We start from the raw sequence: 57,671 nt of genomic DNA, 5'->3' as shown, positions 1-57,671 counted from the left end.
AAGAAGGCTAAAGTTCTCTTGCATCGTTTTGGTGTGGATTTGCAGGCGCCTGCTTTTGACAGTCGTTTGGCTAAATACCTCCTTTCGACTGTGGAGGGCAATGAAATTGCGACTATTGCTAGTCTTTATGGTCAGACTTATTTGGTTGATGATGAGACTTTCTATGGTAAGGGAGTCAAGAAGGCTATTCCTGAACGTGAGAAATTCTTGGAGCACTTGGCTCGTAAGCTTGCTGTTTTGGTCGAAACAGAACCTGTTTTACTTGAAAAACTCAGTGAAAATGGGCAATTAGAGCTTCTTTATGATATGGAGCAACCTCTAGCCTTTGTCCTTGCTAAGATGGAAATTGCTGGTATTACGGTCAAGAAAGAGACCTTGCTTGAGATGCAGGTTGAAAATGAGCTTGTCATTGAAAAACTAACTCAGGAGATTTATGAACTGGCTGGTGAAGAATTTAATATCAACTCGCCTAAGCAGTTGGGTGTCCTTCTCTTTGAAAAATTGGGGTTACCTTTAGAATACACTAAGAAAACCAAGACAGGTTATTCGACAGCGGTGGATGTCTTGGAGCGCCTGGCTCCTATTGCTCCGATTGTTAAGAAAATCCTAGACTACCGTCAGATTGCCAAGATTCAGTCTACTTATGTGATTGGCTTGCAGGACTGGATTTTGGCTGATGGCAAGATTCATACTCGCTATGTGCAGGATTTGACCCAGACTGGGCGTCTGTCTAGTGTGGATCCAAACTTGCAAAATATTCCTGTGCGTTTGGAACAGGGGCGTCTCATTCGTAAAGCTTTTGTACCTGAGTGGGAGGATAGTGTCCTTCTCAGCTCCGACTATTCACAGATTGAATTGCGCGTTTTGGCGCATATTTCTAAGGATGAGCACTTGATTAAGGCCTTCCAAGAGGGTGCTGACATTCATACTTCGACAGCCATGCGGGTCTTTGGCATTGAGCGTCCTGAGGATGTGACTGCAAACGACCGTCGCAATGCCAAGGCGGTTAACTTTGGAGTGGTTTACGGGATTTCAGATTTTGGTTTGTCTAATAATTTAGGCATTAGCCGTAAGGAAGCCAAAGCCTATATTGATACCTACTTTGAACGCTTCCCAGGTATTAAAAACTACATGGATGAAGTGGTGCGTGAGGCGCGTGATAAGGGCTATGTAGAGACCCTCTTCAAGCGTCGTCGTGAGTTGCCAGATATCAATTCGCGTAACTTCAATATTCGTGGTTTTGCAGAGCGAACGGCCATCAACTCTCCTATTCAGGGTTCGGCGGCAGATATTCTCAAGATTGCTATGATTCAGCTAGATAAAGCATTGGTTGCAGGTGGTTATCAGACTAAGATGCTGTTACAAGTGCACGATGAAATCGTCCTTGAAGTTCCTAAGTCTGAATTGGCAGAGATGAAAAAATTGGTCAAACAAACCATGGAAGAAGCCATTCAACTCAGTGTTCCCCTCATCGCAGATGAAAATGAAGGGGCAACCTGGTACGAGGCTAAATAAAAAGGGGGCTAGTCCTCCTTTTTTGTAGTAGAATTATGCAAGCCTTTTCAAAATGTGCTATACTGATGAAAAAGGAGGATTTCTATGAGTCAAGAATTTATCAATCCAAGTGATGGCGTGATTCGTCAGTATCTAGCAACGAGTAAAACCCTTGCTGTGGTGGGTTTGTCTGACCGCGAGGAAACAACCAGCAATCGAGTGACCAAGGAAATGCAGGCGCGGGGTTATAAAATCATCCCAGTCAATCCCAAGGCGGCAGGTGGCGAAATCTTGGGTGAAAAGGCTTATGCTAGCCTAGCAGAGATTCCTTTTCCTGTAGATATTGTCAATGTTTACCGTCGCAGTGAGTTTTTGCCAGATGTGGCGCGTGATTTTCTCAAGGCTAATGCCAAGATTTTTTGGGCACAGCTGGGACTTGAAAGTCTGGAAGCAGAAGATATTTTGCGTGCTGGTGGATGCGATGACATTGTGATGAATCGCTGTATCAAGAGAGAACATACACGCTTGATTGAGGAAGCATAAGAAAAAGGTAGCTGGTGGGCTACCTTTTGTGTTATACTCAATGAAAATCAAAGAGCAAAGAGGAAACTAGCCGCAGGTTGCTCAAAACACTATTTTGAAGTTGCAGATAGAACTGACGAAGTCAGCTCGAAACACTGTTTTGAGGTTGTGGATAGAACTGACGAAGTCAGTAACCATACCTACGGTAAGGCGACGTTGACGTGGCTTGAAGAGATTTTAGAAGAGTGTTAGAAAATGCCGATAAGGATCTGCATACCAAGACTGGTGAGGATGATGGCAATCCAGCAGATGGCTCCGAGAATAATGGATTTTCCACTGGATTTGACCATAGCTACCAGATTGGTTTTGAGACCGATAGCACTCATGGCCATGATAATGAGGAATTTGGAGAGTTGTTTGAGAGGGGTAAAGAAACTACTGGACACACCGAGAGAGGTCAGCAGGGTGGTTAGGAGAGATGCAAGGATAAAGTAAAGGATAAAAAGTGGGAAGACTTTTTTCAGTTGTAATCCTTGCTTATTTTTTTGCTCGCGACTTTGCCAGTAGGAGAGAAAGAGAGTGATGGGGATGATAGCCAGTGTCCGCGTAAGTTTGACAATGGTTGCGGATTCGAGGGTATTAGTCTGGTAGAGACTGTCCCAAGAGCTGGCGGTAGCCGTTACAGAGGAAGTATCGTTGACTGCAGTTCCTGCAAAGAGGGCGAAGCCGTCATTGGATAGATGAAGCCAGGTGCCTAGGGTTGGAAAGATGAGCGCAGCCAAGACGTTGAAGAAAAAGATAACGGAGATGGCTTGGGCTACTTCCTTTTCCTTTGCATGGATAACGGGCGCTGTCGCTGCAATGGCAGAGCCCCCACAGATGGAAGAACCCACTCCAATCAAGGTAGCCAGTTTTGTGTCCATTGCAAAGAAACGCTGGAAGAGATAGGCAACAATCAAGGCTATTGAGATGGTGGAAAGGATAACAGGGAGTGAAGATTGCCCGACTGCGAAGACTTGAGAGATATTGAGACCAAAACCAAGCAAGACAACGGCATATTGGAGCAATTTTTTAGAACTAAAGGTCAACCCAGCATCCAGTTGTTTATAGGACGAGAGAAAGGGATGTAGGAGCATACCTATGAAAATGGCAAAAACGGGCGCGCCAATAACAGGGAAGAATCCTCCTAAGTACCAAGATACGATAGAAATGAGAAAGCAGGCCAAGATACCTGCTCCATTTTTTGATAGAAATGACATAAAAACCTCCAAATAGAATCTGTTACCATTATAGACCTGTCAACAGGAAAAGTAAAATAGAAAGTGGAAAGCTATTCTATAATGTATTTTTGCGGTCGGGGGGCTTTTGTAGTATAATAGAGATACGTTTTGAAAGTAGGAGGTATCTATGGACTTAACTAAGCGCTTTAATAAACAGTTAGATAAGATTCAAGTTTCGTTGATTCGTCAGTTTGACCAGGCTATTTCGGAGATTCCTGGGGTCTTGCGTTTGACTTTGGGGGAACCTGACTTTACAACGCCAGATCATGTCAAGGAGGCGGCCAAGCGAGCGATTGATCAGAACCAATCCTACTATACAGGGATGAGTGGTCTGCTGACTCTACGTCAGGCAGCCAGTGACTTTGTTAAGGAAAAGTACCAACTGGACTATGCTCCTGAAAATGAAATCTTGGTTACAATTGGGGCGACAGAGGCCTTATCTGCTACTTTGACAGCTATTTTGGAAGAGGGAGACAAGGTGCTCTTGCCAGCTCCTGCCTATCCAGGCTATGAGCCAATTGTCAATCTAGTTGGGGCAGAGATTGTCGAGATTGACACAACTGAAAATGGGTTTGTCTTGACTCCTGAGATGTTGGAAAAGGCCATTTTGGAGCAGGGTGACAAGCTCAAGGCGGTTATTCTCAATTATCCAGCCAATCCGACAGGAATTACTTATAATCGGGAGCAGTTGGAAGCTTTGGCAGCTGTTTTACGCAAGTATGAGATTTTCGTTGTCTGTGATGAGGTTTACTCAGAATTGACCTACACAGGGGAAGCCCATGTGTCTCTGGGAACCATGTTGAGAGATCAGGCTATTATCATCAATGGTTTGTCTAAATCGCATGCCATGACAGGTTGGCGTTTGGGGCTGATTTTTGCTCCTGCGGCCTTTACAGCCCAGTTAATCAAGAGTCACCAATATTTGGTTACTGCCGCAAATACCATGGCTCAACATGCTGCGGTAGAAGCCTTGACGGCTGGTAAAAACGATGCGGAACCTATGAAGAAGGAATACATCCAGCGTCGGGACTATATTATCGAGAAAATGACTGCTCTTGGTTTTGAGATTATCAAACCAGACGGTGCCTTCTATATCTTTGCTAAGATTCCAGCGGGTTACAATCAAGATTCTTTTGCTTTTCTGAAAGATTTTGCCCAGAAGAAGGCTGTTGCCTTTATCCCTGGTGCAGCTTTTGGTCGCTACGGAGAAGGATATGTTCGTCTGTCTTATGCAGCCAGCATGGAGACGATCAAAGAAGCCATGAAACGACTTGAGGAGTACATGAGAGAAGCATGATTCAGTCTATCACGAGTCAAGGCTTGGTGCTCTACAATCGCAATTTTCGTGAGGATGACAAGCTAGTCAAGATTTTTACAGAGCAGGCTGGGAAACGGATGTTTTTCGTTAAACATGCTGGTCAATCCAAACTGGCGCCTGTTATTCAACCCTTGGTGTTGGCACGATTTCTCCTGCGAATCAATGATGACGGGCTCAGCTACATCGAGGACTATCATGAGGTGATGACTTTTCCCAAGATTAATAGCGACCTCTTTGTCATGGCTTATGCGACCTATGTGGCAGCTCTTGCTGATGCTAGTTTGCAGGATAATCAGCAGGATGCTCCCTTGTTTGCTTTTTTGCAAAAGACTTTGGAATTGATGGAAGCTGGCTTGGATTATCAGGTTTTGACTAACATTTTTGAAATTCAAATCTTGACTCGATTTGGGATTAGCCTCAATTTTAATGAGTGTGTCTTTTGCCATCGGGTTGGTCAGGCTTTTGACTTTTCTTTCAAATATGGAGCCTGCCTCTGTCCAGAGCATTATCATGAGGATGAGAGACGTTGCCATCTCAATCCCAATATCCCTTATCTGCTCAATCAATTTCAAGCTATTGATTTTGAAACCTTGGAGACCATTTCGCTCAAGCCTGAAATCAAGCAAGAACTACGCCAGTTTATAGATCAACTCTATGAAGAGTACGTTGGGATTCACCTAAAATCAAAGAAATTTATTGATTCCCTAGCAGACTGGGGACAATTACTAAAAGAGGAAAAGAAATGAAAAAAATCGCAGTAGATGCCATGGGGGGCGATTACGCACCCCAAGCCATCGTTGAGGGTGTCAATCAAGCCCTAGCTGACTTTTCAGATATCGAGGTTCAACTCTACGGAGATGAAGCTAAAATCAAGCAATATCTGACAGCGACAGAGCGCGTTAGCATTATCCATACGGATGAGAAGATTGATTCGGACGATGAACCTACAAGAGCTATTCGGAAGAAGAAAAATGCCAGTATGGTCTTGGCGGCCAAGGCTGTCAAAGATGGAGAGGCAGATGCTATACTCTCGGCTGGGAATACAGGTGCTTTACTAGCAGCAGGATTTTTCATCGTGGGTCGTATCAAGAATATCGATCGACCTGGGCTTATGTCGACCTTGCCGACTGTAGATGGAAAAGGTTTTGACATGCTGGACCTCGGTGCCAATGCGGAAAATACAGCCCAGCACCTCCATCAATACGCTGTCCTAGGTTCCTTCTATGCTAAAAATGTCCGTGGAATTGCGCAACCACGCGTTGGCTTGCTTAACAACGGAACAGAGAGTAGTAAGGGCGACCCGCTTCGTAAGGAAACCTATGAATTGCTGGCGGCTGATGAAAGTTTGAACTTTATCGGAAACGTGGAAGCGCGTGATTTGATGAATGGCGTTGCGGATGTTGTCGTGGCAGATGGTTTCACGGGAAACGCTGTACTCAAATCCATCGAAGGGACAGCTATGGGAATCATGGACTTGCTCAAGACCGCTATTACAGGTGGTGGTCTTCGAGCGAAACTAGGTGCCCTCCTTCTCAAGGATAGCCTCAGAGGTTTGAAAAAACAGCTCAACTACTCAGATGTTGGTGGAGCAGTCTTGTTTGGTGTCAAGGCACCAGTTGTCAAGACTCATGGCTCAAGCGATGCCAAGGCTGTTTATAGTACGATTCGCCAGATTCGTACCATGCTAGAAACAGACGTAGTTGCCCAGACTGCGCGTGAATTTTCAGGAGAATAAAAGAGATGACAGAAAAAGAAATTTTTGACCGTATTGTGACCATTATCCAAGAGCGACAGGGAGAGGACTTTGTCGTGACAGAATCCTTGAGTCTGAAAGACGATTTGGATGCGGACTCAGTTGACTTGATGGAGTTTATCTTGACACTGGAAGATGAATTTAATATCGAAATCAGCGATGAGGAAATTGACCAACTCCAAAGTGTAGGAGATGTGGTAGAAGTCGTCAAAAGTAAAGAATAGTAAGAAGCAACATGCAAGTCGTGTTGCTTTTTTATTGTCAGGAAAAATAAAAAATTTAGAACTTTTAGTGGGAATTACGAATAGATAGATAAGGAAGAAAAGGAGGAATATTTATGTATGTGACCGGTTTTTATCCATGGTTCATTAAATTATTTTTTAAATAAAATTTAATTTGGTTGTACGTTTTCGAATTCTTTTTCGAATAAATAGGTAAGAGGAAAAAGAGAGGAGTCTGATTCATGTTTATATCAATGTTCTACCCATGGTTTACTAAATTATTTTTCAAATAAATTTAATTTAGTTGTACGTTTTCGAATTCTTTTTCGAATAAATAGGTAAGAGGAAAAAGAGAGGAGTCTGATTCATGTTTATATCAATGTTCTACCCATGGTTTACTAAATTATTTTTCAAATAAATTTAATTTAGTTGTACATTTTCGAATTCTTTTTCGAATAGATAAGTGAGAAGAAAAGGAAAGGAGTTTGCTTCATGTATCTACCAATTTTCTATTCATGGTACATTAAATTATTTTTTAAATAAAATTTAATTTGGTTGTACGTTTTTGGATTGTTTTTCAAATAGATAAGTAAGAGGGAAACGAAAGGAGCCTAGTTCATGTTTATATCAATGTTCTACCCATGGTTTACTAAATTATTTTTTAAATAAAATTTAATTAGTTGTACATTTTTGAATTGTTTTTCGAATAGATAAGTAAGAGGAAAAGGAAGGAGACTACGCGATGTATTTACCAATCTTATTGCCATGGTTTATCAAATGGTATTTAAAATAAATGAAATTTACCTGTTCATTTTAAATCACTTCTCAAATAGATAAGTGAGACGAAAAGGAATTCAGTAATTTATCTATTCTGGTTTTTAAAATGGTTTAAGAGCCAGAAATCGTAAACTAAAAAATAGAAATAAAGGAGAAAAAAGATGACAAATTTTGACAAAATGGAACAGAACTTTGTAGCTCTTACAGAAGAAGAGTTAATGGATGTGGATGGGGGAATTGCACCAATTATTATTGGTGGTGTAGTTATTGGTTGGAAATTAATTGGAGGTGTAGCTGCGCTTGCTACAGTTTCAGCAGGTGCGGGCATAGCTGCAGGATATTATGCTAATCGACCATAATTTTGTATATATATATGAAATTTGTTAAATTAATGTTGAAGATTTGGCCTGAGCTTATGGTATTACTTAGTTCAATATCTTATACAATTATCAGGTTGGTAGCTGATGTGAATAAGCTACCCTTGCCTACATGGTTTGATGATTTTAATATACCAACAATTTCATTGTTTTTAATGGTATTCATTTTATTATATAGAAGTAAAGGAGAAAAGAATGGATAAATTTCAAGTAGTTGATGAGAAAGATTTGCAAGTAATTGAAGGAGGGATTGAACCTATTTCGATTATATTTGGTCTAAGTGCTATTGCATTTGGCGCATTTGGGGCTGGTTACAAATTCGGTTCAGATTTTGCTCGTCGTGGGCGTTAGATAATGAACTACTGCAACCTTAATCTCAATACATTGTTACCTAAACTAGCCACTATATGTTCCTTTGTTGGGAATAACTCTTAATCTCGCGCTTCATGTGATTCGTACAGGTTCGTTAGTCTCCTTTAATTAGCAATGGACTTTAGTTGGTTTGCTTTTCGCAGGATATTTTGGTATTTTTCGCAAAGATTTGTCAAAAAATAATCAAAACTATAAATGAAGAACATGAATCAAAAGGATTTTGTGTATATGAATGGTAGCGTTTTTCCGCCATTCTTGTCAGGTAATACTCTTCGAAAATCAAATTCAAACCACGTCAGCTTCGCCTTGCCGTACTCAAGTACAGCCTGTGGCTAGCTTCCTAGTTTGCTCTTTGATTTTCATTGAGTATAAATAGGAGTCTATTATGAAACAATTCTTATTAGGTTTTGCTGAGGGATATTTTACCGTATCACTCATTATCTACATCGCAACGTATGTGATTTTGAAAAATCCAATCAATACCCTATTTTATCCAGAAATTTACCCTGTTTTATTTGGGCTCTTTTATCTAGGATATAAGGTCAATAAAAAGCGAGTAGAGTGAGCAGTTAAGAATGACTTGTTAGTCTGTGCTAAAATGACTAGAGTATAATCTCAGAATGCATTACATTGGACTTTAAAAGGAGTAACGATGAATCGTAATTTAGAACGGTGTTATCTATTCTGACCATGAATAGATCATACCAGAGGTAGCTTAGAAATAGCGGGGATATTAGAAATTGAAGGAACTTTAAATAGGATGTCGTAAAGGTTACTATCAATGATTTATTTGTTCCAAGCTTGCCTAGGGTGACAGTAAAACATCAATTTCCTTTCATACCATATTTTTAGTAGGTAGGACGTTTGTTCTGCCTATTTTTTTGCAAAAAAAGTGCAGTTTAGGTGTTTATTTATATCGTTTGGAGTTTATTTGGAGTTTTATATGTATTTTTTGATAAAATAGGTGTAGAAATTAGGAAAGTTGAAGAAAAGAAATGAAGAAGATTTTAAGATATTTTTTAGTATTTATTTTTCTATTTTTGATGAATATTTTCATCTTTAAGATACTAGCAACTCTGGGATTTCAGCTGACAATGAGTGAAAAGAGTTATATTGTACCACCGCTGTTTTCGATTATCGTTTTGTACATGATTGACAAAAGAATTAGGAAGAAAAAGAAATCTTTGTAATCAACTGAAGGAGTATTACTATGGATGAGTTGAAACGTGAAATTGGTTATAAAATCAAAACTATTAGGCGATCTCGTGGAAAAACTCAGATAGATATTTGTGGAGATGAATCAGAGTTGACGATTCGTCAGCTAGCACGTATTGAAAATGGGCAAGCTTTAGCAACACTTCCTAAATTATTATTGATTGCGGATAAACTTGGAGTATCATTACAGAATATTGTAGATGTTAAGGCTATAGAGATTCCAAAAGCATTCCTAAAACTAAAAGATGAGCTGATTCATTCTCAAACCTACGCTGATAAAGGAAGAATCGAACGAAAAGAAGCTATACTTGAGGAAATATATGAAAACTATTATGAGAATTTGCCTGAGGAAGAGCAGTTAATTGTAGATGTGACACAAGCTCGTTTTGATATTTATGGTAGTTCAGATGCGACCTACGGTTTAGGATTGGTGGAAGAATATTTCCAGCAGCTATTAAAAAAGAAATATTTTTCTGTAAATGATTTGTTGATTATTGAATTGTATTTCTTTTGTTGTGCTATGGGATTAGAAGATAAAGAACATTTTGAGGAGTTAGCTCAAAAAGTATTGCTATGTTCAGAATATGAAGATAAGGCTAGCCTAGCTCAGATGGAAAAAGTTCTTCTGAGCCTATTTATCCAAATTCAGACAGAAGATAGTCTGATATATATTCAAACATTTGAGAAAATTATTGCTAAAACAAGACATGTTTTTTACCGACCTCATCTATTTTTGCTAAAGGCAAAATATGCTTTATTTGTAGAAAAGAATATTTTAGAGGCAGAAAGTTTCTATGAAAAAGCGATTTCTCTAGCAGAATTGCTAGACGATCAGGTATTAGTTCAGAGAATCTTAGCAGAAAAACAAATAGATTTCCCAACAACCTGACTTCTAAGTCATGTTGTTTTTTCATGTTTTTGTTATACTAAACCCATAAAGAAAGCGATTCCAAAAAGAAAGGAGGTTTATTATGGTTGGAACGTTATTTGTCCTTTTAAGTATAGGAGTCTGGTTCTATCTATAATATCAGGTAGAGGTTAATGGAATAAAGTATTCTTATATTGGATTAAAGGAATGTTTTAATAGGTTTCCTACATTAGTATAGAGGATGAAACTTAATTTTCAATGATATAAAAAAGAGTGATTTGAAGATTGTGAGGATTGAGTATGTTTATTTATGATGTAGGAAGTGTAAACTAAAAAGGAGGTAGTAATCGTATAAAAGTAATTTGATAATCTAGGAAAATGTAGTAGTTTATTTATTATAGATATGTTAATAAAAGTAGTATAAAATATAGACGAACATTTGAAGAGAGTTAGGAATACAACATGTGCGAATTAACTCTCAATAAAACATAAATAATATACAAAAGGAGTACACTAAAATGAAATCTAAAAGAATGGAATTTCATAATAAATTTCTCATTGTTTCAGCAATGTTAGCAGTCATTAGTTGGTTAAGCTTAGGTGTTGTTTCTTTTCCTATGTTGGCTGGGACATTAGGAATTTCGACAGGATCTGCTGCTACTGTAGTCAATTTGATTAGTGCTTATAGTACAGTTACAGCAGTAATTTCAATTGTAGGTGCAATCACAGGAGTAGGTTCTATTGGTTCGGGTATTGCAGCAACAGTTCTTTATATGTTGAAAAAGAAAAGTGCTGCTAAAGCAGCTCTATGGTAGAACTAGATGAAAATACTTTCTAAAAAAGAATGTGAAAGTATTTTAGGTTATCTTAATTTTATTGGGATAACCCTTTTGTTTTTTGTTATCATAAGTTTGTCAATCTATTTTAAAAGCTATCTTCCTTTTCAAGGGAAATTATTTTTACTTTTTTTGGTAGTAGATTACGCTACTTTGAATCGTTATAATATGAAACTGCCTATTCAAAGTAAAAAAATAAATACTTTCTATATAAGGAAAAACTATATTTTTCTCTATCTTCTTGCCATTGTCAAGAAATATTATTCTTTCCAAATTTTACAATCATTCATTTATTTATTTGTTTTGTATTTTCTAGACATTATTGGATATTTTTATTTATCCATTACTCTTTGTTTGATAGTTATTCAAATTATTTCTTTAATTCTACCTAGTTTGTTTTCAATTATAAGTAAATTGTTCTTATTTTTATCTATAGGACTATTGTCTATAGAACAAGGACAAGTTGTAATTTATGCCATACTACTCAATTATTTTATTTTAGTCATGGGGATATTAGATAATCATGCGAGTAATTTCTATTTTAAAAGCAGTCGAATGAGTCAAAAAAGATTTCGTAGCAGTCTATTTATATTGCTTCGTTTTTGTTGGTTAAATAAAGGGTTAACTTTTTCTTTTATTTTGATTAGTATTCTCCTTTCCTATCTATTTTGGTATATGATGACGATGTTATCAATTGATGGCACAAAAATATCAATATTATTTCTTTATACCTCAATATATATCACATTAATGGAGGCAATAATAGGGAATCATAAATCCTCAATTGGGGTAGATCTCGCTTTACTTCAATTATCTGCTCTCAATCATTCTAAAATAAATTTCTTTTTTAAGAATGCACAACTAATGATGTTGACGCATTTAATCTCTTTCTTACAATTTTCATTGTTGTTATGTTTGATTCCGGTGACAAGTTATAGTAATGATATAAAAAGTATTTTGTTGAATTTGTTATTGATTCCATTCAATTATTTTATAGCCTATGTCTATTATAAGAAAGCTCTATTTTTAATTAAAGGTACAGTTAGTTTATTGAGATGGAGTTTTCTGGTTTTATATTGTTTTCTGATAATATTTTTAACTTTAGTAGGGAGCATTAGATGAGAAAAAGTGGTTTTCTGATTTACTATGTGTTATTTTGTATAGTCTGTTTTTCACTAGGTTTACTTTTAAGCTTTATATTAAAAAGTGAGACTTTTGCTACTATACCTCCGAAACTGGAATTACAATTTACATTGACAGTTTTACAGGCAAATTCTACAAATTTTTTGCTATATCTATTCTGTTTTCCGATTTCGCCCTTATTGCAACTTTTTGATTTGCTATCTTTAGGAATACAATTGGGTATATCTGGTCAGATGATTGGAATAGTAGCTACAATAAAAGGAATATTACCTCATGGTCTTATTGAAATACCGAATTTTATTTGGTATCAAGGTATGAGTCAGTATCTTTTATACCGATTATTGAAGGATAGGGGAATTAAAAATATACTTATTTATATAAAAAGTAATTTAAAATGGTATATCATTTCTTATCTTTTATTAATTTTAGCAGCGTTGATAGAGGGAATTAAATTATGAAAATTGAAAATGAATCCAAAAGTTATGATAAATGTATACTGAAAAATATATCACTCGAGATTGATAAGGGAATTTACAGAGTTGAAGGAGAGAATGGTTCAGGAAAGAGCACCCTTCTACAACTTTTAGCTGGGCTAGAGACTTTTGATAGTGGTTTAAAGAATTGTGTCTCCAAAGATGTACTATACCTTGATACCAATCAGCTTGGGGGTATTCCATTCACTATAGAAGAAAATTTGCAGTTATTGTGTGATTCTTTTCAAATTCATCTATCATTTGAGGATAAAGAACAAATTAATACTTTTTTTGATAACAAAATCGGAGATAACTATATGACAGCCTCTACTGGAACAAAATTCAAATTAGGCTTATCCTTAATTTTTGCTAAAAATTGGGATTATATTTTTATTGATGAGACCTTATCAACAGTGGATGCAAGAAGTATTGATATGATTGCTAATCGCTTAATTTCCATGAAAGAAAGCTCTACTATTATATATGTATCTCATAATTTATTGCATCAAGAATTGATTAGCAAATCTCAAAGGATTTTAATAGAGGAAGGACGGGTTTATGAAATTTCAAACAAATAATAGTTTATACAAGTTAATGAATCTGATTATTTATCTTTTTCTTTTATATCTGTTTATTGATTTACTGATGAAGTCGGGAATTTTAAATGAACAAATTGATAAATTATCTGAACTATCTAATCTTTTTACAATTAAAATAGAAATAATATTGACAGTGATTTCTGTTGTTTTCACATTTATAGCAACTCTTATTGAATATGGATTTTCTCTCTTTCTGATTACATTATTTTTTGATAAGGATAAGAGGAACTTTGGAGATGTTCTTTTATCTAAAAATATAACCTTAAGTTTTAGCATTTTACTTTGTTACTTATTTAATCCATCGGATATAAAGTTTGCTTATTTCAGCATATTGACAGTATTACTAATTGGGATAACAAATTATGCGAGATTTAAAAATTTAAGATTGACAGTAGTATTTTCTGTACCATTTTTATTTAATGCTATAGTGTCTATTATAAATAGTTTTTAGAAATACTAAAATTTCTTTTCTTTACTTAATAATGACACGAAATCATTTCGGTTTTATTAACTTGGAATTCTTATATTTTCTAGGCAGGACATTTGTTCTGCCTATTTTTTTATCTTAAAAGTGCATTTGGGAGGTAGATAGGTGCATTTGGGAAGGAAGTCCAGTTTTTGTTTGGGAATTGGGGTAAGATAGGTATTATCAGATGAGTTTATACTCTTCGAAAATCAAATTCAAACCACGTCAACGTCGCCTTGCCGTATATATGTGACTGACTTCGTCAGTCCTATCTACAACCTCAAAACAGTGTTTTGAGCAGCCTGCGGCTAGTTTCCTAGTTTGCTCTTTGATTTTCATTGAGTATTAGGAAAAGGAGATGAATATGAAATTTGGGAAACGTCACTATCGTCCGCAGGTGGATCAGATGGACTGCGGTGTAGCTTCATTAGCCATGGTTTTTGGCTACTATGGTAGTTATTATTCTTTGGCTCACTTGCGAGAATTGGCTAAGACAACCATGGATGGTACGACGGCTTTGGGCTTGGTCAAGGTGGCAGAGGAGATTGGTTTTGAGACGCGAGCAATCAAAGCAGACATGACGCTCTTTGACTTGCCAGATTTGACTTTTCCTTTTGTTGCCCATGTGCTTAAGGAAGGGAAATTGCTCCACTACTATGTGGTGACTGGGCAGGACAAGGACAGCATTCATATTGCCGATCCAGATCCTGGGGTGAAATTGACCAAACTACCACGTGAGCGCTTTGCGGAAGAATGGACAGGAGTGACTCTTTTTATGGCACCTAGTCCAGACTACAAGCCTCATAAGGATCAAAAGAATGGTTTGCTCTCTTTTATCCCTATATTAGTGAAGCAGCGTGGCTTGATTGTTAATATCGTTTTGGCAACACTCTTGGTAACCTTGATTAACATTGCGGGTTCTTATTATCTGCAGTCTATCATTGATACCTATGTGCCAGATCAGATGCGTTCGACGTTGGGGATTATTTCTATTGGGCTGGTTATCGTTTATATTCTCCAGCAGGTCTTGTCTTACGCTCAGGAGTATCTCTTACTTGTTTTGGGGCAACGCTTGTCGATTGATGTGATTTTGTCCTATATCAAGCATGTTTTTCACTTGCCCATGTCCTTCTTTGCGACACGCAGAACAGGGGAAATCGTGTCTCGTTTTATAGATGCTAACAGTATCATCGATGCGCTGGCTTCGACCATTCTTTCGATTTTTCTAGATGTGTCAACGGTTGTCATTATTTCCCTTGTTTTATTTTCACAAAATACCAATCTCTTTTTTATGACTTTACTGGCGCTTCCGATCTATACAGTGATTATCTTTGCTTTTATGAAGCCGTTTGAAAAGATGAATCGGGACACTATGGAAGCCAATGCGGTTCTGTCTTCTTCTATCATTGAGGACATCAATGGTATTGAGACTATCAAGTCTTTGACCAGTGAAAGTCAGCGTTACCAAAAGATTGACAAGGAATTTGTGGATTATCTGAAAAAATCCTTTACCTATAGTCGGGCAGAGAGTCAGCAAAAGGCTCTGAAAAAAGTTGCCCATCTCTTGCTCAATGTCGGAATTCTCTGGATGGGGGCTGTTCTGGTCATGGATGGCAAGATGAGTTTGGGGCAGTTGATTACCTATAATACCTTGCTTGTTTACTTTACCAATCCTTTGGAAAATATCATTAATCTGCAAACAAAGCTTCAGACAGCGCAGGTTGCCAATAACCGTCTGAATGAGGTTTATCTGGTAGCTTCTGAGTTTGAGGAGAAGAAAACAGTTGAGGATTTGAGCTTGATGAAGGGAGAGATGAACTTCAAGCAGGTTTCCTACAAGTATGGCTATGGTCGAGATGTCTTGTCAGATATCAATTTGATCATTCCTCAAGGCTCTAAGGTGGCTTTTGTGGGAATTTCAGGGTCAGGTAAGACGACTTTGGCTAAGATGATGGTTAATTTTTACGACCCAAGTCAGGGAGAGATTAGTCTGGGTGGTGTCAATCTCAATCAGATTGATAAAAAGGCCCTGCGCCAGTATATCAACTATCTGCCTCAACAGCCCTATGTCTTTAATGGAACGATTTTGGAGAATCTTCTCCTTGGAGCCAAGGAGGGGACGACTCAAGAGGATATCTTACGGGCGGTCGAATTGGCAGAGATTCGGGAGGATATCGAGCGCATGCCACTGAATTACCAGACAGAATTGACTTCGGATGGGGCAGGAATTTCAGGTGGTCAACGTCAGAGAATTGCTCTGGCGCGTGCTCTCTTGACAGATGCGCCTGTCTTGATTTTGGATGAGGCGACCAGCAGTTTGGATATTTTGACAGAGAAGCGGATTGTGGATAATCTCATGGCTTTAGACAAGACCTTGATTTTCATTGCTCACCGCTTGACCATTGCTGAGCGGACAGAGAAGGTGGTTGTCTTGGATCAGGGCAAGATTGTTGAAGAAGGAAATCATGCTGATTTGCTTGCACAGGGTGGCTTTTACGCCCATTTGGTCAATAGCTAGAAAGAGGAGAGGATGAAACCAGAATTTTTAGAAAGTGCGGAGTTTTATAATCGTCGTTACCATAATTTTTCCAGTCGAGTGATTGTCCCCATGTCGCTTCTGCTCGTGTTTTTACTTGGCTTTGCAACTGTTGCAGAGAAAGAGATGAGTTTATCCACTAGAGCGACTGTCGAACCTAGTCGTATCCTTGCAAATATCCAGTCAACTAGCAACAATCGCATTCTTGTCAATCATTTGGAAGAAAATAAGCTGGTTAAAAAGGGAGAACTGTTGATTCAATATCAAGAAGGGGCAGAGGGTGTCCAAGCGGAGGCCTATGCTAGTCAGTTGGATATGCTCAAGGATCAAAAAAAGCAATTGGAGTATTTGCAAAAGAGTCTGCAAGAAGGGGAGAATCACTTTCCAGAGGAGGATAAGTTTGGCTATCAAGCCACCTTTCGTGACTACCTCAGCCAAGCGGGCAGTCTTAGGGCTAGTACATCGCAACAAAATGAGACCATCGCGTCCCAGAATGCAGCAGCTAGCCAAACCCAAGCCGAAATCGGCAACCTCATCAGCCAAACAGAGGCTAAAATTCGCGATTACCAGACAGCTAAGTCAGCTATTGAAACAGGTACTTCCTTGGCCAGTCAGAATCTAGCCTATTCTCTCTACCAGTTCTATAAGTCTCAGGGGGAGGAAAATCCGCAAGCTAAGGCACAAGCAGTTGCGCAGGTTGAAGCACAGCTTTCTCAGTTAGAATCCAGTCTTGCTACTTACCGTGTTCAGTATGCAGGTTCAGGTACCCAGCAAGCCTATGCGTCAGGCTTAAGCAGTCAATTGGAATCTCTTAAATTACAACACTTGGCAAAGGTTGGTCAGGAATTGACCCTTCTAGACCAGAAAATCTTGGAGGTGGAGTCAGGTAAGAAGGTTCAGGGAAATCTTTTAGACAAGGGGAAAATTACGGCGAGTGAGGATGGGGTACTTCATCTTAATCCTGAGACCAGCACTTCTACCATGGTAGCAGAAGGTGCCCTACTAGCCCAACTCTATCCGTCCTTGGAAAAAGAAGGGAAAGCCAAAATTACAGCCTATCTCAGTTCAAAAGATGTAGCAAGAATCAAGGTCGGTGATTCTGTTCGCTATACTACGACTCATGATGCCAAGAATCAACTTTTCCTAGATTCTACTATTACAAGTATTGATGCGACAGCTACTAAGACTGAGAAAGGGAATTTCTTTAAAATTGAGGCGGAGACTAATCTAACTTCTGAGCAGGCTGAAAGACTTCGTTACGGGGTGGAAGGCCGCCTGCAGATGATTACGGGCAAGAAAAGTTACCTGCGTTATTATTTGGATCAATTTTTGAGCAAAGAGTAATGTTCGTGTTTTTAGAGTTAAATGATTTTAAAACTGTGAGAAAGATTTTTCTTGCAGTTTTTTCTTTACGATTTTTGAAAAATATCCACTATTTATTCGTTTAAATTCTTGTAATTTTAGGTTTTTTATGGTAGAATGTGCTCAAGTAATACGAAAGGCGAACTTTAAAATGTCAAAACAATTAATCTATTCGGGAAAAGCTAAAAATATCTATACAACTGAGGATGAAAATCTTATTATTTCAACTTACAAGGACCAGGCGACTGCTTTCAATGGTGTCAAGAAGGAGCAGATTGCAGGTAAGGGAGTGTTGAATAATCAGATTTCATCTTTTATTTTTGAGAAATTAAATGCGGCTGGTGTGGCGACTCACTTTGTGGAGAAACTTTCAGACACGGAACAACTCAATAAAAAGGTTGAGATTATTCCTTTGGAAGTCGTGCTCCGCAACTATACTGCTGGTTCCTTTTCAAAACGTTTTGGTGTGGATGAGGGAATCGCCTTGGAGACTCCGATTGTTGAGTTTTACTATAAAAATGATGATTTGGATGATCCATTTATCAATGACGAGCATGTAAAATTCCTACAGATTGCGGATGACCAGCAGATTGCCTACTTGAAGGAAGAAACGCGTCGTATCAATGAACTTTTGAAAACTTGGTTTGCTGAGATTGGGCTTAAGTTGATTGACTTTAAGCTAGAGTTCGGTTTTGATAAGGATGGCAAGATTATCTTGGCAGACGAATTTTCACCAGATAACTGCCGTTTGTGGGATGCAGATGGCAACCACATGGACAAGGATGTTTTCCGTAGAGGATTGGGAGAACTAACAGACGTTTACGAGATTGTCTGGGAGAAGTTGCAAGAACTAAAATAACAACCTAGAGGTCGCTTGGGAACATTACAAGAGCTGAAATAAAGGAATAAGAATTGATGGATAAACGTATTTTTGTTGAAAAAAAGGCTGATTTTCAGGTCAAGTCAGAGAGTTTGGTTAGAGAGCTCCAACACAACTTGGGACTTTCAAGCTTGAAAAGTATTCGCATCGTGCAAGTGTATGATGTATTTGACTTGGCAGAGGACCTGTTTGCACCTGCAGAGAAACACATTTTCTCTGAGCAGGTGACAGACCATGTCTTGGATGAAGCGACTGTGCAGGCGGATCTTGCCAACTATGCTTTCTTTGCTATTGAAAGCTTGCCAGGGCAGTTTGACCAGCGTGCAGCTTCTTCACAGGAAGCCTTGCTTTTGCTGGGAAGTTCGAGTGATGTAACGGTCAATACAGCCCAACTTTACTTGGTCAATAAAGATATTGAAGCGGCTGAGTTGGAAGCGGTCAAGAACTACTTGCTCAATCCAGTTGATTCTCGTTTCAAGGACATCACGACAGGGATTGCTAAGCAGGAATTTTCAGAGTCAGACAAGACCATTCCTAAATTGACTTTCTTTGAAAGCTATACAGCAGAAGACTTTGCCCACTACAAGGCTGAGCAAGGGATGGCTATGGAAGTGGATGATTTGCTCTTTATCCAAGATTATTTCAAGTCTATCGGACGTGTACCAACTGAAACGGAACTCAAGGTTTTGGACACTTACTGGTCTGACCACTGCCGTCACACAACTTTCGAGACAGAGTTAAAATACATCGACTTTTCAGCTTCTAAATTCCAAAAGCAATTGCAGGCGACCTATGACAAGTATATTGCCATGCGTGATGAGTTGGGACGTTCTGAAAAACCTCAAACCTTGATGGATATGGCGACTATTTTCGGTCGTTATGAGCGTGCCAATGGACGTTTGGATGATCTGGAAGTGTCAGACGAAATCAATGCTTGCTCAGTCGAAATCGAAGTGGATGTTAATGGTGTAAAGGAACCTTGGCTCCTTATGTTCAAAAATGAAACTCACAACCACCCAACGGAAATTGAGCCATTTGGTGGAGCGGCTACTTGTATCGGTGGTGCCATTCGTGACCCGTTGTCAGGACGTTCATACGTTTACCAAGCTATGCGTATCTCAGGTGCGGGTGATATTACAGCACCGATTTCGGAAACGCGTGCTGGGAAATTGCCACAACAGGTCATTTCTAAAACAGCGGCCCATGGTTATTCTTCTTACGGGAATCAGATTGGGCTTGCGACGACTTACGTTCGTGAGTACTTCCACCCAGGTTTTGTAGCCAAACGCATGGAGCTAGGTGCCGTTGTCGGTGCGGCTCCTAAGGAAAATGTAGTTCGTGAAAAACCAGAAGCGGGTGATGTCATTATCTTGCTCGGCGGCAAAACAGGTCGTGACGGTGTCGGTGGTGCGACAGGCTCTTCTAAGGTTCAAACAGTTGAGTCTGTGGAAACTGCTGGAGCTGAAGTTCAAAAAGGGAATGCTATCGAAGAACGCAAGATTCAACGACTTTTCCGTAATGGCGATGTCACTCGTCTTATCAAGAAATCCAATGACTTTGGTGCTGGTGGTGTCTGTGTAGCTATCGGTGAATTGGCAGACGGTCTTGAAATCGACCTTAACAAGGTTCCTCTTAAATACCAAGGTTTGAACGGTACAGAAATTGCCATCTCTGAATCACAAGAACGGATGTCTGTGGTGGTTCGTCCTGAGGACGTAGACGCCTTCGTTGCCGAATGTAACAAAGAGAATATTGACGCTGTTGTCGTTGCGACAGTGACTGAAAAACCAAATCTTGTTATGCACTGGAATGGCGAAACCATAGTTGATTTGGAACGTCGTTTCCTTGATACAAACGGTGTACGTGTAGTTGTGGATGCTAAGGTAGTTGACAAGAATGTCAAGCTTCCAGAAGAACGTACAACAAGCGCTGACACGCTTGAAGCTGATACCCTTGTGGTTCTGTCTGATTTGAACCATGCGAGTCAAAAAGGCTTGCAGACCATCTTTGACTGCTCGGTTGGTCGTTCAACGGTTAATCACCCACTTGGTGGTCGTTACCAACTCACACCAACTGAGGCATCTGTGCAGAAATTGCCAGTTCAACACGGTGTGACTCATACTGCGTCAGTCATTGCTCAAGGTTTCAACCCTTATATTGCAGAATGGTCTCCATACCACGGTGCTGCCTATGCGGTAATCGAAGCAACTGCTCGTTTGGTTGCTGCTGGTGCAAACTGGTCTAAGGCTCGCTTCTCTTACCAAGAGTACTTCGAGCGCATGGACAAGCAAGCTGAGCGTTTTGGTCAGCCAGTAGCAGCTCTCCTAGGCTCTATCGAAGCTCAGATTCAGCTTGGCTTGCCATCTATCGGTGGTAAGGACTCCATGTCTGGTACTTTTGAAAAATTGACAGTACCGCCAACCTTGGTCGCTTTTGGGGTGACGACGGCAGATAGCCGTAATGTGCTCTCTCCAGAATTTAAAGCTGTTGGGGAAAATATCTACTACATTCCAGGCCAAGCACTCTCAGCAGAGATTGATTTTGACTTGATTAAGTCTAATTTTGCTCAGTTTGAAGCCCTTCAAAAGGCTCACAAAGTAACAGCAGCTTCAGCTGTTAAATACGGCGGTGTGGTTGAAAGTTTGGCTCTCGCTACCTTTGGAAATCATATCGGTGCAGAAGTAACCTTGCCTGAACTTGAAACGGCTTTGATAGCTCAATTAGGCGGATTTGTCTTCACATCTCCTGAAGAAATTGCTGGAGTAGAGAAAATCGGTCAAACAAGTTCAGACTTTACACTTCTTGTCAACGGTGTGAAGCTAGATGGACAGAAACTTGACAGTGCCTTCCAAGGAAAACTGGAAGAAGTTTACCCAACAGAGTTTGCCCAAGCCAAAGAACTGGCTGAAGTACCAGCTGTGGCATCAGATGTTGTGATTAAAGCCAAAGAAAAGGTTGAAAAACCTGTGGTTTACATCCCAGTCTTCCCAGGAACCAACTCAGAATATGACTCAGCAAAAGCTTTTGAAAAAGAAGGTGCAGAGGTCAACTTGGTGCCATTTGTGACCTTGAATAAAGAAGCCATTGTCAAGTCAGTTGAAACCATGGTTGACAACATTGGCAAGGCTAACATTCTCTTCTTTGCAGGTGGATTCTCAGCTGCGGACGAGCCAGATGGTTCAGCTAAGTTTATCGTCAACATCCTGCTCAATGAAAAAGTGCGTGTAGCTATTGATAGCTTTATCGTCCGTGGTGGCTTGATTATCGGTATCTGTAATGGATTCCAGGCTTTGGTCAAATCAGGTCTTCTTCCATACGGGAACTTTGAAGAAGCCACTAGTACTAGTCCAACCCTCTTCTACAATGATGCCAACCAACACGTGGCCAAGATGGTGGAAACCCGTATTGCCAATACCAACTCACCATGGTTAGCTGGTGTGCAAGTAGGCGATATCCACGCTATTCCCGTTTCACATGGTGAAGGGAAGTTTGTCGTGACAGCAGAGGAATTTGCGGAACTCCGTGACAATGGACAAATTTTCAGCCAATATGTTGACTTTAACGGCAAACCAAGTATGGACTCTAAGTACAATCCGAATGGTTCTGTAAATGCTATAGAGGGAATTACTAGCAAGAATGGCCAAATCATCGGTAAGATGGGCCACTCAGAACGTTATGAGGACGGTCTTTTCCAAAATATCCCAGGAAATAAAGACCAGCACCTGTTCGCATCGGCGGTTAAATATTTCACTGGAAAATAAGACTTGCAGATTTTCTAATAGATAGTATCAGTAATGTAAAAGTCATGTAGATTTAGCTCTTGATGATTTCAAAAGGTTTGTTTTGCGAGTGAAGTAAGCTCCTACCGTATCATTCCACAGTAGCTCGTTAGGGAGTATTTGAGAGCGTCCCTGCTACTAAAGGAATGATACACAAATGAAAATTAGGTATAAAAAATGACATACGAAGTAAAATCTCTTAATGAAGAATGTGGTGTTTTCGGTATCTGGGGACATCCAGATGCTGCTAAATTGACCTATTTTGGGCTCCACAGTCTTCAGCACCGTGGTCAGGAGGGGGCAGGAATCCTCTCCAATGATCAGGGACAGTTAAAGCGCCATCGCGATATGGGGCTTTTATCAGAAGTCTTCAGAAATCCTGCTAATTTGGATAAATTGACAGGAACTGGTGCGATTGGTCACGTTCGTTATGCGACTGCTGGCGAAGCTTCTGTAGATAATATCCAGCCTTTCCTCTTCCGTTTTCACGATATGCAGTTTGGCTTGGCTCATAATGGAAATCTGACCAATGCGGCCTCTCTCAAGAAAGAATTGGAACAAAGAGGAGCCATTTTCAGCGCGACTTCGGACTCGGAAATCTTGGCTCACCTCATTCGTCGTAGCCATAATCCGAACTTGATGGGCAAAATCAAGGAAGCACTCAGCCTAGTTAAAGGTGGTTTCGCCTATATCTTGCTGTTTGAAGACAAGTTGATTGCGGCTCTTGACCCAAATGGTTTTCGTCCTCTTTCAATCGGTAAAATGGCTAACGGAGCGGTGGTTGTTTCCTCTGAAACCTGTGCTTTTGAGGTTATTGGTGCTGAATGGATTCGTGATTTGAAACCAGGTGAGATTGTGATTATTGATGACAAGGGAATCCAGTATGATAGCTATACAGATGATACTCAGTTAGCAATCTGTTCTATGGAGTATATCTATTTTGCTCGCCCTGATTCTAATATCCACGGTGTCAATGTCCATACGGCACGTAAACGTATGGGTGCCCAATTGGCGCGTGAATTCAAGCATGAGGCAGATATAGTGGTCGGTGTGCCCAATTCTTCCCTCAGCGCGGCTATGGGATTTGCGGAAGAATCCGGGCTACCAAATGAAATGGGTCTCATCAAGAACCAATACACCCAACGTACCTTTATCCAACCGACTCAAGAATTGCGGGAGCAAGGGGTGCGGATGAAACTGTCTGCTGTTTCTGGTGTTGTTAAAGGCAAGCGTGTGGTTATGATTGATGACTCTATTGTACGTGGAACAACCTCTCGTCGTATCGTTCAGCTCTTGAAAGAAGCGGGTGCAACTGAGGTTCACGTTGCCATTGGTAGTCCAGCGCTAGCTTATCCATGTTTCTACGGGATTGATATCCAGACCCGTCAGGAGCTGATTGCGGCCAATCATACGGTTGAAGAAACTCGCCAAATCATTGGAGCAGACAGTCTGACTTACCTCTCTGTTGAGGGGTTGATTGAGTCGATTGGGATTGAAACAGATGCGCCGAATGGCGGTCTCTGTGTCGCTTACTTTGACGGTGACTACCCAACGCCTCTCTACGACTACGAAGAAGATTATCGCCGAAGTTTAGAAGAAAAGACCAGTTTTTACAAATAGACAATAGATCTTCCGTTAAAGAAAAGGAATATAAAAATGACAAATAAAAATGCTTATGCTTCACGTTTCACCACTGAATAAAAGCTAAAGCATTTGTCAGTAGACGCTTTGTCCTATAGGATCAAAGTTAGAGCCCTGACTAGTATTTTTAGATAAAATAATTGTTTATCTAAAAATACGTCGCAGTCTTTCCCAAAAAAAGAAAAGGAAAAATAAAATGGCAAATAAAAATGCGTACGCTCAATCTGGTGTGGATGTTGAAGCGGGTTATGAAGTTGTTGAACGAATCAAAAAGCACGTGGCTCGTACGGAGCGTGCAGGTGTCATGGGAGCTCTTGGTGGCTTTGGTGGTATGTTTGACCTTTCAAAGACTGGGGTTAAAGAACCCGTCTTGATTTCAGGAACCGATGGTGTTGGAACCAAGCTCATGCTGGCTATCAAGTACGATAAGCATGATACCATTGGTCAGGACTGTGTGGCCATGTGTGTCAATGATATCATCGCTGCAGGTGCGGAGCCCCTTTATTTCCTCGACTATGTGGCGACAGGGAAGAATGAACCAGCTAAGCTAGAACAAGTAGTCGCTGGTGTAGCAGAAGGTTGTGTGCAGGCTGGAGCAGCCCTTATCGGTGGGGAAACGGCTGAAATGCCTGGTATGTATGGCGTAGATGACTATGATTTGGCTGGTTTTGCGGTCGGTGTGGCTGAAAAATCTCAAATCATTGACGGCTCAAAAGTGGCAGAGGGAGATGTTCTTCTCGGACTTGCTTCAAGTGGGATTCATTCCAATGGTTACTCTCTCGTCCGTCGTGTCTTTGCGGATTACACAGGTGAGGAAGTCCTGCCAGAATTGGAAGGCAAGAAACTCAAGGAAGTTCTTCTGGAGCCGACTCGTATCTATGTCAAGGCTGTTTTGCCACTCATCAAGGAAGAGTTGGTCAACGGCATTGCCCACATCACAGGCGGTGGCTTTATCGAGAATGTCCCTCGTATGTTTGCAGCTGACTTGGCTGCTGAGATTGAAGAAGACAAGGTTCCCGTGCTTCCAATTTTCAAAGTCCTTGAAAAATATGGTAAAATCAAACATGAAGAAATGTTTGAAATCTTCAATATGGGTGTGGGACTCATGCTGGCAGTTAGCCCTGAAAATGTAATTCGTGTCAAGGAATTGTTGGATGAACCAGTCTATGAAATTGGTCGCATCGTCAAGAAAGAAAACGAAAGTGTCATCATCAAATGAAAAGAATAGCGGTTTTTGCCTCTGGTAATGGCTCAAATTTTCAGGTGATTGCCGAAGAATTTCCAGTGGAGTTTGTCTTTTCAGACCATCGTGACGCCTATGTGCTCGAACGTGCAGACAAGCTTGGCGTTCTGTCCTATGCTTTTGAACTAAAGGAGTTTGAGAGCAAGGCAGACTACGAAGCAGCCCTTGTCGAACTCTTGGAAGAACACCAGATTGACTTAGTTTGCCTAGCAGGCTACATGAAAATCGTTGGGCCAACCTTATTGGCGGCTTATGAAGGTCGGATTATCAACATTCACCCAGCTTATTTGCCAGAATTTCCAGGAGCTCATGGGATTGAGGATGCTTGGAATGCTGGAGTTGCTGAGAGCGGCGTGACCATTCATTGGGTGGATTCAGGTGTGGATACAGGAAAGATTATCAAACAAGTGCGCGTGCCAAGGCTGGCTGATGATACGATTGACAGTTTTGAAGCTCGCATTCATGAGGCAGAGTACAAGTTGTATCCGGAAGTAGTGAAGGCTCTATTTACAGATTGACTTTTTGATGATTCATATGATATCTTTGATTCAAAATTGGAGTCAGTGATTGTTGAAGACGACTTCAAACGGAGGTATTTGTAATGTTAGAATCTAAAAAAACAACTCGATATGTATTTTATGTCTATCTGATGTTATTAACTTGGGGAATCTTATTTAAGTTTGAGACCAATCCTGAATTTATAGCATTTTTCTTAGCTCCAAGGTACATCAATTGGATTCCATTTTCAGAACCATTAATAGTAGATGGAAAAATTGTTTTTGCTGAAATGTTATTTAATCTGATTTCCTTTATTCCATTAGGTGTTTGTTTCCCTCTGATAAAAACTAATTTATCTAGTTTAAGAATAGTCGGAACAGGTTTCTTGATTAGTTTATTGTTTGAGTGCTTACAGTATATTTTAGCAATAGGTATAACAGATATAACGGATTTGGCTTTAAATACGCTAGGTGTTTGTGTAGGCTTACTGATTTATCAAATTTTTATAAGAGTGTTCAAATCACAGACTAGAAAATGGGTCAATATCTTAGGTATGCTTAGCCTTGGTTTTGCTTATTTTATTTTACTGTTACTGCATTTAATTGGTGTTTAACTAATGATTAAAAAGGAGAATATAATGACTAAACGTGCCTTAATCAGCGTCTCAGACAAAGCGGGCATTGTTGAATTTGCCCAAGAACTTAAAAAACTTGGTTGGGAGATTATCTCGACAGGTGGAACCAAGGTTGCCCTTGATAATGCTGGGGTGAATCAGTCTGGTGTGACCATTCACTGGGTGGATTCTGGTGTGGATACAGGAAAGATTATCAAACAATTGCGCGTGCCAAGGCTGGCTGATGATACGATTGACAGTTTTGAAGCTCGCATTCATGAGGCGGAGTACAAGTTGTATCCAGAGGTTCTGGATAGCTTGGGAGTTGCACGAAAATAAGATCGAAGTCAAGTTTTGATTGCGTAATCTTGCTAGGAGAAAAAATGATTGAACTAAAATTAGTAGATGAGAGCAGTTTTCAGGCAGTGCTGGATTTGAAAATATCTGAAGCTGATGAACGAGCACGTTTCGTGGCTCCAAATGTACGCTCTTTAGCTGACGCATGGCTCTACCGAGAGAATGGGGATGTGTTTCCAATGGCAATTTATTGGAATGAGCTTGTAGTTGGTTTTCTCCTGCTGGAAATAGATAAGGATGAAGCGGAATACTTTATCTGGCGGATAATGATTGGCCAGCAGTACCAAGGAAGAGGTTATGGACGAAAAGCCTTGGAAGTTCTAATCAAAGAGGCTCAGATGGATAGAGCTTGCAGTCATATTGTTGCAGATTATGTGGTTGGAAATGAAAAAATGAAGCACTTGCTGACTAGTCTGGGTTTTCAGGAAACAGGGTTTATAGAAGAAAATAACGAAGTCGCTATGCGCTTGAACTTAAAGAAAGAGGAATAGAATGACTAAACGCGCCTTAATCAGCGTCTCAGATAAAGTGGGCATTGTTGAATTTGCCCAAGAACTTAAAAAACTTGGTTGGGATATTATCTCGACAGGTGGAACCAAGGTTGCCCTTGATAATGCTGGGGTGAACACCATTGCCATCGATGATGTGACTGGTTTTCCAGAGATGATGGATGGTCGTGTCAAGACCCTTCATCCAAATATCCACGGGGGTCTTCTCGCTCGTCGTGACTTGGATAGTCACCTAGAAGTGGCTAAGGACAATCAGATTGAGCTTATAGACCTTGTGGTGGTCAACCTTTACCCATTCAAGGAAACGATTCTCAAACCAGATGTGACTTACGCTGATGCAGTGGAAAATATTGACATCGGTGGGCCATCTATGCTTCGCTCAGCAGCGAAGAACCACGCTAGCGTGACAGTTGTGGTAGAGCCTGCTGACTATACTGTGGTTCTTGATGAATTGTCAGCCACAGGTGAAACTACTTATGAAACTCGCCAACGTTTGGCAGCCAAGGTTTTCCGTCACACAGCGGCTTATGACGCTTTGATTGCAGAATACTTCACAGCTCAAGTGGGTGAAAGCAAACCTGAAAAGCTCACTTTGACTTATGACCTCAAGCAGGTCATGCGCTATGGGGAAAATCCTCAACAAGACGCGGACTTCTACCAAAAAGCCTTGCCGACAGATTACTCCATTGCTTCAGCCAAACAGCTCAATGGTAAGGAATTATCCTTCAACAATATTCGAGATGCGGACGCTGCCATTCGTATCATCCGTGACTTCAAAGATCGTCCAACTGTTGTGGCTCTCAAACACATGAACCCGTGCGGTATTGGTCAGGCTGATGACATCGAAACTGCTTGGGACTATGCTTATGAGTCTGATCCAGTGTCTATCTTCGGTGGGATTGTCGTTCTCAACCGTGAGGTGGATGCTGCGACAGCTGAGAAGATGCACGGTGTTTTCCTTGAAATCATCATAGCACCAAGCTATACGGACGAAGCGCTAGCCATTTTGACCAACAAAAAGAAAAACTTGCGTATTCTTGCCTTGCCATTTGATGCTCAAGAGGCTAGCGAAGTGGAAGCAGAATACACAGGTGTTGTCGGTGGACTTCTTGTGCAAAATCAAGACGTGGTCAAGGAAATCCCTGCTGACTGGCGAGTGGTGACCAAACGCCAACCAACTGAGACAGAATCGACAGCTCTTGAGTTCGCTTGGAAGGCAATTAAATACGTCAAATCAAACGGTATCATTGTAACTAACGACCACATGACACTTGGTGTTGGTCCAGGTCAAACCAACCGTGTGGCCTCTGTTCGTATTGCCATCGACCAAGCCAAAGACCGTCTGGACGGCGCGGTCCTTGCTTCCGATGCCTTCTTCCCATTTGCGGATAATGTGGAAGAAATCGCCAAAGCAGGAATCAAGGCCATCATCCAGCCAGGTGGGTCTGTCCGTGACCAAGAGTCTATCGAAGCTGCGGATAAATATGGCTTGACCATGGTCTTCACAGGAGTGAGACATTTTAGACATTAAGAACGTTAAAGGGGAAGAAAACAGTTTCTTTCCCTTTTTTGCTTAAAAATGCTTAACGAAACGAGATTAAAACGAACGTTTGTGGTATAATGGTGTTAAATAATTCGCAAAAGAGGTTAAGAAATGAAACTGCTTGTTGTCGGTTCGGGTGGTCGTGAACATGCGATTGCTAAGAAGTTGCTTGAGTCAAAAGAGGTAGAAAAGGTTTTTGTTGCTCCTGGGAATGATGGGATGACTCTGGATGGTTTGGAATTGGTAAATATCTCTATTTCCGAACATTCTAAATTGATTGAGTTTGCAAAATCCAACGATATTGCTTGGACCTTTATAGGGCCAGATGACGCTCTTGCTGCTGGAATTGTAGATGATTTTAACCAGGCAGGGCTTAAGGCTTTTGGTCCGACAAGATTGGCATCTGAGCTGGAGTGGTCCAAGGATTTTGCTAAGGAAATCATGGTCAAATACGGCGTTCCGACAGCAGCCTATGGCACATTTTCAGCTTTCGAGGAAGCCAAGGCATATATCGAAAAGCAGGGTGCGCCTATCGTAGTCAAGGCGGATGGCTTGGCGCTTGGGAAGGGTGTTGTCGTTGCTGAGACAGTCGAGCAAGCGGTCGAAGCTGCTCATGAGATGCTTTTGGACAATAAATTTGGTGACTCAGGTGCGCGTGTGGTTATTGAGGAATTCCTTGATGGAGAGGAGTTCTCCCTCTTTGCCTTTGTCAATGGGGACAAGTTCTACATTATGCCAACAGCGCAAGACCACAAACGTGCCTATGATGGCGATAAGGGGCCTAACACGGGCGGTATGGGTGCCTACGCACCAGTTCCACACTTGTCACAGAGTGTAGTTGATACAGCGGTTAAGACTATTGTCAAGCCAGTCCTTGAGGGCATGATTCAAGAAGGTCGCCCTTATCTGGGTGTCCTTTACGCAGGGCTTATTTTGACAACTGATGGCCCTAAAGTCATCGAGTTCAATGCTCGCTTTGGAGATCCAGAAACGCAAATTATCCTGCCTCGATTAACCTCTGATTTTGCCAAAAATATCACGGATATCCTAGATGGGAAGGAGCCAAATATCACCTGGACAGACAAGGGTGTGACTCTGGGTGTGGTTGTCGCATCCAACGGTTATCCGCTAGACTATGAAAAAGGTGTTGAGTTGCCAGCCAAGACAGAAGGCGACATTATTACCTACTATGCAGGGGCTAAGTTTGCGGAAAATAGCAGAGCACTGCTCTCAAACGGCGGACGTGTCTATATGCTCGTTACCACAGCAGATACTGTCAAAGAAACTCAAGACACCATCTACAGCCAACTCGACAAACAAAAAACAGAAGGCCTTTTCTACCGAACAGATATCGGAAGCAAGGCAATTAGATAAAGATATAAGAAAAAGCGACGCAGTCGCTAAGTACGATAATGGTCGTTTGATTTGCGAGCGTTAGCGAGCTAATATAGAACAATCACCGCCGTTGTGAAAGAACGATTGGATGATAATCCAATCGTTCAGGGAAATTGGAAGACCTTGGGCTTCCAATTTAGGCATGAGACACCTTTGGTGGCTGCTGCCGTCCCTCACAACCTAAGGTGGTTGAAAAAAGAAAGGAAAGAAAAGGAAAAATTATGACTAAACCAGTAATTTCCATCATCATGGGCTCAAAATCCGACTGGGCAACCATGCAAAAAACAGCCGAAGTCCTAGACCGCTTCGGTGTAGCCTACGAAAAGAAAGTTGTTTCTGCCCACCGTACACCTGATCTCATGTTCAAACATGCGGAAGAAGCACGTAGCCGTGGCATCAAGGTTATCATTGCAGGTGCGGGTGGCGCAGCCCACTTGCCAGGAATGGTAGCTGCCAAAACAACCCTTCCTGTCATTGGGGTCCCAGTCAAATCTCGTGCCCTTAGTGGCGTGGATTCACTCTATTCCATTGTGCAGATGCCAGGTGGTGTGCCAGTCGCAACTATGGCTATTGGTGAAGCAGGTGCGACTAACGCAGCCCTCTTCGCTCTCCGTCTCCTCTCAGTAGAGGATCGGGCTATCGCGACAGCGTTGGCAGATTTTGCAGAAGAACAAGGAAAAATTGCAGAGGAGTCTACTAATGAGCTCATCTAAAACAATTGGAATTATTGGTGGTGGTCAGCTGGGTCAGATGATGGCTATTTCTGCTATCTACATGGGTCATAAGGTTATCGCGTTGGATCCTGCTGCAGATTGCCCGGCCTCTCGCGTGGCGGAAATCATAGTGGCTCCTTATAATGACGTGCATGCTCTGCGTCAGTTGGCGGAGCGATGCGATGTCCTCACCTATGAGTTTGAAAATGTCGATGCTGACGGTTTGGATGCTGTCATCAAGGAGGGACAACTCCCTCAAGGGACAGACCTACTCCGTATTTCTCAAAATCGTATCTTTGAAAAGGACTTTCTTTCAAATAAAGCTCAAGTCACTGTGGCCCCTTACAAGGTCGTAAATTCTAGCAATGACTTGGCTAATATCGACCTGTCTAAAAACTATGTCCTCAAGACGGCAACTGGTGGCTACGATGGGCATGGACAAAAGGTCATTCACTTGGAAGCAGACTTGGAAGAAGCCTATGCGTTAGCTGACTCAGCAGACTGTGTATTGGAAGAATTTGTCAACTTTGACCTTGAAATTTCTGTCATTGTATCAGGAAATGGCAAGGACATGACAGTTTTCCCAGTTCAGGAAAATATCCACCAAAACAACATTCTGTCTAAGACCATTGTGCCTGCTCGCATTTCAGCAAGTTTAGCAGCCAAGGCCAAAGCTATGGCGGTTCGAATCGCAGAACAGCTCAAGTTGTCTGGAACCCTCTGTGTAGAAATGTTTGCGACAGCTGATGATATTATTGTCAATGAGATTGCCCCACGTCCACACAATTCAGGTCACTACTCCATTGAAGCCTGCGACTTCTCTCAGTTTGATACCCATATTCTAGGCGTTCTGGGAGCACCATTACCAGCCATCAAACTACATGCTCCAGCCGTCATGCTCAATGTCCTCGGCCAACACGTCGAGGTCGCTGAAAAGTATGTCGCAGAAAATCCAAGCACCCACCTCCACATGTATGGTAAAATAGAAGCGAAGCACAACCGCAAGATGGGACATGTCACTTTGTTTAGTGATGTGCCAGATAGTGTGGATGAGTTTGGGAAAGGGATAGATTTTTAGGACAAGTCTATGATACAAATTATCGTTAACGCTTTTGTTGAAAAGGATAAGACTGGAGCAGTCGTGGAAGTCTTGTATGCTAGTGCTGACCAGAATAAGGTACAAGCTAAATATGAAGAACTAGCTACACAATACCCTGAAAACTACTTAGCTATCTATAGTTTACCGCTGGATACGGATTTGAATACACTAGATCACTATCCGTCTGTGTTTATTGAGAAAGAGGAGTTTGAGGAGTCCTCTAACTTGAGTCCTTAAGAAAATGAAAGATAGGTGAAAGAAAATATGAAATACTACGCTGTAAAGTTAGGCAGACAAACTGGAATTTTTGAGACATGGGGAGAAGCAGAAGCACAAGTTAAAGGATTTCCTAATGCAAAGTTTAAATCTTTCTCTTCGTTTGAGGAGGCTAAATCTTATCTTGAAGATTCTAATCAGAGCCAATCGAGTAATCTAGTTGAGTATGAAGTTTATGTAGATGGTTCGTTTGATAGAAATACAAATACATACGGTTCAGGTGTTGTCATTACCAAGGAGAATGAAGTAATAAAAAAAATTTCATTTTCGGGTTCTGATGAAAAATATATTGAAAGTTATCAGATTGCAGGAGAGGTAAAGGCAGCTCTGCGAGCTATGGAATGGGCTATTGACAATCATATTTCGAGGATTGCAATTTTCTATGACTACGAGGGGATTAAGTCGTGGGCTGTAGGTGAGTGGAAGACAAATAAGTCGGTTTCAAGAGATTATAAAGTTAAATATGATAGTTTATCATCACAAGTAAAAGTTTATTTTAACAAGGTTAAAGCGCATAGTGGTGTAAAGTTTAACGAATTAGCAGATCAATTAGCGAAAAGAGCAATAAAAGAAGGTGATTCTAATACTAATGATAACTTATCTGATAATCAATTAGGCATAGAATTTTATAACTATTTAATTTCAAGTGATGAGAACGATAAAAAAGATAATATCATTTATTATAACGAGTTTATGATTAGTGATAAAAAGATTCTTAAATTTATTAAGAATATCTGGAAACAAGAAGGAAAAAAGGTTGGAGAGATCAAAAACATCTCATATAAATTGAATTTCAATAGTAATATATTGAGTGCAAAAATCGAGGCTAAGGAATCTAAAAATTACGAAATAAAATTTTAGGAGAAATGTAATGAATGATATTTTTAAAAATCTTGATTTAAATAGAGAACAGCTCTTAGAGACTATTAAAGAATTTTTGGCAACTAAGCCGCATTTAGATGCTCAAGTTGCTGATGAATTAGAATTAAAAAATGCAACCCAAGGGCTGTATCGATGTAATATTTCAACAAATAGTGGTACATTTTTCTTAGATATGTTTTATCGTACCGATGGTAAAACGACATTACAAAGTAATAATGGTAATGTCCAGTTTTCAGAATTGAAGATTGAATTATGCCGATATATAGCTAAAAATTGTAAAAAAGGAGTCACCCAAAAAGATAAGAAAGACCCGTGGTTTATTGCAAGGAGCATTAGTTATGAGGATATTGAAAGTGTAATATCTTTAATTAAGGAGTCTTCTTTTTATGAAAGTGAGTTACCTCATTCTGAGGGGAATGGTTTTCCAACCTGGAAATTTAAAGGAGTTCAGAAAGAAACTTTGACAATTACCTATTTTAATAAATTATCGGGAGGTATTGGAAAACTATTATTGCAGGGTAAACCAAAATTATTATTTTTAGAATCTATTGAAATAATAACTCAGTTATTTGAGACAGATGAGATTAGTAATAAGTTAAATGAGAGTGGATTCTTCGAAAGTCATATTGATGATTCAATTATTCAAGATGATATTGCTGATCTAATGTCAAATTCTTTTGATAAATTATCTAGTGATCAATTAAGAAAAACTGTAAAACAAGCTTTGATTTTTAAAAATCTTAAATCTAATTGGGAAGATTATACAGTGTACACTTTTCCAGCTTATCGTGCTTTAGAGGGTCATTTAAGATGGGTTTTAAGCGAGCTTGGTATTGATTGGCTAACTAAGTTAAATTCTAAAGGGCAACCAATGACAACATCATTTTATATGTTTGATAAGGTATCAAGTGAGGGCGAATACAGCTATGTTTTACAATCTTGCTACCATATGAATGTTGAAAATAAATACCCAACTAAAAAAGAACAGTTTCTAACATATATAGGCGAATTGTATCAAATATTGAGTGACGAGAGAAATAGTTATTTCCATTGGAAAAAGTTTGAACCTGGACTTTCTTTAGATGAGACTGCGTTGATTGAAGATGAGGCAACTGCTCGAGATATCATTGTAAATTGTTTGACTAAAATCGAAGAATATTATAGACTATTCTATTAGTATTAAAAATTTAAAGGAGGTAGAAAATGTTTCGCATAGTAGAACTTGAATTGGATAAGTATATGGCAATTGTTTATTCATGTTCTTATGATTCTCCGCTTTCTTATCTCCTTGATATTGAGAAACAGATAAGGGAGTTAGGTATTGGAGATGGCTATATTCTATTTGATACCTTATTAAGTAAAGGAAATATATCTACAAGATTTTTTGAAACAAAATTTGAAGATGGTAAATTTGTTAAGTCATCTTTTCAAAATATTGAAATTACAAAAAAGTCCGAAATTAGAAAAAAAGCTAGTGAATTTTATAGAGAATCAGGGATAAACTTAAACAATTCCTTGCTAACAGAGGTACAGAAAAGAATAATTAACAAAGGATTAGCTCTATAACTTTGCAATATTATATAGGAGAAAAACAATGATCAACCGTTACTCTCGCCCTGAGATGGCGAACATTTGGAGTGAGGAAAATAAATACCGTGCTTGGCTTGAGGTGGAAATCTTAGCTGACGAGGCATGGGCTGAGTTGGGGGAAATCCCTAAGGAAGATGTGGCTTTGATTCGTGAGAAAGCGGACTTTGACATCGACCGTATTTTGGAGATTGAGCAAGAGACTCGTCACGATGTGGTGGCTTTCACGCGTGCGGTTTCTGAGACGCTTGGTGAAGAGCGCAAGTGGGTTCACTATGGTTTGACTTCTACCGACGTGGTAGATACGGCCTACGGTTACCTCTACAAGCAGGCCAACGATATCATCCGTCGTGACCTTGAAAACTTCACCAATATCATCGCTGACAAGGCTAAGGAGCACAAGTTCACCATCATGATGGGTCGTACCCACGGTGTGCACGCTGAGCCTACAACTTTTGGTCTTAAATTGGCGACTTGGTATAGCGAAATGAAGCGCAATATCGAGCGTTTCGAGCATGCGGCTGCTGGAGTGGAAGCTGGCAAGATTTCTGGCGCGGTTGGTAACTTTGCCAACATCCCACCATTTGTAGAGCATTACGTCTGCGACAAGCTTGGCATCCGTGCTCAAGAAATCTCTACACAGGTCCTTCCTCGTGACCTTCACGCTGAGTACTTTGCAGTTCTTGCTAGCATCGCGACTTCCATCGAGCGTATGGCAACGGAAATCCGTGGTCTCCAAAAATCAGAACAACGCGAAGTGGAAGAATTCTTTGCCAAAGGGCAAAAAGGGTCTTCAGCAATGCCTCACAAACGCAACCCAATCGGTTCTGAGAACATGACAGGTCTTGCGCGTGTTATCCGCGGGCATATGATTACAGCCTATGAAAACGTTGCTCTCTGGCACGAACGCGACATTTCCCACTCATCAGCTGAGCGTATCATCACACCAGATACTACCATTTTGATTGACTACATGCTCAACCGTTTTGGAAATATTGTCAAGAACTTGACGGTCTTCCCAGAAAACATGATCCGCAACATGAACTCAACCTTCGGTCTGATCTTTAGCCAACGCGCCATGTTAACCCTGATTGAAAAAGGCATGACCCGTGAGCAAGCTTATGACTTGGTGCAACCAAAAACAGCCTACTCTTGGGACAATCAAGTAGACTTTAAACCACTTCTAGAAGCAGATCCAGAAGTAACATCACGCCTCACACAAGAAGAAATCGACGAAATCTTCAACCCTGCATACTATACCAAACGAGTGGATGATATCTTTGAACGTCTTGGACTTGGTGATTAATTAAAAAATAAACAGCGAGCTTTAATTTCGCTGTTTATTTTTGTATCTAAAAGGCTTAGTCTTCTTTTCTTTTAGTGAGTCCATAGGCTGCTAGTGTGGCCATGAGTCCTGCTGCGACCAAGCCTGCAGAGTCTTGACTTCCTGTTGCAGGGAGTTGTTGTTCTTCTGCTTTTGCTCTGGTTGGTTGGCTTGGGATTTCTAGTTTTGGTTTGTCTTCAGCAATAGCGGCTTGTCCGTTTTCATCGCCTACATGTGTTACTAGAGTACCGACTTCAACCACTTGGTTCACAGCTTCTTTGGTTACCTGACTATCAAGGATTGTTTCGGTTGTTTTTCCATTTTCAGTAAGGACAGAGATGTAATGAGTTCGTTCACCTTTGACTCCTGCTGTGACAATGTTTTCCTGACCAGCTGGGAGGTTAGGATTTTCTTTCTTGATAACTTCAAATAGGATTTCTTCAGTTCTTATGATGAGTTCTGGTCTGGTTTCAACATTGGCAGCCACTTCATTTTCATCTAGGCTTCCTGAGTGAGTTGCAGCTGGTTTGAGACCTAAGCGAGCGGATTTTAGTTTGGCTACAAGTGTGTCAAGCTCAGCTTGTTTATTACGATTGAGGTTGTAATTTAGAGCTGTTTTAGCTGCACTTAGGGCATCCAAGCTTTCCTTGCTGTATCCTTCTAAGTTTTCAGGAATTTGTGCGATTTCTTCGCGGAGAGCATTATAATTAGCACGGAAGTAGTCTTTGTTGTGGTCTGCAAAGGCAGTCATAAGTTCAAAGATTTCTTCCTCCTTGTACTCAGCGCTTGGTCTATCTGCCCAGATAGCAAGCATACTTCCGACTGTTGGAAGGTCTACTTCAGGATATTTGGTAGAAGCTAGTTGATTGAATGGTGTTTTTCCAGTATTCTCAATAGCTTTTTTGAGGAAACCACCACCATCTTCTGGTTTTTGACCGAGAATGTAGTACCAGTCACCGTTGGTATTCAAGAACTTATAACCCTTGCTTGCTAGGTATTGAGGTGATGCGAGGTTGTAGCCCCACCAGCCTTTAGACCAGTAAGAAATCAAGACATCTTTGTCAAACTGAACATCGTCCTTGTCCTCATAGTAGAAGCCATCGTTGAAGGCCATTGGTTGAAGCCCTCTTTCTTTGGCCATGGCAGCGAGGGTGTTGGCATATTCGGCAAACTTGCTATAGAGTTGATACCATTTGAGGTAGTACCAGCCTTGGGCACTAGTCGCATCGTTAGCGTATTCGTCAGTACCAAAGTTGAAAATCTTTGTTTTTCCTGCAAAGAAGTCCATGTATTTACCGATGAGGGCTTTTACAAAGTTCATCGCTTCTTCGTTTCTCAAGTCCATAGTTGTTTTAGAGACTTTGTCAAAGTGGGCTTGAGGATTTTTAATACCCAATTTTTCCATGGCAACCAGCATAGCATCCATGTGACCTGGGCTGTTGATAGCTGGGATGAGACCGATACCCTTAGATTTAGCGTATTCAATTAATTCTGCCACTTCTGCCTGTGTAAGTGCAGTCCCGTTTGGATCGTCGTAGTAAGTTTTTGTTCCTTGGATGATGGCATTTTTGACATCATCACTTGCATAGGTTTTTCCGTTGGCAGTGATGGTCATATCATCGAGTAGGAAGCGAAGTCCATCATTTCCTAGAAGGAGGTGGACATCAGAGTAGCCGAGCTCGCTGGCCTTATCTACGATGCGTTTGAGTTGGTCAAGAGTAAAGTATTTGCGTCCAGCATCGATTGAAATCACCTTGTTTTTAGCAAGTTTTTCAACCTCACGTTTAGCATCTTCTTCTTTTTGAGCTTCTGGTGTGAAGGTTAAATTGCTGACTGCTTCTTGAAGTTTTACGATTGCTTGGTCAATCGTGTCTTGTTGGGCACGGCTGAGGTTACTATCAAGCGAACGGATAGCTTTTACCGCTTCATTAATTGCTGAGACACTTTCTGCAGTATAACGGTTAAGGTCTTTTGGTACCTCGTTAAGTGCTTGATCTGCAGACTCATAATCAGCTGCAAAGTATTCAGCATTAGAATTTGCGAATTGACGCATGAGTTTGAAGAGGCGTGACGGTGAATAACGTGCAGATGGAGTGTCAGCCCAAACAGCTACCATACCACCGATGAATGGAATAGTTGCTCCGTCGGATTTTGGTACCGAAGTGATTGGAGTGTTCTTGATACCGTTTAATCCCTGATCAAGGTTGTACCAACCTTGGCCATCTGCATTTCGCCCAAGAACATAGTACCAAGCATCGTTAGTGTTTAGGATTTGGTGCCCTTTTTCTACTAGCAGTTTAGAAGAAGCGACATCGTAGCCTCCCCAACCACCAGTCCACATTGAAACGATGATATCTTTGTCGAAAGTTCCGAAGCTAGTATCACTATTGTAGTAAATACCATCATTGAAGGCCATTGGTTTTAGACCGTGCGATTTTACAATACGAGCTAGGTCATTGGCGTAGGCAATAAATTTTTCATATCCTTTTACAGGGTAGCCTTCGTTTGGATAGTATTTATCAGCTTGAAGAACGCTCCAACCTTTAGCGTTTGTTGCATCATTGGCATATTCATCAAGTCCGATGTTGAAGATTTCAGTCTTTTTCGCGAAATAAGCAGCATATTTATCGATAAGGGCTTTTGTAAAAGCGACTGCTTGTTCGTTGTCAAGATCTACGGTACGGGCTGATTCCTTCCCGAAATAGCTAAAGTTAGGGTTTTGGATTCCCAATTCTTTCATGGCATTGAGAATAGCATCCATGTGACCGGGACTATTTACTGTTGGGATGAGACCGATACCTTTATCTTTGGCATAGTTAATCAGGTCTGTCATTTGACTTTCTGTTAAGTGATTGCCGTTTGGATCGTTGTAATAATCATTTGTACCTTTTTCAATGGCACGTTTGACATCGTCACTGGCATAGGTCTTGCCGTTAGCTGTGATGCTCATATCGTCCAATATGAAGCGGAGTCCATCATTTCCAACTAATAGGTGTAAATCAGTGTAGCCATAATGTTTCGCTTTGTCGATGATTTCCTTTAGTTGCTCTGGTGAGAAATATTTACGTCCAGCATCAATAGAAACAATTTTCTTTTTCGCTAGTTTTTCATTAGTTTGAGTGGCACGTTCAGTAGTCGGAGCGAGTACAGCAGGAGTAGCAGGCTCGTTTTTCTTCTCAGTATTAGCAATCTCTGCGCTTTTTTCTACTTGAGTTGTGTTTTCTACTTCCGTAGTAGGAGCTGGGCTGGTATGTTCTGTTACTACTGGTGCTACCGCATTGTCTGTTTTTGGAACAACTGTGTTAACAGTATCTTTTTTAGTTTTAACTTCCTCTTTTATAGTTTTATCAGCTTGTTTTACAAGTTTTTCTTCTTTATCTTGAATTGGTGCTTCTGATGCTTGTGGGCTATCCGGCACAGCTTGCAAAGTTTCAGTAGCTTTTGGTGCTGGTGTGAGTCCATCTGCAGATACGACTTGCGCACTGAAGGTAAATCCTATCAGTACAGAAGCTGCTCCGACTGCATACTTGCGAATCGAGAAACGCTGTTTCTTGTCTAGTTTCATGATAAAACCTCCTTGATACAACTATTTTGATAACGTTTACATAAAACCAATTTAATTTTATTATCTATATAGTAAAAAGTCAAGCAAGTTTATATAATAATTATAACAAGCGGAGTAAATCATAAAATTTTGGAAGTAACAATTTATATGGGGAGGTAAAATCAAGGAAAAATCAGTAATTTTTAACTTGTTTTTAGTAAAAGTGCTACAAATAAATATATTTAACAGCGTTTTTATAGTCGTTTTTTCGTGCTATAATACATAGAAAAAAGCCCAAGCACTTAGGCTCAAGCTTTTCTTAGTGATCACGGTCACATGAAATGAATTTGATTTTATAATAATCCGCTCGTTTATAAGTTTCGCTGTATGCGAGAACTTGGCCAGTAGATTCTAGCCTAGTAGTCTTGGTTTGTAAAACTGTTGGGAATTGCTCATCGACTCCGAGGGCCGAAGCCGCATGTTCTGGAGTTGGAAATGTGATTTCATTGATTTCTTCAAAATGTTCATCATTCATGTGAATGTGGTAATCTGATTTGAAACGGTTATAGATAGAACTATAATATTCAAGATTTGGATAATTTGCGTTGATGTATTGTTCTGGAATGTAAGATGTGTGGTAGATGTATACAACACCATTCGTTTCGCGTACGCGTTCAATCTTGTAGTAGAACTGGTCACCACGTAGTCCAAGTTTTTCTAAGTAGTTTAATTTGTTGCCACGTTCAATAGAAAGGACAGTAACTTTATCATCTTTAGTTTCAAAAACTTCTACATCTGAAAACTCTACGAGTTTGTGTTTGCGTGCGCGTGAAACGAATGTACCCTTTCCTTGTTGACGGACAATATAGCCATCTTTGGCAAGATCGTTTAAGGCGCGGACAACGGTTATAGAACTTACATCATACATTGCAATCAATTCAGCTTCAGTGTAGAATTTATCTCCACTGGCAAATTGACCAGAAATGATTTTATTCTTTAACTCATCTTTAATATATTGATACTTTGGAATTGCCATGTTTTCACCTCGATTTTCCTTTTCCACTAAAAATTTTACCATAAAATTGAAAAGAATAGTAGAGTTTTGAATAAAAAAATTAGAATAATAGGGTATAAGGTTAATTTACCTCGAAATTAATAGAAAAACATACATTTTTATACATGGTTTTTAAAGGATGCTATTGTTATGAATTAGAGATTTTTATAAGTTTTTTGTGTAAAAGTTAGTTAAAAATGAAAAAAATTGTGAAAACCTATTGACAAATGCAGGATATTGAGATATATTTACTATATCAACAAATGAAAGCGTGAACTTTAATTGTCAGAAGGTAATAATATGACACGATTTGAGATTAGGGACGATTTCTATTTAGATGGGAAACCGTTCAAGATTTTGTCTGGCGCCATTCATTATTTTAGGATTCCGCCAGAAGATTGGTCTCATTCGCTCTACAACTTGAAGGCTCTTGGTTTTAACACGGTAGAGACTTACGTTGCTTGGAATCTACACGAACCCCGTGAGGGTGAGTTTAACTTTGAAGGAGCTCTGGATTTGGAGAGATTTCTCCAAACAGCACAAGATTTAGGCCTCTATGCTATTGTACGTCCGTCACCATTTATCTGTGCGGAGTGGGAATTCGGTGGCTTACCAGCTTGGCTTTTAACCAAGAATATGCGAATTCGCTCATCCGACCCAGCATATATCGAGGCAGTTGGTCGTTACTATGATCAATTATTGCCAAGATTGGTTCCACATTTATTGGACAATGGTGGCAATATACTCATGATGCAGGTTGAAAATGAGTATGGTTCTTACGGAGAAGATAAGGCTTATCTGAGAGCCATTCGGCAGTTGATGGAAGATCGTGGCGTAACCTGTCCCCTCTTTACATCAGATGGGCCTTGGAGAGCTACTCTGAAAGCGGGAACCTTAATTGAAGATGACCTCTTTGTAACAGGAAACTTTGGTTCTAAGGCACCTTACAATTTTTCACAGATGCAGGAATTCTTTGATGAATATGGTAAGAAATGGCCACTCATGTGTATGGAGTTCTGGGATGGTTGGTTCAATCGTTGGAAAGAACCGATTATCACACGGGATCCCAAAGAGTTGGCAGATGCAGTTCGAGAAGTTTTGGAGCAAGGTTCCATCAATCTATACATGTTCCATGGTGGTACAAACTTTGGTTTCATGAATGGTTGCTCGGCTCGAGGGACCTTGGACTTGCCACAAGTCACATCATATGATTACGATGCCCTTCTGGATGAAGAAGGAAATCCAACGGCTAAGTACTTGGCAGTCAAGAAGATGATGGCAACACATTTTCCAGAGTATCCGCAGTTGGAACCGCTCTATAAGGAAAGTATGAAAGTGAATGCTATTCCACTAGTTGAAAAAGTTTCCTTGTTTGAAACCTTGGATAGCTTATCTAGTCCAGTAGAAAGCCTTTATCCTCAAAAGATGGAGGAGTTGGGACAAAGTTATGGCTATCTACTCTATCGAACAGAAACAAACTGGGATGCAGAAGAAGAAAGACTTCGTATCATTGATGGTCGGGATAGGGCTCAGCTTTATATCGATGGTCAGTGGGTTGAAACCCAATATCAAACCGAGATTGGGGAAGATATTTTTTATCAAGGTAAAAAGAAAGCGCTATCTAGACTGGATATCTTGGTAGAAAATATGGGGCGTGTCAACTATGGGCACAAGTTCTTAGCGGATACGCAACGTAAGGGAATTCGGACAGGGGTTTGTAAGGATTTGCATTTCTTACTAAACTGGAAACACTATCCACTCCCACTAGATAATCCTGAGAAAATTGATTTTTCAAAAGGATGGACAGAAGGACAACCAGCCTTTTACGCTTATGACTTTACAGTCCAAGAGCCAAAAGATACTTACCTAGACTTGTCTGAGTTTGGTAAGGGAGTTGCCTTTGTCAATGGGCAGAATCTAGGACGTTTTTGGAATGTCGGCCCAACACTCTCGCTTTATATCCCTCATAGCTATCTCAAGGAAGGTGCCAACCGCATCATCATCTTTGAAACAGAGGGTGAATATAAAGAAGAGATTCATTTAACTCGTAAACCTACACTAAAACACATAAAGGGGGAAAATTTATGACAATTGTAGGATGCCGTATCGATGGACGTTTGATCCACGGACAAGTAGCCAATCTTTGGGCTGGAAAACTAAATGTTTCACGTATTATGGTTGTGGATGACGAAGTTGTCAACAACGACGTTGAAAAGAGTGGTTTGAAACTAGCGACACCACCAGGTGTGAAATTGAGTATTTTGCCAATTGAAAAAGCGGCAGCCAATATTCTTGCTGGTAAATACGATAGCCAACGTCTCTTTATCGTTGCTCGTAAACCAGACCGTTTCCTTGGTTTGGTAGAAGCAGGTGTACCACTTGAAACTCTCAATGTTGGGAATATGTCTCAAACACCAGAAACTCGCGCCATCACACGTTCTATCAACGTAGTGGATAAGGATGTGGAAGACTTCCACAAACTGGCAGAAAAAGGTGTTAAACTTACTGCTCAAATGGTTCCAAATGATCCAGTTTCAGACTTTTTGAGCTTATTAAAATAGGAAAAAATTTTTAGGAGGTCATTGTTATGATACAATGGTGGCAAATTTTACTTCTCACTTTGTACTCAGCTTATCAAATCTGTGATGAGTTGACGATCGTTTCATCTGCAGGTTCCCCTGTATTTGCTGGTTTCATTACTGGTTTAATCATGGGAGATGTGACTACTGGTCTGCTTATCGGTGGTAACTTGCAACTGTTCGTTCTTGGGGTTGGTACCTTCGGTGGTGCTTCTCGTATCGACGCAACTTCTGGTGCGGTTCTTGCGACAGCCTTCTCTGTTTCACAAGGAATTGATACAGCACTTGCGATTACAACAATCGCTGTGCCAGTAGCAGCTCTCTTGACTTACTTCGACGTTCTTGGACGTATGACTACTACCTTCTTCGCTCACCGTGTGGATGCTGCAATCGAACGCTTTGACTACAAAGGAATCGAACGCAACTACTTGCTTGGTGCGATTCCTTGGGCTCTATCTCGTGCCCTTCCAGTCTTCTTCGCGCTTGCCTTTGGTGGTGCCTTCGTACAATCAGTTGTAGACTTCGTTAAAGAATACCAATGGGTTGCAGATGGTTTGACACTTGCAGGACGTATGCTTCCAGGTCTTGGATTTGCAATCTTGCTTCGTTACCTTCCAGTTAAACGTAACCTTCACTACCTTGCTATGGGATTTGGTTTGACAGCTATGTTGACTGTTCTTTACTCATATGTAACAGGTCTTGGTGGCGCTGTTGCTGGTATCGTAGGTACTCTACCTAAAGATGTTGCTGAAAAAATTGCTTTTGTCAACAACTTTAAAGGTTTGTCTATGATTGGTATCTCTATCGTAGGTATCTTCCTTGCAGTGCTTCACTTCAAAAATAGCCAAAAAGTAGCTGTGGTAGCACCTTCTACACCATCAGAAAGTGGGGAAATCGAAGATGACGAATTCTAATTACAAACTTACAAAAGAAGATTTTAATCAAATCAACAAACGTAGCTTGTTTACTTTCCAATTAGGTTGGAACTACGAACGTATGCAAGCTTCTGGTTACCTTTACATGATCTTGCCTCAATTGCGTAAAATGTATGGGGATGGAACTCCTGAATTGAAAGAAATGATGAAAGTTCATACTCAATTCTTCAATACTTCACCATTCTTCCACACAATTATCGCTGGTTTTGACCTTGCTATGGAAGAAAAAGATGGTGTGGGTTCAAAAGATGCCGTTAACGGTATCAAGACAGGTTTGATGGGACCATTCGCTCCTCTTGGAGATACTATCTTTGGTTCACTTGTACCTGCTATCATGGGTTCTATCGCAGCAACTATGGCTATCGCTGGCCAACCATGGGGTATCTTCCTTTGGATCGCAGTTGCAGTAGCGTATGACATCTTCCGTTGGAAACAATTGGAATTTGCCTACAAAGAAGGGGTTAACCTTATCAACAACATGCAAAGTACTTTGACAGCTTTGATTGACGCTGCATCTGTACTTGGTGTCTTCATGATGGGTGCTCTTGTAGCAACAATGATCAACTTTGAAATTTCTTACAAATTGCCAATCGGTGAAAAGATGATTGACTTCCAAGACATCTTGAACCAAATCTTCCCACGTTTGCTTCCAGCAATCTTTACTGCCTTTATCTTCTGGTTGCTTGGTAAGAAAGGTATGAACTCTACTAAAGCTATCGGTATTATTATCGTACTTGCTTTGGCTCTTTCTGCCTTTGGTAAATTTGTACTTGGAATGGGCGCATAATTTATGGCTAAATCATTAATTTTGGTGAGTCATGGTCGCTTCTGTGAAGAACTTAAAGGTAGCACTGAAATGATCATGGGTCCACAAGACAACATTCATGCAGTGGCTCTTCTTCCAGAAGATGGCCCAGAAGAATTTACTGCAAAATTTGAAGCTGCTATTGAAGGATTAGATGATTTCCTAGTCTTTGCGGATCTTCTCGGTGGAACACCATGTAACGTGGTAAGCCGTTTGATTATGGAAGGTCGTGACATCGAACTTTACGCAGGGATGAATCTTCCAATGGTGATTGAATTCATCAATGCGAGCCTTACAGGTGCAGATGCGGACTATAAGAACCGTGCTGCAGAAAGCATTGTGAAAGTTAATGACCTGTTAGCTGGCTTCGATGATGATGAAGATGAATAATACTCTTCGAAAATCTCTTTAAACCATACTAGTGTCGCCTTGCCGTAGGTATAAGTTACTGACTTCGTCAGTTCTATCTACAACCTCAAAACAGTGTTTTGAGCTGACTTCGTCAGTCTTATCTGGCAACCTCAAAGCAGTGCTTTGAGCAACCTGCGGCTAGTTTCCTAGTTTGCTCTTTGATTTTCATTGAGTATACGATGTGACAACGTGAAAATCGTTAGAGCATTTTATATAGAATATACATGGGAATGGGGCTTACTCCCATTCCCATATTTGATAGAAAAAGAGGAACTCAATGCTACATTATACAAAAGAAGACTTGATTGAATTGGGTGCAGAAATCACTACACGTGAAATCTACCAACAGCCTGATGTATGGAAAGAAGCTTTTGAATCTTATCAAGCAAAACGTGAAGAAATTGCAGCCTTTCTACAAGGGATTGCTGATAAACATGACTATATCAAGGTTATCTTGACAGGTGCTGGGACTTCTGCTTATGTGGGAGATACCTTGGTACCTTACTTTAAGGAAGTCTATGACGAACGCAAGTGGAATTTCAATGCTATTGCGACCACAGATATTGTTGCCAATCCAGAAACTTATTTGAAAAAAGATGTGGCGACTGTCCTTGTATCTTTTGCTCGTAGTGGGAACTCACCTGAAAGTGTGGCGACTGTTGAGTTGGCCAAAGCCTTGGTGGATGAGCTTTATCAAGTGACGATTACTTGTGCAGCAGATGGTAAATTGGCTCTCCAAGCTCATGGAGATGACCGCAATCTTTTGCTTTTGCAACCAGCTGCTTCTAATGATGCTGGCTTTGCCATGACCTCTAGCTTTACGTCTATGATGTTAACAGCTCTCTTGGTCTTTGATCCTACAGAATTTGCTGTGAAAGCTGAACGTTTTGAAGTTGTATCTAGTCTTGCACGTAAAGTTTTAGACAATGCAGAAGATGTCAAAGAGCTTGTTGATTTAGACTTTAACCGTGTCATCTACCTTGGTGCGGGTCCTTACTTTGGACTTGCTCATGAAGCTCAGCTCAAGATTTTGGAACTAACTGCTGGTCAAGTTGCGACTATGTATGAAAGTCCAGTCGGGTTCCGTCACGGTCCAAAATCTCTTATCAACGAAGATACAGTTGTTTTGGTCTTTGGTACAACGACAGACTACACTCGTAAGTACGACTTGGACTTGGTTCGTGAAGTTGCTGGTGACCAGATTGCTCGTCGTGTTGTGCTTTTGAGTGATCAAGCCTTTGGTCTTGAAAATGTCAAAGAAGTGGCACTTGGTTGTGGCGGTGTCTTGAATGATATTTATCGTGTCTTCCCATACATCGTTTATGCCCAACTCTTTGCCCTATTGACTTCACTCAAGGTAGAAAATAAACCAGATACACCGTCTCCTACAGGTACAGTAAACCGTGTGGTACAAGGTGTTATCATCCACGAATATCAAAAGTAATACTCTTCGAAAATCAAATTCAAACTACGTCAGCTTCGCCTTGCCGTATAGATGTTACTGACTTCGTCAGTTCTATCTACAACCTCAAAGCAGTGCTTTGAGCTAACTTCGTCAGTTCTATCTACAACCTCAAAGCAGTGCTTTGAGCAGCCTGTGGCTAGCTTCCTAGTTTGCTCTTTGATTTTCATTGAGTATAAGGTAGTGTTTATGAATTCTTGACAAGAGGATTTGTAAATTATCAGATAAACCATAGATTGTCAGTAGGCTTTCTATGGTTTGTTTGCTTGAGAGAAATAGTAAAAGGAGAATAGAATGAAAGCATACACAGAGCGTGTATTTGGAAATGTTGAGAGACAAGATATTTTGGCCTATCGCTTTGAAACTGACGGTGGCTACCAGCTTGAGGTTATGACTTATGGTGCGACCATCTTGCGCTATGTTACACCTGACAAGGATGGACATTTTGCCAACGTTATCTTGGGATTTGATGACTTTGATAGCTATGTGGGCAATAGTCCTAAGCATGGAGCGAGCGTAGGTCCTGTGGCAGGTCGTATTGCAGGTGCGACCTTTGAGCTCAATGGCAAGACTTATGACCTTGAAGTCAACAATGCTAGCAACTGTAACCACAGTGGTTCAACTGGTTGGGATTCTAGCTTGTTTGAACTAGTTGAAGTGAGCGACCATGGCTTGACCCTCTACACAGAACGTACAGATGGGACAGGAGGATTTCCTGGAAATCTCAAGATTTGGATCAGTTACCACTTGGAAGAAACTGGTGCCTATGAAATCAGCTACAAGGTAATGACCGATCAGGATACGCTGGTCAATCCGACCAACCACAGCTATTTCAACTTGTCTGGTGACTTCACGCAGACGATTGACCGTCATGTCTTCCAGTTAAATACTGAGGGGATTTACCCAATTGCTCCCGACGGTGTTCCTGCCAAAACTCCAGATGCCAATCGTGATGTGGTCAAACACATCTACAATGGTGCCTTGTTGAAAGACATTTTTGCAGAAGAAGATGAGCAAATCCAGCTGGTATCTGGTTTGGATCACCCATTTGCCCTTCCTGCAGGCCATGACAATGCTGGATTCCTTTATGACCAAAACTCAGGTCGCTTCCTGCTTTTCAAGACAGAGGCTCCTTGCTTTGTGGTCTACACAGCAAACTTTGTGGATGAGAGTGTCATCATAGGAGGTCAGCCAATGGTACAGCACAATGGGATTGCCCTTGAAGCGCAAGCTTTACCAGATGCCATTCACAGTGACCTCAAAGACCAAGTCATTCTTAAAGCTGGTCAAACCTTTACCAGTAAGACACGTTATGAACTTGTTGTGAAATAAAAAAAGCTGGTCAAAAAGTCTTTAAAATTAAAATAACGCATCATATCAGGTGTTGAAACTGGGGTGCTTTTTTCTCCTCAGTTCCTCAACTTCCTCTTGACACTCGGTCAGCTTTTGATACAATAGTACAAAATTAGAGGAGGTGAGTTATGATTCAGAAACATGCGATTCCTATTTTAGAGTTTGATGATAATCCTCAGGCGGTTATCATGCCTGATCACGAGGGGCTGGATTTGCATTTGCCCAAGAAGTGTGTCTATGCTTTTTTAGGTGAGGAGATTGACCGCTATGCGAGGGAAGTAGGGGCGGATTGTGTCGGCGAATTCGTTTCAGCCACCAAGACCTATCCAGTCTATGTCGTTAACTACAAGGACGAGGAACTTTGTTTGGCTCAGGCTCCTGTTGGTTCAGCTCCAGCAGCCCAGTTTATGGATTGGTTGATTGGCTATGGTGTGGAGCAGATTATTTCCACTGGAACCTGTGGTGTGCTGGCTGATATAGAAGAAAATGCCTTTCTAGTCCCTGTTCGCGCTCTGCGAGATGAAGGAGCCAGTTACCACTATGTGGCACCTTCTCGTTATATGGAAATGCAGCCAGAGGCTATTGCTGCCATTGAGCGAGTTTTGGTTGATAGAGGGATTCCTTATGAAGAAGTCATGACCTGGACGACAGATGGTTTTTACCGAGAAACGGCTGAAAAGGTGGCTTATCGCAAGGAAGAAGGCTGTGCTGTTGTGGAGATGGAGTGTTCTGCGCTCGCGGCAGTAGCCCAACTGCGTGGGGTTCTCTGGGGAGAATTGTTGTTCACAGCTGATTCCTTAGCAGACTTGGACCAGTACGATAGTCGTGACTGGGGTTCAGAAGCTTTAGAGAAGGCCTTGGAACTCTGCCTTGAGATAGCCTCTAAGTTCTAGCTACTCTTCTTCTTTTTATGGTACAATGGATGTATGTTATTCAAATTATTTGTGAAAAAAATTGAAAGAGCCTTGGGCGGACTTTCGCCAGCTCGTCGCATCTTTTTAAGTTTCGCTGGAGTTATTTTTATAGGCTCTCTTCTTTTGAGTTTGCCTTTTGTTCAGGTGAGTGGTTCGCAGGCTACTTATTTTGACCATCTTTTTACGACGGTGTCCATGGTCTGTGTGACTGGCCTTTTTACGCAACCGGTAGCTACTACCTATAATGTCTGGGGACAGTTGATTTGTATGCTCTTGATCCAGATTGGTGGTCTGGGGCTCATGACCTTTATCGGGATTTTTTATATCCAAGGCAAGCAAAAGCTTAGTCTGCGTAGTCGTGAAACCATTCAGGAGAGTTTTAGTTATGGGGAAAGTAAGTCTTTGAAGTCTTTTATGCGTTCCATCTTTTTGACGACTTTTCTGGTGGAGGGTTTGGGTGCCTTTCTACTAAGTTTCCGTTTTATTCCTGAGTTTGGCTGGGGACGAGGCATTTTTACCTCTATCTTTTTAGCTATTTCAGCCTTTTGTAATGCTGGTTTTGATAATTTCGGCAGTAGCAGTTTAGTTGCTTTTCAGACGGATCCCTTGATCAATCTGGTCATTGCTGGCTTGATTATCACGGGTGGTCTCGGCTTTATGGTCTGGTTTGACTTGGCAACCCAGTTTGACAAGAAGAAAAAACGCCGTCTGCGTTTCCACACCAAGCTGGTTCTCTTCTTGACTGCAGGGATCTTGCTGTTTGGGACAGTATCCACACTCTTTACGGAGTGGCACAATCCAGGAACCATTGGTAACCTCAGTATCCCAGAGAAAGTGCTGGTTAGCTTTTTCCAAACCGTCAGCATGAGAACGGCTGGTTTTGCTTCTATTGACTACACTCAAGCTCGGCCTGTGACCCTGTTTATCTATATCCTACAGATGTTTTTGGGTGGGGCGCCTGGAGGAACGGCTGGGGGGCTCAAGATTACGACTTTCTTCGTCTTACTGGTCTTTGCACGTAGTGAATTGCTGGGCTTACCTCATGCCAATGTTGCGCAGAGAACCATTGAGGCTCGCACAGTCCAAAAATCCTTTAGTGTCTTTATTATCTTTTTGATGACCTTCTTGTTGGGCTTGATGTTGCTGGGAATTACGGCAGAAGGAACACCGCGATTTATCTACCTCATGTTTGAGACCATTTCAGCTCTTGCGACAGTTGGGGTAACGGCAAATCTGACGCCAGAACTGGGCAAGTTAGCTCTCAGCATTGTCATGGTGCTCATGTTTATTGGCCGTATCGGTCCCTTGACCTTGCTGGTTAGTCTAGCAGATTACCAGCCTGATAAGAAAGATTTGATTCAGTATATGAAAGCAGATATTAGTATTGGATAAGAAAGGAAGAATGATGTCAGATCGTACGATTGGAATTTTAGGTTTGGGGATTTTCGGGAGTAGTGTCCTAACGGCCCTAGCCAAGCAAGATATGAATATCATTGCCATCGATGACCACGCTGAGCACATCAATCAATTTGAGCCAGTTTTGGCGCGTGGTGTAGTTGGCGATATTACAGATGAGGAACTCCTCAGAACGGCAGGAATTGATACCTGTGATACGGTTGTAGTCGCAACAGGGGAAAATCTGGAATCGAGTGTGCTTGCAGTTATGCATTGTAAGAGTTTGGGAGTACCAAGGGTTATTGCCAAGGTTAAAAGCCAGACAGCTAAGAAGGTGCTAGAAAAAATCGGTGCTGACTCGGTGATCTCACCTGAGTATGAAATGGGGCAGTCCCTAGCGCAGACCATTCTCTTTCATAACAATGTCGATGTCTTTCAACTGGATAAAAATGTGTCTATCGTGGAGATGAAAATTCCGAGTGTTTGGGCAGGTCAAAGCCTAAGCCAGCTGGATCTACGTGGTAAATACAACCTCAATGTCCTAGGATTTCGTGAACAAGAAAATTCACCGCTGGATGTCCAGTTTGGTCCTAATGACCTCTTGAAAGCAGATTCCTATATCTTGGCAGTCATTAACAACCAGTATCTAGATAACTTAGCAGAATTAAATTCCTAAGGAGGGGAATCCCCTCTTTTTTTGATGTTCAAGATAGCAAATAGAGGTAGAAACCCTTATATAGTAAAATGAACCAAAAATAGTACATGATGTGGTATAACCTTCTTATGGCATATTCAATAGATTTTCGTAGAAAAGTTCTCTCTTTTATTGTGAGCGAACAGGTAGTATAACAGAAGCATCACACGTTTTCCAAATCTCACGTAATACCATTTATGGCTGGTTAAAGCTAAAAGAGAAAACAGGAGAGCTAAACCATCAAGTAAAAGGAACAAAACCAAGAAAGGTTGATAGAGATAGACTTAAAAACTATCTTACTGACAATCCAGACGCTTATTTGACTGAGATAGCTACTGAATTCGGATGTCACCCAACTACCATTCGCTAGTGGATTGAAACCAAAATAGTACACCACAGCTGCTAAAACATTTTTAGAAATTAATTTAACTTTTCTAATTGATTTGTTCAAATCTTATTTCAATCTACTATAAAACCCAACCAAAATTTATTTTGGCTGGGTTTATTTGATATTCTTTACAATCTCATTAAATGAAGATATAATTTTTCCTTGCTTATCTTTGGGTAATTTTATTAAGTTTTCAAAAAGTACTTCAGAAGAATCTTCTCGATCTGATTCAAATGATTGTAGATTGAAGAACTCCTCGACCGTTAGATTTAGGGCTTTGATTACGGATTCAAGAGTTTTTATCTTAAAATCATACTTCATGTTTTCTATATTTTGAATCGCTTTAACACCTAGACCAGCTATTTCAGATAATTTTTCCTGACTTAAACCTTGGTCTTTTCTGCATTCACGTATTCGAAATGCGATATGCTTTTGTAATTTATTATATTCCATACTATGTACCATTTTACTATCTATTTTCTTGAAAAATAAGTATAATAAACTATCCAAAAACGAGAAAAGTATGGTAGAATAGTACTATATTGAATAAAATGCATAGGGCATTATACAAAGGAGTTTATAGATGTCAAAAACTATGGAAAATAGTCATGGTACTGCTAAAAAATTGTATACGGGTGCGGTTATTTCTGCCATCGCAACCACTGGTCTTGTCGGAACAATCGGAACTGCTCAAGCAGATACAGTGGAGCTTCCATTACCTACAACTTCTCAAATCGAACCAGCTTTGGTAGAGAAAGAAGCTCCTAAGAAAACTGAAGTAAAAGTTCCTACTAAGGAAGTCACAAAAGGGCAGGTTGACGAAGCTAAGAATAAGCTTGATAAATCTACCAAAAAAGTAGAACAAGCACAAGCTAAGAAAGACCAAGCACAGACTGAAAAAGACCAAGCACAGACTGAAAAGAATAATGCTCAGTCAGAAGTAAATAAGGCACAAGAAATCAAGGATAAAGCTACACAAGAAAACATTGAAAAGCAAAAGCAAGAGGTTGCTAGTGCTGAAAATGGTAAATCTGATGCAGAAAAGCAAGAGAAAAATGCTAAAAATGACCTTGCTAAAGCAAAAGAAGTTGTCGCAGACCAAGAAAACGTAGTTAAGAAGTCTGAGGACAAAGTAGCAAGTGCTGAAACTGAAGTCAAGGACGCACAGACTAACGTAGATAATGCACAAGCTATCCTTGACGGTACAGGACAAGCGAAAGTTATTGCTGAAAAGGATAACGCTGAAAAAGCGCAAGCACAAGCACAAACTAGTGTATCAAACGCTGAAAATTCTTTGACACAAGCCAAGGCTGATGATAAGAAACTTGCTGAGGATATTTCAAGCGCTCAGAAAGAGTTGATACAAGCTACTAACACCGTAGCAAGCACTCAAACTGCTTTGACAAACGCAACAAATAAAGCAAGTCAGACACAAACTGCTCTTGAAAAAGCACAGGATACATTTACCTTGGCTGAAGGTCGCTATAAATCAATTAACACTTTCCAAGTTACCGATGAATATGTTAACGCTTTGAAATCCTATGTAAATAATCCTTATCATCCTGTTAAGCAGGAAGCACAATGGGAAGCACACAATGAGAAGGCAGTCAAAGCTCTAACCGCAGAACAAAAACCAAATATTAACTTGAATTCATTCAAGTCTAATGTAAATGATAAAGCTATCAGTGTTGATGTTAACAACTTGACAACAGAGCAAATGACAGAACTTTCTCTATTTGCGAGTGATCTACTTAACCAAATTCGTGAGCGTTTTGGGACTCCTAAGACAGTTGTAACAAAAGGCATGCTTCAGGTTGTTGACGAAGTGACTGACGGTTACGTAGCTGATGATTGGGGATTCGGTAAAGGTCACGATAGCAAAGCGGTAAATAATGTAGCTCGTAAGTATGGATTGCCTACTTATGAAGATAATACACACCAATACATTGAGAACTTGAACAGTAGCAATAATGGTGATAAAATTCATACAATGGATGATGCCAAAAGATGGATTTATCAAAGTCTTAATGACTTTCTATTTAATGGCTGGGAGTGGGCACATGCTGAAAGTATTGCGGGATTGACTCACCAATGGGCAAACAAAGAGTATTTTGCATTAGGACTATCTAGTAGTACTGGACGAACTAGCGCTCATTTCTTGGGTGTATCAGATAAAGACGTATCTGGCAACAAGCTAGACAAGACTGAAGTACCTAACAATAATACATCAGAAAGTATTGTAAAAGCATATAATACTGCTAAAACTGCTCTATTGACTGCTCAGACTGAAAACTCTCAGGCACAGCGTGAAAAAACAAGTGCTTCGATTGCAAATATCAGGGCTAAAGGCGAGCAGGAAACCATTCAAAAAAGATTGGATGCTCTTGAAGAAACACCTTTGAAAACACCGACTGCTCAAAGCAATCTTGAAAAGGCACAAGACACCCTTGCTAATGCTAACAAGCGCTTAGAAAATGCTGAGAAAGCACTAGAGGCTTTGACTGCTGACGTTAAAATCAAGCAACAAAACCTTGATAAAGCGAAACAAGAACTTGTTAATAAGCAGACTGCCCTTACTAACGCTAAAAACAACCTAGCAACTGAACAAGATAAATTGGCTGAACTCAAAGCACTGGTGCAGACTGCTGAAAATAATCTTGAACTTGCTAAAGAAAAAGTAGCACAAGCTACTAAGACACTTGAAAAAGCTAAAGTTGACCTTGAATCCTTGCTTAACGCAGAGCCTAACCTTGCTAAAGCTAAGGAAATTCTTGCTCAAAAAGAAACTATTCTTAAAGAGAAAGTAACTGCCTTGAAAGAAGCACAAACTGTCCTTGACGAGTTGTTGAAAGAACAGAAACTCGACCAAGAGGCTTATGACAAACTCTTTGCCTTGTATAGCGCACAAGTAGAAGCTAAACGTTTAGCTGACCTTGAAGCAAAACGTAAAGAGCTTGAATCCTTGGGGTATAAACCAGTACCAGTTGTAGATGATAAAGGGAATGTTGTGGATTACAAAGCAGAGAAAGTAACGGTAGGAACTAAAGACGATAAAACATATCAAGCTCCTGCACAGGCTACAAATGCAAAAGCAGAATCTAAGAAACAACTTCCAAACACTGGAATGAAAGAATCGAATCTCCTATCATTACTTGGGGCAAGTCTTGGCCTTCTCGCTTTAGCAGGGAAACGAAAATATAATAGATAAAAAGAAAGAGAGCAGTGGTTCTCTTTTCTAATGAATGGAAACAAATTAGTATATATGGAAAAATTTTATATAAGGGAAACTTTTGATATTCTGGTTCGATTTTACCTTATTTTAATGAAAGTGATTGAAATTAGTTGAAATTTTATTTTTTAAAAACTTATGAAAATATTGGTTTTAAACCACTTTGAAATTAGATGAAATAAGTGGTGCCCCAACCAGGTCTTAAGAAAGCTCGTAAAGCATCACAATTTAGTAAACGTTAATCAATACGATTATATCAACGTTTCAAAGCATTCAAAAGTTTACCTTATTGTTTTAGAGAAGCACTTAGCACCTGTTCATATTGATGAAACAGGATTCGATACTTATTTTTATCGAGAATATGGTCGCTCATTAAAAGGTCAATTAAGAAGAAGCTATCAGAGGATTTCTTTGGTTGCAGGGCTAACAAATGGTGAGTTAATCGCTCCAATGACTTACGAAGAGACGATGACGAGCGACTTTTTTGAAGCTTGGTTTCAGAAGTTTCTCTTACCAACATTGAGTACACCATCAGTTATTATAGATAATACAAGATTCCATAGAATGGGTAAGCTAGAGCTCTTATGTGAAGAGTTTGGGTATAAACTTTTACCACTTCCTCCCTACTCACCTGAGTACAATCCTATTAAGAAAACATGGGCTCATATCAAAAAGCACCTCAAAAAGGTATTACCAAGTTGTAATACTTTTTTTGAGGCTCTTTTGTCTTGTTCTTGTTTCAATTGACTATATTCTAATAAAAGTCCTTCAGAAGCTGGACTTTATGGTAAAATAGAAAGAAGTGACAAGAGAGAGTAATACTCAATGAAAATCAAAGAGCAAACTAGGAAACTAGCCGCAGGCTGCTCAAAACACTGCTTTGAGGTTGTAGATAAGACTGACGAAGTCAGCTCAAAACACTGTTTTGAGGTTGTGGATAGAACTGACGAAGTCAGCTCAAAACACTGTTTTGAGGTTGTGGATAGAACTGACGAAGTCAGTAACCATACCTACGGCAAGGAGACGTTGACGCGGTTTGAAGAGATTTTCATTGAGTATAAGAAAAAATCAGTCCCCTAAAGGAGTAGATTATGAAGTTATTGTCTATCGCCATCCCTAGCTATAATGCCGCTGCCTATCTTCATTACTGTGTGGAGTCGCTAGTGATTGGTGGTGAGCAAGTTGAGATTTTGATTATCAATGACGGTTCTCAGGACCAAACTCAGGAAATAGCTGAGCGTTTAGCCGACAAGTATCCTAACATCGTTAGAGCCATTTATCAGGAAAATAAGGGCCATGGCGGTGCTGTCAATCGTGGCTTGGCGGAGGCTTCTGGACGTTATTTTAAAGTAGTTGATAGTGATGACTGGGTAGATCCTCGTGCCTACTTGAAAATTCTTGAAACCTTGCAGGAACTTGAGAGCCAGGGGCAGGAAGTGGACGCCTTTGTGACCAATTTTGTCTATGAAAAGGAAGGCCAGTCTCGTAAGAAGAGTATGAGTTACGAGTCAGTTTTGCCTGTCCAGCAGATTTTTGGCTGGGATCAGGTCGGAAATTTCTCAAAAGGTCAGTATATCATGATGCACTCGCTGATTTATCGGACAGATTTGTTGCGAGCGAGCCAGTTCCAACTGCCTGAGCATACCTTTTATGTCGATAATCTTTTTGTCTTTACTCCCCTTCAGCAGGTCAAGACCATGTACTATCTGCCTGTCGATTTCTATCGTTATCTGATTGGGCGTGAGGACCAGTCTGTCAACGAGCAAGTGATGATTAAGCGTATTGACCAGCAACTCAAGGTCAATCGACTCTTGGTAGACCAGCTTGATTTGTCCCAAGTGAGCCATCCCAAAATGCGAGAATATCTGTTGAATCACATTGAAATCACGACGGTGATTTCCAGTGCCCTGCTCAACCGAGCTGGAACAACGGAGCATCTGGCAAAAAAACGTGAGCTGTGGACTTATATTCAGCAGGAAAATCCAGAGGTCTTTCAGGCCATTCGCAAGACCATGTTGAGTCGTTTGACCAAACATTCGGTCCTGCCAGCCCGCAAACTGTCCAATGTCGTCTATCAAATTACCAAATCTGTTTATGGATTTAATTAATATAAGTATTTTATAAGAGGGATTTAAGAAAAATTTTAACTTTTTCTTAATCCTTTTTAATTTTAGGAGATTATACTAGAGTCATCAAATAAAGAAAAACTCTAAGGAGAATCCTATGAAATTCAATCCAAAACAAAGATATACTCGTTGGTCTATTCGCCGTCTCAGTGTCGGTGTTGCCTCAGTTGTTGTAGCCAGTGGATTTTTTGTCCTAGTTGGTCAACCAAGTTCTGTACGTGCTGATGTGGTCAATCCAACCCCTGCTCAAGTCGTACCAGATGCTACTTCGGTGAGTGAAAAGAGCGACTTACCAGTAGAAGTTCTCAAAGAAGCAGTCGATACAGCTCTTCCTTCAGAGAAAGCAGACTCAACACCTAAAGCAAGCTTGGATGCTACAAGCTCTCCAGAAAAAGTGAATGTAGCTGATAAAGACCAAGTGGTAGCGCCAAAAGAAGAAGTGCAAGCAAAACCAGAATCTAAGAAAGAAACAGAAGATACGGTTAAACCTGCGACAAATCCTGCGCCTGCAGTTTCTGGACAAGACCGTGAAGCAAGTGAAGCGCAACCAGCAACCACCCCAGCTGAAGTGCAAAAGGGCGTGGCTGAGAACACTAAAGACACAGTAGATGTTCCAGCCACTTACCTAGACAAAGCTAACTTCCCTGGCCCATTCACAGCTGGCGTCAACCAAGTCATTCCATATGAATTCTTCGCTGGTGACGGTATGTTGACTCGTCTTATCTTGAAAGCCTCAGACAAGGCTCCATGGTCAGATAACGGCTCAGCTAAAAACCCCGCCCTTCCACCAGTAGAGAAATTGGGCAAAGGTCTCTACTTCTACGAAGTGGA

At 40.6% G+C, this 57,671-nt stretch carries 53 protein-coding genes and 4 pseudogenes (1 of these 57 running past the window's edge); 53 read left to right on the top strand and 4 right to left on the bottom strand.

Annotation, left to right across the window (positions count from 1 at the left end; genetic code table 11):
• Positions 1–1,515: the 3' portion of a DNA polymerase I gene (polA, locus tag GEZ84_RS08395; RefSeq protein WP_153224201.1), read on the top strand. Its footprint begins 1,119 nt before the window's first position; only the last 1,515 of its 2,634 coding nucleotides appear in the window; its start codon lies beyond the left edge, outside the window; its stop codon occupies positions 1,513–1,515.
• 84 nt (positions 1,516–1,599) lie between these two features.
• Complete coding sequence (locus tag GEZ84_RS08390; protein ID WP_153224200.1) at positions 1,600–2,037, top strand: CoA-binding protein; 438 nt, start codon at positions 1,600–1,602, stop codon at positions 2,035–2,037.
• Between the two features lie 227 nt (positions 2,038–2,264).
• Here GEZ84_RS08390 and GEZ84_RS08385 read toward each other — a convergent pair whose 3' ends face one another.
• A complete protein-coding gene (locus tag GEZ84_RS08385; protein ID WP_153224199.1) occupies positions 2,265–3,275 on the bottom strand; it encodes a YeiH family protein in 1,011 nt (336 codons plus the stop codon).
• Positions 3,276–3,423: 148 nt separating this feature from the next.
• On the opposite strand from GEZ84_RS08385, the gene GEZ84_RS08380 reads away from it, so the two are divergent.
• From GEZ84_RS08380 to purB, 35 genes and pseudogenes are all read left to right on the top strand, one after another.
• On the top strand, positions 3,424–4,593 hold the full coding sequence (locus tag GEZ84_RS08380) for a pyridoxal phosphate-dependent aminotransferase (protein WP_153224198.1): 1,170 nt from the start codon (positions 3,424–3,426) through the stop codon (positions 4,591–4,593).
• Entirely contained in the window at positions 4,590–5,360 is a 771-nt protein-coding gene (gene recO, locus GEZ84_RS08375) for a DNA repair protein RecO (RefSeq protein ID WP_153224197.1), read from the top strand. The genes GEZ84_RS08380 and recO overlap by 4 nt, the downstream gene beginning before the upstream one ends.
• Positions 5,357–6,349 (top strand): phosphate acyltransferase PlsX, encoded by a 993-nt coding sequence (plsX, locus tag GEZ84_RS08370; protein ID WP_153224196.1) that lies wholly within the window; start codon positions 5,357–5,359, stop codon positions 6,347–6,349. Before recO ends, plsX begins: the two co-directional genes overlap by 4 nt.
• Before the next feature lie 5 nt (positions 6,350–6,354).
• On the top strand, positions 6,355–6,591 hold the full coding sequence (locus tag GEZ84_RS08365; protein WP_000136444.1) for an acyl carrier protein: 237 nt from the start codon (positions 6,355–6,357) through the stop codon (positions 6,589–6,591).
• A gap of 935 nt (positions 6,592–7,526) precedes the next feature.
• Complete coding sequence (locus tag GEZ84_RS08360) at positions 7,527–7,724, top strand: class IIb bacteriocin, lactobin A/cerein 7B family (protein ID WP_153224195.1); 198 nt, start codon at positions 7,527–7,529, stop codon at positions 7,722–7,724.
• A 213-nt stretch (positions 7,725–7,937) separates the two neighbouring features.
• Positions 7,938–8,093 (top strand): smi_0061 family bacteriocin-like peptide, encoded by a 156-nt coding sequence (locus tag GEZ84_RS08350; RefSeq protein ID WP_153224194.1) that lies wholly within the window; start codon positions 7,938–7,940, stop codon positions 8,091–8,093.
• Positions 8,094–8,096: 3 nt separating this feature from the next.
• Positions 8,097–8,313, top strand: a pseudogene (locus tag GEZ84_RS10930) (bacteriocin immunity protein).
• Between the two features lie 186 nt (positions 8,314–8,499).
• On the top strand, positions 8,500–8,679 hold the full coding sequence (locus GEZ84_RS08340) for a hypothetical protein (protein ID WP_153224193.1): 180 nt from the start codon (positions 8,500–8,502) through the stop codon (positions 8,677–8,679).
• Between the two features lie 430 nt (positions 8,680–9,109).
• Positions 9,110–9,304, top strand: a complete 195-nt coding sequence (locus tag GEZ84_RS10925) for a hypothetical protein (RefSeq protein WP_228113031.1) — start codon at positions 9,110–9,112, stop codon at positions 9,302–9,304.
• Positions 9,305–9,324: 20 nt separating this feature from the next.
• Positions 9,325–10,218 carry a helix-turn-helix domain-containing protein gene (locus GEZ84_RS08335; protein WP_153224192.1) on the top strand — a complete coding sequence of 298 codons (894 nt, stop codon included), beginning with the start codon at positions 9,325–9,327 and terminating at the stop codon, positions 10,216–10,218.
• Between the two features lie 497 nt (positions 10,219–10,715).
• On the top strand, positions 10,716–11,012 hold the full coding sequence (locus GEZ84_RS08330) for an uberolysin/carnocyclin family circular bacteriocin (protein WP_153224191.1): 297 nt from the start codon (positions 10,716–10,718) through the stop codon (positions 11,010–11,012).
• Positions 11,013–11,018: 6 nt separating this feature from the next.
• Positions 11,019–12,155, top strand: coding sequence for a hypothetical protein (locus tag GEZ84_RS08325; protein WP_153224190.1), 1,137 nt, complete (start codon positions 11,019–11,021; stop codon positions 12,153–12,155).
• Complete coding sequence (locus GEZ84_RS08320; protein WP_001232095.1) at positions 12,152–12,634, top strand: stage II sporulation protein M; 483 nt, start codon at positions 12,152–12,154, stop codon at positions 12,632–12,634. Before GEZ84_RS08325 ends, GEZ84_RS08320 begins: the two co-directional genes overlap by 4 nt.
• A complete protein-coding gene (locus tag GEZ84_RS08315) occupies positions 12,631–13,227 on the top strand; it encodes an ATP-binding cassette domain-containing protein (protein WP_153224189.1) in 597 nt (198 codons plus the stop codon). Before GEZ84_RS08320 ends, GEZ84_RS08315 begins: the two co-directional genes overlap by 4 nt.
• Complete coding sequence (locus GEZ84_RS08310) at positions 13,208–13,699, top strand: hypothetical protein (protein ID WP_153224188.1); 492 nt, start codon at positions 13,208–13,210, stop codon at positions 13,697–13,699. The genes GEZ84_RS08315 and GEZ84_RS08310 overlap by 20 nt, the downstream gene beginning before the upstream one ends.
• A gap of 379 nt (positions 13,700–14,078) precedes the next feature.
• Entirely contained in the window at positions 14,079–16,232 is a 2,154-nt protein-coding gene (gene comA, locus GEZ84_RS08305) for a peptide cleavage/export ABC transporter ComA (RefSeq protein WP_153224187.1), read from the top strand.
• A gap of 12 nt (positions 16,233–16,244) precedes the next feature.
• Complete coding sequence (comB, locus tag GEZ84_RS08300; RefSeq protein WP_153224186.1) at positions 16,245–17,594, top strand: competence pheromone export protein ComB; 1,350 nt, start codon at positions 16,245–16,247, stop codon at positions 17,592–17,594.
• A gap of 169 nt (positions 17,595–17,763) precedes the next feature.
• The gene (gene purC / locus GEZ84_RS08295) at positions 17,764–18,471 is read left to right on the top strand and encodes a phosphoribosylaminoimidazolesuccinocarboxamide synthase (protein ID WP_194252051.1); all 708 of its coding nucleotides are present in this window, start codon (positions 17,764–17,766) and stop codon (positions 18,469–18,471) included.
• Positions 18,472–18,527: 56 nt separating this feature from the next.
• Entirely contained in the window at positions 18,528–22,253 is a 3,726-nt protein-coding gene (locus GEZ84_RS08290) for a phosphoribosylformylglycinamidine synthase (RefSeq protein WP_153224184.1), read from the top strand.
• Positions 22,254–22,448: 195 nt separating this feature from the next.
• Complete coding sequence (gene purF, locus GEZ84_RS08285) at positions 22,449–23,891, top strand: amidophosphoribosyltransferase (RefSeq protein WP_042749759.1); 1,443 nt, start codon at positions 22,449–22,451, stop codon at positions 23,889–23,891.
• A 217-nt stretch (positions 23,892–24,108) separates the two neighbouring features.
• Positions 24,109–25,131, top strand: a complete 1,023-nt coding sequence (gene purM, locus GEZ84_RS08280; RefSeq protein ID WP_153224183.1) for a phosphoribosylformylglycinamidine cyclo-ligase — start codon at positions 24,109–24,111, stop codon at positions 25,129–25,131.
• Positions 25,128–25,673, top strand: coding sequence for a phosphoribosylglycinamide formyltransferase (purN, locus tag GEZ84_RS08275; protein WP_000820825.1), 546 nt, complete (start codon positions 25,128–25,130; stop codon positions 25,671–25,673). Before purM ends, purN begins: the two co-directional genes overlap by 4 nt.
• A gap of 83 nt (positions 25,674–25,756) precedes the next feature.
• Positions 25,757–26,266 (top strand): VanZ family protein, encoded by a 510-nt coding sequence (locus tag GEZ84_RS08270; protein ID WP_000894015.1) that lies wholly within the window; start codon positions 25,757–25,759, stop codon positions 26,264–26,266.
• Positions 26,267–26,269: 3 nt separating this feature from the next.
• Entirely contained in the window at positions 26,270–26,605 is a 336-nt protein-coding gene (locus tag GEZ84_RS08265; protein ID WP_413777006.1) for a formyltransferase family protein, read from the top strand.
• Positions 26,606–26,649: 44 nt separating this feature from the next.
• Complete coding sequence (locus GEZ84_RS08260; protein WP_153224182.1) at positions 26,650–27,114, top strand: GNAT family N-acetyltransferase; 465 nt, start codon at positions 26,650–26,652, stop codon at positions 27,112–27,114.
• A 1-nt stretch (position 27,115) separates the two neighbouring features.
• Positions 27,116–28,663, top strand: a complete 1,548-nt coding sequence (gene purH / locus GEZ84_RS08255; RefSeq protein WP_153224181.1) for a bifunctional phosphoribosylaminoimidazolecarboxamide formyltransferase/IMP cyclohydrolase — start codon at positions 27,116–27,118, stop codon at positions 28,661–28,663.
• Positions 28,664–28,786: 123 nt separating this feature from the next.
• Positions 28,787–30,049 (top strand): phosphoribosylamine--glycine ligase, encoded by a 1,263-nt coding sequence (purD, locus tag GEZ84_RS08250; protein ID WP_153224180.1) that lies wholly within the window; start codon positions 28,787–28,789, stop codon positions 30,047–30,049.
• A 93-nt stretch (positions 30,050–30,142) separates the two neighbouring features.
• Positions 30,143–30,256: pseudogene (locus GEZ84_RS10920) on the top strand (phosphoribosylaminoimidazole carboxylase); the annotation flags it as partial.
• Between the two features lie 35 nt (positions 30,257–30,291).
• The gene (gene purE / locus GEZ84_RS08245) at positions 30,292–30,783 is read left to right on the top strand and encodes a 5-(carboxyamino)imidazole ribonucleotide mutase (protein ID WP_153224179.1); all 492 of its coding nucleotides are present in this window, start codon (positions 30,292–30,294) and stop codon (positions 30,781–30,783) included.
• Positions 30,770–31,861 (top strand): 5-(carboxyamino)imidazole ribonucleotide synthase, encoded by a 1,092-nt coding sequence (gene purK / locus GEZ84_RS08240; protein ID WP_153224178.1) that lies wholly within the window; start codon positions 30,770–30,772, stop codon positions 31,859–31,861. Before purE ends, purK begins: the two co-directional genes overlap by 14 nt.
• 9 nt (positions 31,862–31,870) lie before the next feature.
• Positions 31,871–32,119 carry a phosphoribosylaminoimidazole carboxylase gene (locus GEZ84_RS08235; protein WP_153224177.1) on the top strand — a complete coding sequence of 83 codons (249 nt, stop codon included), beginning with the start codon at positions 31,871–31,873 and terminating at the stop codon, positions 32,117–32,119.
• A 27-nt stretch (positions 32,120–32,146) separates the two neighbouring features.
• The gene (locus tag GEZ84_RS08230) at positions 32,147–33,019 is read left to right on the top strand and encodes a viroplasmin family protein (RefSeq protein ID WP_000878577.1); all 873 of its coding nucleotides are present in this window, start codon (positions 32,147–32,149) and stop codon (positions 33,017–33,019) included.
• Positions 33,020–33,029: 10 nt separating this feature from the next.
• Positions 33,030–34,217 (top strand): type II toxin-antitoxin system RnlA family toxin, encoded by a 1,188-nt coding sequence (locus GEZ84_RS08225; RefSeq protein WP_153224176.1) that lies wholly within the window; start codon positions 33,030–33,032, stop codon positions 34,215–34,217.
• Positions 34,218–34,243: 26 nt separating this feature from the next.
• A complete protein-coding gene (locus GEZ84_RS08220) occupies positions 34,244–34,606 on the top strand; it encodes a type II toxin-antitoxin system RnlB family antitoxin (RefSeq protein ID WP_000488499.1) in 363 nt (120 codons plus the stop codon).
• A gap of 28 nt (positions 34,607–34,634) precedes the next feature.
• On the top strand, positions 34,635–35,933 hold the full coding sequence (purB, locus tag GEZ84_RS08215) for an adenylosuccinate lyase (protein ID WP_153224175.1): 1,299 nt from the start codon (positions 34,635–34,637) through the stop codon (positions 35,931–35,933).
• Between the two features lie 55 nt (positions 35,934–35,988).
• Here purB and strH read toward each other — a convergent pair whose 3' ends face one another.
• A complete protein-coding gene (strH, locus tag GEZ84_RS08210) occupies positions 35,989–39,516 on the bottom strand; it encodes an LPXTG-anchored beta-N-acetylhexosaminidase StrH (RefSeq protein WP_153224174.1) in 3,528 nt (1,175 codons plus the stop codon).
• A gap of 298 nt (positions 39,517–39,814) precedes the next feature.
• Positions 39,815–40,531 (bottom strand): GntR family transcriptional regulator, encoded by a 717-nt coding sequence (locus GEZ84_RS08205; protein ID WP_001007192.1) that lies wholly within the window; start codon positions 40,529–40,531, stop codon positions 39,815–39,817.
• Between the two features lie 318 nt (positions 40,532–40,849).
• Here GEZ84_RS08205 and GEZ84_RS08200 point away from each other — a divergent pair, with 318 nt between their 5' ends.
• The 11 genes and pseudogenes from GEZ84_RS08200 to GEZ84_RS08145 all read left to right on the top strand — a co-directional run.
• Complete coding sequence (locus GEZ84_RS08200) at positions 40,850–42,637, top strand: glycoside hydrolase family 35 protein (protein ID WP_153224173.1); 1,788 nt, start codon at positions 40,850–40,852, stop codon at positions 42,635–42,637.
• Positions 42,634–43,110: a PTS sugar transporter subunit IIB gene (locus GEZ84_RS08195; protein ID WP_000156971.1), complete on the top strand. Its 477-nt coding sequence runs from the start codon at positions 42,634–42,636 to the stop codon at positions 43,108–43,110. The genes GEZ84_RS08200 and GEZ84_RS08195 overlap by 4 nt, the downstream gene beginning before the upstream one ends.
• A 26-nt stretch (positions 43,111–43,136) precedes the next feature.
• Positions 43,137–44,042 carry a PTS mannose/fructose/sorbose/N-acetylgalactosamine transporter subunit IIC gene (locus GEZ84_RS08190; protein WP_153224172.1) on the top strand — a complete coding sequence of 302 codons (906 nt, stop codon included), beginning with the start codon at positions 43,137–43,139 and terminating at the stop codon, positions 44,040–44,042.
• Entirely contained in the window at positions 44,029–44,850 is an 822-nt protein-coding gene (locus GEZ84_RS08185; RefSeq protein ID WP_000185286.1) for a PTS system mannose/fructose/sorbose family transporter subunit IID, read from the top strand. Before GEZ84_RS08190 ends, GEZ84_RS08185 begins: the two co-directional genes overlap by 14 nt.
• A 3-nt stretch (positions 44,851–44,853) precedes the next feature.
• Positions 44,854–45,258 carry a PTS sugar transporter subunit IIA gene (locus GEZ84_RS08180; RefSeq protein WP_020903318.1) on the top strand — a complete coding sequence of 135 codons (405 nt, stop codon included), beginning with the start codon at positions 44,854–44,856 and terminating at the stop codon, positions 45,256–45,258.
• A 298-nt stretch (positions 45,259–45,556) separates the two neighbouring features.
• Positions 45,557–46,723 (top strand): SIS domain-containing protein, encoded by a 1,167-nt coding sequence (locus tag GEZ84_RS08175; RefSeq protein ID WP_153224171.1) that lies wholly within the window; start codon positions 45,557–45,559, stop codon positions 46,721–46,723.
• A gap of 312 nt (positions 46,724–47,035) precedes the next feature.
• Complete coding sequence (locus tag GEZ84_RS08165) at positions 47,036–48,073, top strand: aldose epimerase family protein (RefSeq protein ID WP_153224170.1); 1,038 nt, start codon at positions 47,036–47,038, stop codon at positions 48,071–48,073.
• Between the two features lie 149 nt (positions 48,074–48,222).
• Positions 48,223–48,987, top strand: coding sequence for a nucleoside phosphorylase (locus GEZ84_RS08160; RefSeq protein ID WP_153224169.1), 765 nt, complete (start codon positions 48,223–48,225; stop codon positions 48,985–48,987).
• A gap of 33 nt (positions 48,988–49,020) precedes the next feature.
• Positions 49,021–50,400, top strand: coding sequence for a TrkH family potassium uptake protein (locus GEZ84_RS08155; protein WP_153224168.1), 1,380 nt, complete (start codon positions 49,021–49,023; stop codon positions 50,398–50,400).
• Between the two features lie 13 nt (positions 50,401–50,413).
• Positions 50,414–51,079, top strand: coding sequence for a potassium channel family protein (locus tag GEZ84_RS08150; protein WP_153224167.1), 666 nt, complete (start codon positions 50,414–50,416; stop codon positions 51,077–51,079).
• A 107-nt stretch (positions 51,080–51,186) separates the two neighbouring features.
• Positions 51,187–51,461, top strand: a pseudogene (locus tag GEZ84_RS08145) (IS630 family transposase); the annotation flags it as partial.
• A 138-nt stretch (positions 51,462–51,599) separates the two neighbouring features.
• Here GEZ84_RS08145 and GEZ84_RS08140 read toward each other — a convergent pair.
• Positions 51,600–51,938: a helix-turn-helix domain-containing protein gene (locus tag GEZ84_RS08140; RefSeq protein ID WP_153224166.1), complete on the bottom strand. Its 339-nt coding sequence runs from the start codon at positions 51,936–51,938 to the stop codon at positions 51,600–51,602.
• Between the two features lie 130 nt (positions 51,939–52,068).
• Here GEZ84_RS08140 and GEZ84_RS08135 point away from each other — a divergent pair, with 130 nt between their 5' ends.
• From GEZ84_RS08135 to GEZ84_RS08115, 5 genes and pseudogenes are all read left to right on the top strand, one after another.
• On the top strand, positions 52,069–54,693 hold the full coding sequence (locus tag GEZ84_RS08135; protein ID WP_153224165.1) for an SEC10/PgrA surface exclusion domain-containing protein: 2,625 nt from the start codon (positions 52,069–52,071) through the stop codon (positions 54,691–54,693).
• A gap of 324 nt (positions 54,694–55,017) precedes the next feature.
• Positions 55,018–55,461: pseudogene (locus tag GEZ84_RS08130) on the top strand (transposase); the annotation flags it as partial.
• Between the two features lie 78 nt (positions 55,462–55,539).
• Positions 55,540–55,794, top strand: coding sequence for a hypothetical protein (locus tag GEZ84_RS10915; protein ID WP_228113030.1), 255 nt, complete (start codon positions 55,540–55,542; stop codon positions 55,792–55,794).
• Between the two features lie 11 nt (positions 55,795–55,805).
• Entirely contained in the window at positions 55,806–56,822 is a 1,017-nt protein-coding gene (locus GEZ84_RS08120; protein ID WP_000771878.1) for a glycosyltransferase family 2 protein, read from the top strand.
• 115 nt (positions 56,823–56,937) lie between these two features.
• The coding region (locus tag GEZ84_RS08115; RefSeq protein ID WP_153224164.1) for an SSURE domain-containing protein at positions 56,938–57,671 on the top strand (734 nt) is incomplete at its 3' end.

The organism is Streptococcus mitis (assembly GCF_009496155.1).
GTDB classification, from domain to species: domain Bacteria; phylum Bacillota; class Bacilli; order Lactobacillales; family Streptococcaceae; genus Streptococcus; species Streptococcus mitis_BQ.
Note: the sequence above shows the minus strand (reverse complement) of the source record. Positions and strands in the feature narration are given on the sequence as shown.

What these genes read in the sequence shown, in the direction of transcription:
- GEZ84_RS08390 (WP_153224200.1), top strand. Translation starts at nt 1,600, where the DNA reads ATGAGTCAAGAATTTATCAATCCAAGTGATGGCGTGATTCGTCAGTAT.
- GEZ84_RS08385 (WP_153224199.1), bottom strand. Translation starts at nt 3,275, where the DNA reads ATGTCATTTCTATCAAAAAATGGAGCAGGTATCTTGGCCTGCTTTCTC.
- GEZ84_RS08380 (WP_153224198.1), top strand. Translation starts at nt 3,424, where the DNA reads ATGGACTTAACTAAGCGCTTTAATAAACAGTTAGATAAGATTCAAGTT.
- recO (WP_153224197.1), top strand. Translation starts at nt 4,590, where the DNA reads ATGATTCAGTCTATCACGAGTCAAGGCTTGGTGCTCTACAATCGCAAT.
- plsX (WP_153224196.1), top strand. Translation starts at nt 5,357, where the DNA reads ATGAAAAAAATCGCAGTAGATGCCATGGGGGGCGATTACGCACCCCAA.
- GEZ84_RS08365 (WP_000136444.1), top strand. Translation starts at nt 6,355, where the DNA reads ATGACAGAAAAAGAAATTTTTGACCGTATTGTGACCATTATCCAAGAG.
- GEZ84_RS08360 (WP_153224195.1), top strand. Translation starts at nt 7,527, where the DNA reads ATGACAAATTTTGACAAAATGGAACAGAACTTTGTAGCTCTTACAGAA.
- GEZ84_RS08350 (WP_153224194.1), top strand. Translation starts at nt 7,938, where the DNA reads ATGGATAAATTTCAAGTAGTTGATGAGAAAGATTTGCAAGTAATTGAA.
- GEZ84_RS08340 (WP_153224193.1), top strand. Translation starts at nt 8,500, where the DNA reads ATGAAACAATTCTTATTAGGTTTTGCTGAGGGATATTTTACCGTATCA.
- GEZ84_RS10925 (WP_228113031.1), top strand. Translation starts at nt 9,110, where the DNA reads ATGAAGAAGATTTTAAGATATTTTTTAGTATTTATTTTTCTATTTTTG.
- GEZ84_RS08335 (WP_153224192.1), top strand. Translation starts at nt 9,325, where the DNA reads ATGGATGAGTTGAAACGTGAAATTGGTTATAAAATCAAAACTATTAGG.
- GEZ84_RS08330 (WP_153224191.1), top strand. Translation starts at nt 10,716, where the DNA reads ATGAAATCTAAAAGAATGGAATTTCATAATAAATTTCTCATTGTTTCA.
- GEZ84_RS08325 (WP_153224190.1), top strand. Translation starts at nt 11,019, where the DNA reads ATGAAAATACTTTCTAAAAAAGAATGTGAAAGTATTTTAGGTTATCTT.
- GEZ84_RS08320 (WP_001232095.1), top strand. Translation starts at nt 12,152, where the DNA reads ATGAGAAAAAGTGGTTTTCTGATTTACTATGTGTTATTTTGTATAGTC.
- GEZ84_RS08315 (WP_153224189.1), top strand. Translation starts at nt 12,631, where the DNA reads ATGAAAATTGAAAATGAATCCAAAAGTTATGATAAATGTATACTGAAA.
- GEZ84_RS08310 (WP_153224188.1), top strand. Translation starts at nt 13,208, where the DNA reads ATGAAATTTCAAACAAATAATAGTTTATACAAGTTAATGAATCTGATT.
- comA (WP_153224187.1), top strand. Translation starts at nt 14,079, where the DNA reads ATGAAATTTGGGAAACGTCACTATCGTCCGCAGGTGGATCAGATGGAC.
- comB (WP_153224186.1), top strand. Translation starts at nt 16,245, where the DNA reads ATGAAACCAGAATTTTTAGAAAGTGCGGAGTTTTATAATCGTCGTTAC.
- purC (WP_194252051.1), top strand. Translation starts at nt 17,764, where the DNA reads ATGTCAAAACAATTAATCTATTCGGGAAAAGCTAAAAATATCTATACA.
- GEZ84_RS08290 (WP_153224184.1), top strand. Translation starts at nt 18,528, where the DNA reads ATGGATAAACGTATTTTTGTTGAAAAAAAGGCTGATTTTCAGGTCAAG.
- purF (WP_042749759.1), top strand. Translation starts at nt 22,449, where the DNA reads ATGACATACGAAGTAAAATCTCTTAATGAAGAATGTGGTGTTTTCGGT.
- purM (WP_153224183.1), top strand. Translation starts at nt 24,109, where the DNA reads ATGGCAAATAAAAATGCGTACGCTCAATCTGGTGTGGATGTTGAAGCG.
- purN (WP_000820825.1), top strand. Translation starts at nt 25,128, where the DNA reads ATGAAAAGAATAGCGGTTTTTGCCTCTGGTAATGGCTCAAATTTTCAG.
- GEZ84_RS08270 (WP_000894015.1), top strand. Translation starts at nt 25,757, where the DNA reads ATGTTAGAATCTAAAAAAACAACTCGATATGTATTTTATGTCTATCTG.
- GEZ84_RS08265 (WP_413777006.1), top strand. Translation starts at nt 26,270, where the DNA reads ATGATTAAAAAGGAGAATATAATGACTAAACGTGCCTTAATCAGCGTC.
- GEZ84_RS08260 (WP_153224182.1), top strand. Translation starts at nt 26,650, where the DNA reads ATGATTGAACTAAAATTAGTAGATGAGAGCAGTTTTCAGGCAGTGCTG.
- purH (WP_153224181.1), top strand. Translation starts at nt 27,116, where the DNA reads ATGACTAAACGCGCCTTAATCAGCGTCTCAGATAAAGTGGGCATTGTT.
- purD (WP_153224180.1), top strand. Translation starts at nt 28,787, where the DNA reads ATGAAACTGCTTGTTGTCGGTTCGGGTGGTCGTGAACATGCGATTGCT.
- purE (WP_153224179.1), top strand. Translation starts at nt 30,292, where the DNA reads ATGACTAAACCAGTAATTTCCATCATCATGGGCTCAAAATCCGACTGG.
- purK (WP_153224178.1), top strand. Translation starts at nt 30,770, where the DNA reads ATGAGCTCATCTAAAACAATTGGAATTATTGGTGGTGGTCAGCTGGGT.
- GEZ84_RS08235 (WP_153224177.1), top strand. Translation starts at nt 31,871, where the DNA reads ATGATACAAATTATCGTTAACGCTTTTGTTGAAAAGGATAAGACTGGA.
- GEZ84_RS08230 (WP_000878577.1), top strand. Translation starts at nt 32,147, where the DNA reads ATGAAATACTACGCTGTAAAGTTAGGCAGACAAACTGGAATTTTTGAG.
- GEZ84_RS08225 (WP_153224176.1), top strand. Translation starts at nt 33,030, where the DNA reads ATGAATGATATTTTTAAAAATCTTGATTTAAATAGAGAACAGCTCTTA.
- GEZ84_RS08220 (WP_000488499.1), top strand. Translation starts at nt 34,244, where the DNA reads ATGTTTCGCATAGTAGAACTTGAATTGGATAAGTATATGGCAATTGTT.
- purB (WP_153224175.1), top strand. Translation starts at nt 34,635, where the DNA reads ATGATCAACCGTTACTCTCGCCCTGAGATGGCGAACATTTGGAGTGAG.
- strH (WP_153224174.1), bottom strand. Translation starts at nt 39,516, where the DNA reads ATGAAACTAGACAAGAAACAGCGTTTCTCGATTCGCAAGTATGCAGTC.
- GEZ84_RS08205 (WP_001007192.1), bottom strand. Translation starts at nt 40,531, where the DNA reads ATGGCAATTCCAAAGTATCAATATATTAAAGATGAGTTAAAGAATAAA.
- GEZ84_RS08200 (WP_153224173.1), top strand. Translation starts at nt 40,850, where the DNA reads ATGACACGATTTGAGATTAGGGACGATTTCTATTTAGATGGGAAACCG.
- GEZ84_RS08195 (WP_000156971.1), top strand. Translation starts at nt 42,634, where the DNA reads ATGACAATTGTAGGATGCCGTATCGATGGACGTTTGATCCACGGACAA.
- GEZ84_RS08190 (WP_153224172.1), top strand. Translation starts at nt 43,137, where the DNA reads ATGATACAATGGTGGCAAATTTTACTTCTCACTTTGTACTCAGCTTAT.
- GEZ84_RS08185 (WP_000185286.1), top strand. Translation starts at nt 44,029, where the DNA reads ATGACGAATTCTAATTACAAACTTACAAAAGAAGATTTTAATCAAATC.
- GEZ84_RS08180 (WP_020903318.1), top strand. Translation starts at nt 44,854, where the DNA reads ATGGCTAAATCATTAATTTTGGTGAGTCATGGTCGCTTCTGTGAAGAA.
- GEZ84_RS08175 (WP_153224171.1), top strand. Translation starts at nt 45,557, where the DNA reads ATGCTACATTATACAAAAGAAGACTTGATTGAATTGGGTGCAGAAATC.
- GEZ84_RS08165 (WP_153224170.1), top strand. Translation starts at nt 47,036, where the DNA reads ATGAAAGCATACACAGAGCGTGTATTTGGAAATGTTGAGAGACAAGAT.
- GEZ84_RS08160 (WP_153224169.1), top strand. Translation starts at nt 48,223, where the DNA reads ATGATTCAGAAACATGCGATTCCTATTTTAGAGTTTGATGATAATCCT.
- GEZ84_RS08155 (WP_153224168.1), top strand. Translation starts at nt 49,021, where the DNA reads ATGTTATTCAAATTATTTGTGAAAAAAATTGAAAGAGCCTTGGGCGGA.
- GEZ84_RS08150 (WP_153224167.1), top strand. Translation starts at nt 50,414, where the DNA reads ATGTCAGATCGTACGATTGGAATTTTAGGTTTGGGGATTTTCGGGAGT.
- GEZ84_RS08140 (WP_153224166.1), bottom strand. Translation starts at nt 51,938, where the DNA reads ATGGAATATAATAAATTACAAAAGCATATCGCATTTCGAATACGTGAA.
- GEZ84_RS08135 (WP_153224165.1), top strand. Translation starts at nt 52,069, where the DNA reads ATGTCAAAAACTATGGAAAATAGTCATGGTACTGCTAAAAAATTGTAT.
- GEZ84_RS10915 (WP_228113030.1), top strand. Translation starts at nt 55,540, where the DNA reads ATGAAAATCAAAGAGCAAACTAGGAAACTAGCCGCAGGCTGCTCAAAA.
- GEZ84_RS08120 (WP_000771878.1), top strand. Translation starts at nt 55,806, where the DNA reads ATGAAGTTATTGTCTATCGCCATCCCTAGCTATAATGCCGCTGCCTAT.